49 protein-coding genes and 2 tRNA genes (2 of these 51 running past the window's edge) are annotated in these 57,671 nt (G+C 62.3%); 26 read left to right on the forward strand and 25 right to left on the reverse strand.

Annotated features, from left to right (window positions below):
* The 10 genes from HUK73_RS05660 to HUK73_RS05705 all read right to left on the reverse strand — a co-directional run.
* Positions 1 to 82: the start of a MaoC family dehydratase gene (locus HUK73_RS05660; RefSeq protein WP_176591024.1), read on the reverse strand. Its footprint begins 383 nt before the window's first position; the window shows 82 of its 465 coding nt (coding positions 1–82); its start codon is at positions 80 to 82; the stop codon falls past the left edge of the window.
* 74 nt (positions 83 to 156) lie between these two features.
* Positions 157 to 1,434, reverse strand: coding sequence for an ectonucleotide pyrophosphatase/phosphodiesterase (locus tag HUK73_RS05665; RefSeq protein WP_176591025.1), 1,278 nt, complete (start codon positions 1,432 to 1,434; stop codon positions 157 to 159).
* Positions 1,435 to 1,481: 47 nt separating this feature from the next.
* Positions 1,482 to 2,006, reverse strand: a complete 525-nt coding sequence (locus HUK73_RS05670) for a DNA-deoxyinosine glycosylase (RefSeq protein WP_176591026.1) — start codon at positions 2,004 to 2,006, stop codon at positions 1,482 to 1,484.
* Between the two features lie 7 nt (positions 2,007 to 2,013).
* Complete coding sequence (gene ychF / locus HUK73_RS05675) at positions 2,014 to 3,114, reverse strand: redox-regulated ATPase YchF (protein ID WP_176591027.1); 1,101 nt, start codon at positions 3,112 to 3,114, stop codon at positions 2,014 to 2,016.
* Positions 3,115 to 3,180: 66 nt separating this feature from the next.
* Positions 3,181 to 3,870, reverse strand: coding sequence for a DUF2490 domain-containing protein (locus tag HUK73_RS05680; RefSeq protein WP_176592832.1), 690 nt, complete (start codon positions 3,868 to 3,870; stop codon positions 3,181 to 3,183).
* A 90-nt stretch (positions 3,871 to 3,960) separates the two neighbouring features.
* Positions 3,961 to 5,589 (reverse strand): alpha-D-glucose phosphate-specific phosphoglucomutase, encoded by a 1,629-nt coding sequence (locus tag HUK73_RS05685; RefSeq protein ID WP_176591028.1) that lies wholly within the window; start codon positions 5,587 to 5,589, stop codon positions 3,961 to 3,963.
* Between the two features lie 106 nt (positions 5,590 to 5,695).
* Positions 5,696 to 6,265 carry an aminoacyl-tRNA hydrolase gene (pth, locus tag HUK73_RS05690; protein ID WP_176591029.1) on the reverse strand — a complete coding sequence of 190 codons (570 nt, stop codon included), beginning with the start codon at positions 6,263 to 6,265 and terminating at the stop codon, positions 5,696 to 5,698.
* Between the two features lie 86 nt (positions 6,266 to 6,351).
* A complete protein-coding gene (locus HUK73_RS05695; protein WP_176591030.1) occupies positions 6,352 to 6,966 on the reverse strand; it encodes a 50S ribosomal protein L25/general stress protein Ctc in 615 nt (204 codons plus the stop codon).
* A 111-nt stretch (positions 6,967 to 7,077) separates the two neighbouring features.
* Positions 7,078 to 7,971 (reverse strand): TraB/GumN family protein, encoded by an 894-nt coding sequence (locus tag HUK73_RS05700; protein ID WP_176592833.1) that lies wholly within the window; start codon positions 7,969 to 7,971, stop codon positions 7,078 to 7,080.
* Positions 7,972 to 7,975: 4 nt separating this feature from the next.
* The gene (locus HUK73_RS05705) at positions 7,976 to 8,890 is read right to left on the reverse strand and encodes a TraB/GumN family protein (protein WP_176591031.1); all 915 of its coding nucleotides are present in this window, start codon (positions 8,888 to 8,890) and stop codon (positions 7,976 to 7,978) included.
* Between the two features lie 172 nt (positions 8,891 to 9,062).
* Between HUK73_RS05705 and HUK73_RS05710 the strand changes: the two genes are divergently transcribed.
* The 3 genes from HUK73_RS05710 (at position 9,063) to ppdK (ending at position 14,893) form a co-directional block, all read left to right on the forward strand.
* Positions 9,063 to 9,935, forward strand: coding sequence for a glycine--tRNA ligase subunit alpha (locus tag HUK73_RS05710; protein WP_176591032.1), 873 nt, complete (start codon positions 9,063 to 9,065; stop codon positions 9,933 to 9,935).
* A complete protein-coding gene (gene glyS / locus HUK73_RS05715) occupies positions 9,935 to 12,046 on the forward strand; it encodes a glycine--tRNA ligase subunit beta (protein ID WP_176592834.1) in 2,112 nt (703 codons plus the stop codon). Before HUK73_RS05710 ends, glyS begins: the two co-directional genes overlap by 1 nt.
* A gap of 144 nt (positions 12,047 to 12,190) precedes the next feature.
* Entirely contained in the window at positions 12,191 to 14,893 is a 2,703-nt protein-coding gene (gene ppdK, locus HUK73_RS05720) for a pyruvate, phosphate dikinase (protein ID WP_176591033.1), read from the forward strand.
* Positions 14,894 to 15,022: 129 nt separating this feature from the next.
* Here ppdK and HUK73_RS27115 read toward each other — a convergent pair whose 3' ends face one another.
* On the reverse strand, positions 15,023 to 15,241 hold the full coding sequence (locus tag HUK73_RS27115; RefSeq protein ID WP_369805443.1) for a hypothetical protein: 219 nt from the start codon (positions 15,239 to 15,241) through the stop codon (positions 15,023 to 15,025).
* 158 nt (positions 15,242 to 15,399) lie between these two features.
* Here HUK73_RS27115 and HUK73_RS05730 point away from each other — a divergent pair.
* Together HUK73_RS05730 and HUK73_RS05735 are read left to right on the forward strand one after the other, a co-directional pair.
* Positions 15,400 to 15,476: transfer RNA gene (locus HUK73_RS05730), tRNA-Arg, on the forward strand.
* 151 nt (positions 15,477 to 15,627) lie between these two features.
* Positions 15,628 to 15,704 (forward strand) — tRNA-Arg (locus HUK73_RS05735).
* Positions 15,705 to 15,744: 40 nt separating this feature from the next.
* Here HUK73_RS05735 and HUK73_RS05740 read toward each other — a convergent pair.
* Positions 15,745 to 16,659 (reverse strand): endo alpha-1,4 polygalactosaminidase, encoded by a 915-nt coding sequence (locus tag HUK73_RS05740; protein WP_255326206.1) that lies wholly within the window; start codon positions 16,657 to 16,659, stop codon positions 15,745 to 15,747.
* A gap of 562 nt (positions 16,660 to 17,221) precedes the next feature.
* On the opposite strand from HUK73_RS05740, the gene HUK73_RS05745 reads away from it, so the two are divergent.
* From HUK73_RS05745 to pelF, 8 genes are read left to right on the forward strand one after another with little or no spacing between them, the layout of a single operon-like run.
* Positions 17,222 to 21,478 carry a cadherin domain-containing protein gene (locus HUK73_RS05745; protein ID WP_176591034.1) on the forward strand — a complete coding sequence of 1,419 codons (4,257 nt, stop codon included), beginning with the start codon at positions 17,222 to 17,224 and terminating at the stop codon, positions 21,476 to 21,478.
* A gap of 17 nt (positions 21,479 to 21,495) precedes the next feature.
* Positions 21,496 to 22,893 (forward strand): exopolysaccharide Pel transporter PelG, encoded by a 1,398-nt coding sequence (gene pelG / locus HUK73_RS05750; protein ID WP_176591035.1) that lies wholly within the window; start codon positions 21,496 to 21,498, stop codon positions 22,891 to 22,893.
* Positions 22,890 to 23,750, forward strand: coding sequence for an endo alpha-1,4 polygalactosaminidase (locus tag HUK73_RS05755; RefSeq protein ID WP_176591036.1), 861 nt, complete (start codon positions 22,890 to 22,892; stop codon positions 23,748 to 23,750). The genes pelG and HUK73_RS05755 overlap by 4 nt, the downstream gene beginning before the upstream one ends.
* Positions 23,747 to 25,486 (forward strand): lipopolysaccharide assembly protein LapB, encoded by a 1,740-nt coding sequence (locus tag HUK73_RS05760; RefSeq protein WP_176591037.1) that lies wholly within the window; start codon positions 23,747 to 23,749, stop codon positions 25,484 to 25,486. The genes HUK73_RS05755 and HUK73_RS05760 overlap by 4 nt, the downstream gene beginning before the upstream one ends.
* Positions 25,483 to 27,009 (forward strand): hypothetical protein, encoded by a 1,527-nt coding sequence (locus HUK73_RS05765; protein WP_176591038.1) that lies wholly within the window; start codon positions 25,483 to 25,485, stop codon positions 27,007 to 27,009. Before HUK73_RS05760 ends, HUK73_RS05765 begins: the two co-directional genes overlap by 4 nt.
* Positions 27,009 to 27,956 carry a hypothetical protein gene (locus tag HUK73_RS05770; RefSeq protein WP_176591039.1) on the forward strand — a complete coding sequence of 316 codons (948 nt, stop codon included), beginning with the start codon at positions 27,009 to 27,011 and terminating at the stop codon, positions 27,954 to 27,956. The genes HUK73_RS05765 and HUK73_RS05770 overlap by 1 nt, the downstream gene beginning before the upstream one ends.
* Positions 27,953 to 28,816, forward strand: coding sequence for a hypothetical protein (locus tag HUK73_RS05775; RefSeq protein ID WP_176591040.1), 864 nt, complete (start codon positions 27,953 to 27,955; stop codon positions 28,814 to 28,816). The genes HUK73_RS05770 and HUK73_RS05775 overlap by 4 nt, the downstream gene beginning before the upstream one ends.
* Positions 28,816 to 30,306 (forward strand): GT4 family glycosyltransferase PelF, encoded by a 1,491-nt coding sequence (gene pelF, locus HUK73_RS05780; protein ID WP_255326207.1) that lies wholly within the window; start codon positions 28,816 to 28,818, stop codon positions 30,304 to 30,306. Before HUK73_RS05775 ends, pelF begins: the two co-directional genes overlap by 1 nt.
* Here the strand turns inward: pelF and HUK73_RS05785 are convergent, their stop codons facing one another.
* The 9 genes from HUK73_RS05785 to HUK73_RS05825 form a co-directional block, all read right to left on the reverse strand.
* Complete coding sequence (locus tag HUK73_RS05785) at positions 30,307 to 31,689, reverse strand: HlyD family type I secretion periplasmic adaptor subunit (RefSeq protein WP_176591041.1); 1,383 nt, start codon at positions 31,687 to 31,689, stop codon at positions 30,307 to 30,309.
* A gap of 6 nt (positions 31,690 to 31,695) precedes the next feature.
* A complete protein-coding gene (locus tag HUK73_RS05790) occupies positions 31,696 to 33,408 on the reverse strand; it encodes a type I secretion system permease/ATPase (RefSeq protein ID WP_255326208.1) in 1,713 nt (570 codons plus the stop codon).
* 171 nt (positions 33,409 to 33,579) lie between these two features.
* Entirely contained in the window at positions 33,580 to 35,031 is a 1,452-nt protein-coding gene (locus HUK73_RS05795) for a cobyric acid synthase (RefSeq protein WP_176591043.1), read from the reverse strand.
* Between the two features lie 50 nt (positions 35,032 to 35,081).
* Entirely contained in the window at positions 35,082 to 35,303 is a 222-nt protein-coding gene (locus tag HUK73_RS05800; protein WP_176591044.1) for a hypothetical protein, read from the reverse strand.
* A 27-nt stretch (positions 35,304 to 35,330) separates the two neighbouring features.
* Entirely contained in the window at positions 35,331 to 36,590 is a 1,260-nt protein-coding gene (locus HUK73_RS05805) for an N-succinylarginine dihydrolase (RefSeq protein ID WP_176591045.1), read from the reverse strand.
* Positions 36,587 to 37,606: an arginine N-succinyltransferase gene (locus tag HUK73_RS05810; protein WP_176591046.1), complete on the reverse strand. Its 1,020-nt coding sequence runs from the start codon at positions 37,604 to 37,606 to the stop codon at positions 36,587 to 36,589. Before HUK73_RS05810 ends, HUK73_RS05805 begins: the two co-directional genes overlap by 4 nt.
* A 13-nt stretch (positions 37,607 to 37,619) precedes the next feature.
* A complete protein-coding gene (locus tag HUK73_RS05815; protein ID WP_176591047.1) occupies positions 37,620 to 38,828 on the reverse strand; it encodes a hydrolase in 1,209 nt (402 codons plus the stop codon).
* 42 nt (positions 38,829 to 38,870) lie between these two features.
* On the reverse strand, positions 38,871 to 39,770 hold the full coding sequence (locus HUK73_RS05820) for a YdiY family protein (RefSeq protein ID WP_176591048.1): 900 nt from the start codon (positions 39,768 to 39,770) through the stop codon (positions 38,871 to 38,873).
* A 43-nt stretch (positions 39,771 to 39,813) separates the two neighbouring features.
* On the reverse strand, positions 39,814 to 40,299 hold the full coding sequence (locus HUK73_RS05825) for an RNA pyrophosphohydrolase (RefSeq protein ID WP_176591049.1): 486 nt from the start codon (positions 40,297 to 40,299) through the stop codon (positions 39,814 to 39,816).
* A 185-nt stretch (positions 40,300 to 40,484) separates the two neighbouring features.
* Here HUK73_RS05825 and HUK73_RS05830 point away from each other — a divergent pair, with 185 nt between their 5' ends.
* Positions 40,485 to 41,861 (forward strand): deoxyribodipyrimidine photo-lyase, encoded by a 1,377-nt coding sequence (locus HUK73_RS05830; RefSeq protein ID WP_176591050.1) that lies wholly within the window; start codon positions 40,485 to 40,487, stop codon positions 41,859 to 41,861.
* Positions 41,862 to 41,896: 35 nt separating this feature from the next.
* Positions 41,897 to 43,162, forward strand: coding sequence for a cyclopropane-fatty-acyl-phospholipid synthase family protein (locus tag HUK73_RS05835; protein ID WP_176591051.1), 1,266 nt, complete (start codon positions 41,897 to 41,899; stop codon positions 43,160 to 43,162).
* Here HUK73_RS05835 and HUK73_RS05840 read toward each other — a convergent pair.
* Both HUK73_RS05840 and purF read right to left on the reverse strand, forming a co-directional pair.
* The gene (locus tag HUK73_RS05840; RefSeq protein ID WP_176591052.1) at positions 43,159 to 43,869 is read right to left on the reverse strand and encodes an SDR family NAD(P)-dependent oxidoreductase; all 711 of its coding nucleotides are present in this window, start codon (positions 43,867 to 43,869) and stop codon (positions 43,159 to 43,161) included. The genes HUK73_RS05835 and HUK73_RS05840 overlap by 4 nt on opposite strands.
* Positions 43,870 to 43,955: 86 nt before the next feature.
* Positions 43,956 to 45,416: an amidophosphoribosyltransferase gene (purF, locus tag HUK73_RS05845; RefSeq protein WP_176591053.1), complete on the reverse strand. Its 1,461-nt coding sequence runs from the start codon at positions 45,414 to 45,416 to the stop codon at positions 43,956 to 43,958.
* 197 nt (positions 45,417 to 45,613) lie between these two features.
* Between purF and ccmC the strand changes: the two genes are divergently transcribed.
* The 8 genes from ccmC (at position 45,614) to HUK73_RS05880 (ending at position 52,514) form a co-directional block, all read left to right on the forward strand.
* Positions 45,614 to 46,336 (forward strand): heme ABC transporter permease CcmC, encoded by a 723-nt coding sequence (ccmC, locus tag HUK73_RS05850; protein ID WP_176591054.1) that lies wholly within the window; start codon positions 45,614 to 45,616, stop codon positions 46,334 to 46,336.
* A 3-nt stretch (positions 46,337 to 46,339) separates the two neighbouring features.
* Entirely contained in the window at positions 46,340 to 46,471 is a 132-nt protein-coding gene (locus HUK73_RS26690) for a hypothetical protein (protein WP_255326209.1), read from the forward strand.
* A 10-nt stretch (positions 46,472 to 46,481) separates the two neighbouring features.
* Entirely contained in the window at positions 46,482 to 46,928 is a 447-nt protein-coding gene (gene ccmE / locus HUK73_RS05855; protein ID WP_176591055.1) for a cytochrome c maturation protein CcmE, read from the forward strand.
* 16 nt (positions 46,929 to 46,944) lie between these two features.
* Entirely contained in the window at positions 46,945 to 48,885 is a 1,941-nt protein-coding gene (locus HUK73_RS05860) for a heme lyase CcmF/NrfE family subunit (protein WP_176591056.1), read from the forward strand.
* On the forward strand, positions 48,882 to 49,409 hold the full coding sequence (locus HUK73_RS05865; protein ID WP_176591057.1) for a DsbE family thiol:disulfide interchange protein: 528 nt from the start codon (positions 48,882 to 48,884) through the stop codon (positions 49,407 to 49,409). The genes HUK73_RS05860 and HUK73_RS05865 overlap by 4 nt, the downstream gene beginning before the upstream one ends.
* Positions 49,406 to 49,813, forward strand: a complete 408-nt coding sequence (locus HUK73_RS05870; protein WP_176591058.1) for a cytochrome c-type biogenesis protein — start codon at positions 49,406 to 49,408, stop codon at positions 49,811 to 49,813. Before HUK73_RS05865 ends, HUK73_RS05870 begins: the two co-directional genes overlap by 4 nt.
* Positions 49,810 to 50,445 (forward strand): cytochrome C biosynthesis protein, encoded by a 636-nt coding sequence (locus HUK73_RS05875; RefSeq protein ID WP_176591059.1) that lies wholly within the window; start codon positions 49,810 to 49,812, stop codon positions 50,443 to 50,445. The genes HUK73_RS05870 and HUK73_RS05875 overlap by 4 nt, the downstream gene beginning before the upstream one ends.
* Positions 50,446 to 50,588: 143 nt before the next feature.
* Positions 50,589 to 52,514 carry a potassium transporter Kup gene (locus tag HUK73_RS05880; protein ID WP_176591060.1) on the forward strand — a complete coding sequence of 642 codons (1,926 nt, stop codon included), beginning with the start codon at positions 50,589 to 50,591 and terminating at the stop codon, positions 52,512 to 52,514.
* A 62-nt stretch (positions 52,515 to 52,576) separates the two neighbouring features.
* On the opposite strand, the gene HUK73_RS05885 is transcribed toward HUK73_RS05880, so the two are convergent.
* Entirely contained in the window at positions 52,577 to 53,044 is a 468-nt protein-coding gene (locus tag HUK73_RS05885; protein ID WP_176592837.1) for an Hsp20 family protein, read from the reverse strand.
* A gap of 561 nt (positions 53,045 to 53,605) precedes the next feature.
* On the opposite strand from HUK73_RS05885, the gene HUK73_RS05890 reads away from it, so the two are divergent.
* The gene (locus HUK73_RS05890) at positions 53,606 to 54,856 is read left to right on the forward strand and encodes a lipoprotein-releasing ABC transporter permease subunit (RefSeq protein ID WP_176591061.1); all 1,251 of its coding nucleotides are present in this window, start codon (positions 53,606 to 53,608) and stop codon (positions 54,854 to 54,856) included.
* Positions 54,849 to 55,538 (forward strand): ABC transporter ATP-binding protein, encoded by a 690-nt coding sequence (locus HUK73_RS05895; RefSeq protein WP_176591062.1) that lies wholly within the window; start codon positions 54,849 to 54,851, stop codon positions 55,536 to 55,538. Before HUK73_RS05890 ends, HUK73_RS05895 begins: the two co-directional genes overlap by 8 nt.
* Here HUK73_RS05895 and HUK73_RS05900 read toward each other — a convergent pair.
* Positions 55,524 to 57,335 carry a diguanylate cyclase gene (locus HUK73_RS05900; RefSeq protein WP_176591063.1) on the reverse strand — a complete coding sequence of 604 codons (1,812 nt, stop codon included), beginning with the start codon at positions 57,333 to 57,335 and terminating at the stop codon, positions 55,524 to 55,526. The genes HUK73_RS05895 and HUK73_RS05900 overlap by 15 nt on opposite strands.
* Positions 57,336 to 57,479: 144 nt before the next feature.
* Here HUK73_RS05900 and dnaE point away from each other — a divergent pair, with 144 nt between their 5' ends.
* A protein-coding gene (dnaE, locus tag HUK73_RS05905) for a DNA polymerase III subunit alpha (protein WP_176592838.1) crosses the window boundary here: on the forward strand, positions 57,480 to 57,671 show its start. It continues 3,342 nt past the right edge of the window; the window shows 192 of its 3,534 coding nt (coding positions 1–192); it begins with the start codon at positions 57,480 to 57,482; its stop codon lies beyond the right edge, outside the window.

The raw sequence follows: 57,671 nt of genomic DNA on the forward strand, positions 1-57,671 counted from the left end.
CTTCCTCGCGGCTGATGTTCAGGGGGCCGAACTCGCTCCGGTCGCCCAGCTGCACATCTTCGAAATAAACGATCTCGTTCACTTCCGTTTCCTTCTGCAACGGGCCAAGAGGTAGGAGTGCTTTACGTTCCCGTCAAGTTTCCGTTGACGAAAACGTCAATTCCTGACCAGGCCAGCCAGCACCGCCGGATTACCGTCGCCTGCCACTGGCTTCACGCCCAGCAGCCGCGCCAGCAATGGATAGACATCGATATTGGTGAAGTCCGCCGCCGGGTGGAAGCGCGTGTCGAAGGCCGGACCATTAGCGATGAACAGAGCCTGCATTTCCGGCGCCTGATCGTCCCAGCCATGATCGCCGCCGGCAAAAGGTCTGGCGGGCGTGGTCGGCTGGATGATCCAGCCGGTTTCCGCGAGGCAGAAATAGGGCGGGATGCGCCGATGCGTGCCATAGTGGAAACGGGCGGGTATCTCGCTTTTACGCCAGCATTGCATATGCGGTCGGGGTTTCAGGAGGCGCGCTTCCAACGCCCTCTCATGCCCCGGCTGCGCGGCTAGGCTGGCATAAGGTCCGCTCTCGACGATGCGATAGTCGGCAGGGTCCGCGACCTTGTCCATCGCCACCACGCGCTCGCTGCTCTTCTGCGCCATGCCATGATCGGAGACGATGACCAGATTGGCAGGCTGGCCCAAATCTTTCAGCCCGGCGATCAATCGGCCGATCTGCCTGTCGACCGCCGCCGCCGCTTCAGTCGCTTCGGATGAATCCGGCCCTTTCTCATGCCCCGCCGTATCGACCACGTCGAAATAGAGCGTCAGGAAACGCGGCCGGATGTCCGCCGGACGACGCAGCAGGTCCAGCACGCCATTCACGCGCTGGTCCGCGGAAATCTCCTCATTGAACTGCGCCCAGTCGCTCGGCCGCGTGCCGCCGGTGATCCGACGGGGCCAGTCCGTGGCCTTTGTTCCACCCCAGGCGACATTGGAGCCGGGCCAGAAGAGAGTGGCCGTGCGTATCCCCGCCTTTTCCGCCGTGACCCAGATCGGTTCAGCCTCGTTCCACCAATAGGGATCGTCGCTGGCCATGGTGAATTTCTCACCCGGCCGCGACGCGTCCTCCATGGTGTTGGCGACGATGCCACTGCGGTCGGGCCGGTCGCCGGTAACGATGGCCCAGTGGTTGGGAAAGGTCTTGGTCGGGAAGGAAGGGCGCATGGACGCTTCGACGCCGCCCGCCGCCAGTGCGTTGAGGTTCGGCGCCACGCCGCGTTTCAGATAATCGGGGCGAAAGCCGTCGATGGACAGAAGAATGGTGACAGGCTGCCGTTGTTCGACCGGCACGGCCATGGTCGAAACCGGGCGCTGCCCGACCGGGGCACATGCGGCCAGGGCGGCGAAGGAGATCAGGCAGGCAAGGGGGAAGGAACGCATGAACATGGCTGACCGCTTAGCAGGCGGATTGCGACGATAAAGTGACGAATGCGTCACCCTTCGCCGACAAAAGCCGTCAGCGTCATCCACGCGGTGAGTTTGGCGTCCCGCGACATGCTGGCAAAGGCGCCGGAGGAGGAGGGGAGGTCGATCAGCGTCAGCCCGATGCGCTCGCCAAGTTGCCGACGGCTATGCAGCGCCGCTGTCCTGCCGTTGAAGGCGACGGCCTCCAGCATCGGAAGCCGGGCCACGAAAGCGCTGAGATCGCGCAACTCCGCTCCCCGAATGGCGCTGTCGAGGCTACCCGGACGATCCGCGCTTTCGATCACGTCCCACAGGCCGACCCGCCGGGCCTTCAGCCGCTTCAACCGCATCGCATAGGGTTGGTTGCGCAGATCCTCCCCCAGCACGTCGCCGATCAGCGCCCAGAAGGCATTGCCGCGGTGGGCATAATATTCGCCCTGCTTGATCGATGCGTCGCCGGGCAGGCTACCGAGAATCAGCAGCCTTGTCCCTTCATCGACACTGGGCGGAAAGGCCGCCTTGCGCCGGGCGGGCATCTGTCCCAGGCGCAGCATGGATCGATCAGACGTTGAAGCGGAACAGCATGATATCGCCGTCCTGCGTCACATAGTCCTTGCCTTCGGATCGCCACTTGCCCGCTTCCTTGGCTCCGGCTTCGCCATTGAACTGGACGTAATCGGCATAGGCCATGGTTTCGGCGCGGATGAAGCCCTTCTCGAAATCGGTGTGGATCGCGCCTGCGGCCTGCGGCGCCTTCGAGCCTTTGGACACGGTCCAGGCGCGCGCTTCCTTCGGCCCAACGGTGAAGAAGGTGATGAGGCCCAGCAATTCGTAACCCGCGCGGATGATGCGGGCGAGGCCAGCTTCCGTCAGCCCCAGCGCCTCCAGATATTCTGCCCGTTCCTCGATCGGCATGGTGACGAGTTCCGCCTCGATCGCGGCCGACACGATCACGGCCTTGGCATTTTCCGCCGCAGCCTTCTCGAACACCCGCGCCGAATGGGCGTTGCCGGTGGCAGCGCTGTCTTCCTCGACATTGCAGACATAGAGGACGGGCTTGGCCGTCAGCAACTGCGCCTGTCCGAAGAGGCGCTCTTCCTCGACATCCTTGGGAACGGTGAGGCGGGCCGGCTTGCCGTCGCGCAACAGGTCGAGCGCCTGCCCCAGCACCGATGCGGCGGCCTTCGCTTCCTTGTCGCCCTGCGCCGCCTTCTTGGCAAGGTTCGGCACGCGCTTCTCCAGCGATTCCAGATCGGCGAGCATCAATTCGGTCTCGACCGTCTCGGCATCGGCAATGGGATCGACCTTGCCCTCGACATGGGTGATGTCGCCATCTTCGAAACAGCGCAACACATGGACGATGGCGTCGGTCTCGCGGATATTGGCCAGGAACTGGTTGCCCAGCCCCTCGCCCTTGGACGCGCCACGGACCAGCCCCGCAATGTCGACGAACGACAACTGGGTCTCGATAATCTTGGCACTGCCGCCGATCTTCGCGATCGTCTGCAACCGGTCGTCGGGCACGGCAACGCGGCCCTCATTCGGCTCGATGGTGCAGAAGGGATAGTTCGCCGCCTGCGCCGCCTGCGTCTCGGTCAGCGCATTGAACAGGGTGGACTTGCCCACATTGGGAAGCCCGACGATACCGCAACGAAAACCCATGGAACTGCCTTCACGTCAAGATGATTGGCCGCGCCGATAGCGCTTTCGTGGGCCTTTGGCCAGTTCTCAGTGGCGGAAGAACAATGAGATTGACGCGACATGGTTGACGCGGCTGTTCCCGGCCCGCTGGTTGATCGTCTGGTTGAGATAGCCGATCTCCGCCGTCGAAGCGTCACCAAGCCCCAGTTCTGCCCCGATGAAAGCACGCGCCTGATCGAACCCGCTTTTCGCGCCCCAATCGGTGCTGTTGAGCGCCACGAACCCCTCGCCATAGATCAGCGCGTTCACGGCATTGCTCCCCGGTTTCAGCGGCTTTTCGTAGCGGATCATCTCGCGCAGCCGCCATCCCATATCGCTGCCATCGGATCGCCAGCGCTGTTCCAGCCGGGTGCGGGAGGACAACTCGCCGCCCCAGGGCTTGCCGATGGTCCAGCTCAATTGCTGAAAACTGCGCTCCTCATTCACATCCCTGCCACCGTCGACGGGCAGCACGGCATGGGCGTAGCCCTGATAGACTGTGAGATTGGGCGACAATTTCCAACCCAAAGCGCCGCGCAGCAGCATCTGGTCGAGCCGCGACACCCCATCCCCGATACGCGGCTGAATTTCCGCGAAATAGACCAGCTTCCCTGACACCGATCCCATTGCGGTGAGGTTGACCCAAAGCTGTTCGTCCTGCGTGGTGCGCGCCATGGCGCTCCCGGCAAAGCCCATCGCGGAGGCACATATAATAAAGCTATGGAAAAGGCGGCGCATCATGGTCCTTCAAGAAAGGCGAAAATCCGCCCTCCTTTATGCGCCGCCTATTTCCCCCAGATTTCCGGTTGGTAAGCTTTGGCGACCGGATCAGGTGATGACGCTCGGCTCTTCCATCCCTGTGAAGCCGGAAATGTCGGCGACCTCCTGCGCCGCCTTTACCAGCGGTGCGAGGGCAGCACCCGTTTCCAGCCCCAACTCGCCATCCGTGCCGACATAGCGCTCTATATAGACGCGCAGGGTCGCGCCTTCGGTGCCCGTGCCTGAAAGCCGGAACACGACGCGCAAGCCATCATCGAACAAGATGCGCACGCCCTGATTGCGGCTGATCGACTGATCGGTGGGGTCTGTATAGGCGAAGTCGTCGGCGCTCTTGACCGTACCGCCGCTGTTCGTGGTTTCCGGCAGGGTTTCGAGCTTGCCGCGCAGCGCCGCCATCAGCGCATCGGCCTTGTCCTTGGCGATGCCTTCATAATCATGCCGCGCATAATAGTTGCGGCCATAGGTCGCCCAATGTCCGGCCATGATCTCGGCTACGCTCTGTCGCCGCGCCGCCAAAATGTTGAGCCACAGCAGCACGGCCCAGATGCCGTCCTTCTCCCGCACATGGTCGGACCCGGTGCCCGCGCTTTCCTCGCCGCAGATGGTCGCCATGCCGGCGTCGAGCAGATTGCCGAAGAATTTCCACCCGGTCGGCGTCTCGTAAAGCGGGATGCCTAGCTTTTCCGCGACCCGGTCCGCAGCCCCACTGGTCGGCATGGACCGCGCAATCCCCTTGAGGCCAGCGGCATAGCCCGGCGCCAGATGCGCGTTGGCCGCCAGCACCGCCAACGAATCCGAAGGCGTGACATAGCAATGCCGCCCGATGATGAGGTTCCGGTCGCCATCCCCGTCCGAAGCCGCGCCAAAATCCGGCGCATCGGGCGCCATCATGCGGTCATACAGCTCTTTGGCATGGACCAGATTGGGATCGGGATGGTGATGGCCGAAGTCGGGCAGCGGCGTTGCGTTGCGCACCGTTCCCGCAGGTGCGCCCAACCGCTTCTCGAAAATCTCGACCGCATAGGGACCCGTCACAGCGCTCATGGCATCGAAGGAGAGGGTGAAGCCTCCCGCGATCATCGCGCCTATGGCCGCGAAGTCGAACAGGCTCTCCATCAACGCGGCATAGCCCGCCACCGGATCGACCACCTCGACGGTCATGCCGCCAAGCTGGCTGGTTCCGGGCGTATCGATATCGACATCGGCCGCTGCAAGGATGCGATAGCTGTCGATCGCCAAAGTCCGCGCATGGATGGCGTCGGTCACTTTCTCAGGCGCGGGGCCGCCGTTCGAGACATTATATTTGATCCCGAAATCCTCATCCGGCCCGCCCGGATTATGGCTGGCCGACAGCACCAGCCCGCCAAAGGCGCCCGAAGAGCGGATCAGATGCGAGGCCGCCGGGGTGGAAAGGATGCCGCCCTTGCCCACCAGTACGCGCCCGAAGCCATTGGCCGCCGCCATTTTCAGCACGATCTGGATGACTTCGCGGTTCAGATAGCGCCCGTCGCCGCCGACCACCAGCGTCTGGCTGGCAAATCCTTCCAGGCTGTCGAACACCGACTGGACGAAATTTTCCGCATAATGGGGCTGCTGAAAAACGCGCACCTTCTTGCGCAGGCCGGACGTGCCCGGCTTCTGGTCATCGAAAGGCTTCGTCGCGACGGTCTGTATCACCCGCATCCCCTTGGAAAATCGAAAGTCTGCCTTACCCTATGGCCCAGCAATGCGACAATCCGCAATGAGGCCCAGCCGTTCCGTCGCGAGGGCGGGGCGGACGGCCTCAGTCCGCCAGCCGCAAAGATACCTCATTCATGAAACGGGCATCGTCACCCTTGGCCAGCCATTCTGCTTCGGCGCCGATGGCACCCAGCATATCGGACAGCGCGTCCATTTCACTCTTATGATAATTGCCGAGGACATAGCCATGCACCCGGTCCTTGTGCCCCGGATGCCCGATGCCGATCCGTACCCGCCGAAAGTCAGCGCCGATATGCGCATCGGTGGAGCGCAGCCCGTTATGGCCCGCATTGCCGCCGCCGCGTTTCACCTTGACCTTCATCGGCGCCAGATCCAGTTCGTCGTGGAAGACGGTCACATCCTCCGGCGTCAGCTTGTAGAAGCGCATCGCCTCTCCGACCGAGCGGCCGCTTTCATTCATGAAAGTGGCGGGCTTGATCAGAATGATCTTCTCCGGGCCGATCCGGCCTTCCTGCACCCAGCCCTGAAACTGTTTCTTCGGCGCCGAAAAGCGATGAATGTCCGCGATCACATCCACGGCCATGAAGCCGACATTATGCCGGTTCATCGCATATTGGGTGCCCGGATTGCCAAGGCCCACCCAGATCTGCATCGCTTGTCCACTCCAAAGAAAAATCCCGCCCGCCGGGTAGGCGGACGGGATCGAAATTTCCAGCCCGAAGGCTGACAGCTAAAGGCTCAGGCGCCTTCGGCCGGGGTTTCGTTGTCGCCTTCGGCGCTCTTCAGAGCCGAGGGAGCAACGATGGTCGCGACGGTGAAGTCGGTTTCGTCATGGGCAGCCTTGGCGCCCTTGGGCAGCTTCACGGCGCCGATGTGGATCGATTCGCCAACGTCCAGGCCGGCCAGGTCCACGACGACATCGTCGGGGATCGCGGCTGCATCGACGATCAGTTCGATCTCATGCGCGACGATGTTCAGCACGCCGCCCTTCTTCAGGCCGGGCGAAGCGTCTTCATTCTTGAAGACCACCGGCACGTTGACGTGGACGGTGGCATGTTCCGAAACGCGCAGGAAGTCGGCGTGCAGCGGACGGTCGGTCACGGGATGGAAGGCGACATCCTTGGGCAGGGTGCGCACGGCCTTGCCGTTCACCTCGACCATGACGACCGAATTGAAGAAGTGGCCGGTGCCGAGCAGCTTGTTGAGGAGCTTTTCCTCGACGTGGATCGACTGCGGTTCTTCATTGTTACCATAGATGACGGCGGGTACGCGGCCCTCACGGCGGAGAGCGCGGGAGGCTCCCTTGCCTGCCCGATCGCGTGCCTCTGCCGACAGCGTAAGCTGCTCGCTCATTGCGTGTCTCCAAAAGCAAATTGATGTAAGCGCCCGCCACGCCTCCAGGGATGACCATGTCGGGACGCGCGCCCCAATAGCAGAAAGGCGCGGGAAAGCAAGAGACAGGCGTTATTGCACCCGCGTCACTTTATAACCCCGGGCTTGCAGCAGTTCGATCAGATTGTCCTTGCCCGCCAGATGCCCTGCGCCCACAGCGATGAAGGGATGCCCCTTGAGCGCTTCCACCGACTTCACCCAATCCCGGTTGCGGTCGACCAGCACCGCCTGTTCGACCACCGGATCGGGTTCCTCGCTCAACTGGTCCTCCCGTGAGAGGGTGGCGATGTCGCCCTTGATCCAGGCTTTAAGGATGCGGTCGTAAAGCATTCGCATATCCTGCGCCTCATGCACGGTATCGACCAGCAACCGCTGTTGCGCGGCCTCGGGCAATGTGTCGAAGGCCCGGAACTGCCGCTCCACCGTCTCCAGCCCGCCGATCGGCTTGCCTGCATCCCTGAATGCCGCGATCAGCGCCGGTTCCACGCCATTATCCTGACTGACATGGAGCGCCTGCTGCGCCGCCGCAGAGAGGAGCATCGCCGCGGCCCAGCTTTCATAGCCGGAGAGGGTTTTCGCATCGGCCCCGCCTTTGCTGATGATTTGGTCGAGCGCTGCCTTGTCCTCACCGGGAACGCGCGCGTCGAGCGGCGGAAGGGCGGGACTGCGCCCCATCTTCTCGAAAATCGCCAGAGTCCTGGCTTGATCCTGAATTTCCGCCGATTCCAGTATCAGCCGATCCGCCTGCGCCACGGCGTCCCGGATCGGCGCCGTCTGCCATTGCACGTTGCTGGGCAGCACATGGATGGTGCCGAACAGCCAGCCGTCGATGCCCTTGCCTTCCACCCGCCAGAGCGCGGGTCCGCCGCCCGGAGGCGGAGCAGGGGGCTCAGCCCCACAGGCTGCAATCAGAAACAGCGCCGCCAGTCCGAGCCCAAGGGCAAGCCGGCGTGCCAGCAGACACATCATCCTATTGCTTCACTCGCACCGACGAAACGCCCAGCGCCTTCAACTGATCCTGCACGCTGTCCTTGCCCGCCAGATGTCCCGCGCCCACCGCGATGAACACCGTGCCCGGCTGGTCCAGCCGCTGCTTGATCCACTTTGCCCAATTGGCATTGCGCTGGATCAGCAGCACCCGCGCCAGTTCCGGCGTCGCTTCCAGCGACTCGTTCATCTCGGCCGCCAGCTTGTCGGGCTCTCCCCCTTGCCAATGTTTGACCAGGCTTGCGAACTCCCTGTCCATGTCAGGCAGCCCCTCGATGGTCGTCGTCAGGAACTTGACCTGCTGGGCCATCGGTAGCCCGGCGAAATAGCCGAGTTGTTGCTCCACCGTCTCCAGCGCGCCAATCTTCTTGCCCGAAGCCTTGGCCGCCGCCGACAGCACCTTTTCCGCGCCGAGGTCAGCCTTGTAGCCGAGCTTTTCCAAAGGCTGAACGGACAATGCCATGCCCGCCATCCACGGATTGAACATCTCGAAAGCCTGCCAGGGCAGGCCATTGGCAGCCATCGCTGACTGATATCTGGCCCGTTCCTCCGCATTCAGCCGGTCGGACAGCTTCACACCATCCCGTGCCAGCGCCGTTCCCGCCATGGTCGATGCCAGCGCACTGGGATCTTCCGGCTCCACAATTTCCAGCACCAGCTCGTCGGACCGATCGAAGGCCGATTTGATCCCGCCCTTGAACCAGTCGATGCCCGGTTTCAGGACATGAACCGTGCCGAACAGATAGATGGTGGTGTCGGCATCCTTCACCGTCCACAATGCAGGCGCCGCATAGGTGGACCGCGCCGTGACACTGCGCGCTGAAACGGGTTGCGCCAGCGCACATCCACCAAGCAACATCAGGGCGGGCGCGAGCCAGCGGAAATTGGGCCATTTCATGCGTTTTGCAGGTCCATCTGATCGATCTTGCCCCATCCATGCGTCCCGCGATGCAACAGGGCAAGCGGATTTACCTTGTCCCATGCCTCTTTCCCTTGACCCTGCGGCCTCGCTGCGCCAAGGCGCGCCGAAATCAAACCGTCATTTTTCCTTTTTCCTTAAGGGACCGTCCGTGGCGACAAGCAAAGCGCTCTCCTTTCAGGACTTGATCCTGACGCTCCATGCTTATTGGGGGAAGCAGGGCTGTGTGATCCTGCAACCCTATGACATGGAAGTGGGCGCGGGCACCTTCCACCCGGCAACCACCTTGCGCAGCCTTGGACCGAACGCATGGAACGCCGCCTATGTACAGCCCAGCCGCCGTCCGACCGATGGCCGCTATGGTGAAAACCCCAACCGGCTCCAGCATTATTACCAATATCAGGTGATCATGAAGCCGTCCCCGGCGAACCTTCAGGAACTCTATCTGGGGTCGTTGGTCGAGATCGGCATCGACCCGCTGATCCATGACATCCGCTTCGTCGAGGACGATTGGGAAAGCCCGACACTGGGCGCCTGGGGCCTTGGCTGGGAAGTCTGGTGCGACGGCATGGAAGTCACCCAGTTCACCTATTTCCAGCAGATGGGCGGCTTTGACTGCAAGCCGGTCGCGGGCGAGCTGACCTACGGCCTTGAACGCCTCGCCATGTATATTCAGGGCGTCGACAGCGTTTACGACCTGAAGTTCAACGACGCGGGCGTCACCTACGGCGACGTGTTCCTCGAAAATGAGCGACAGATGTCGAAATGGAATTTCGAGATCGCCGACACCGAAAAGCTGTTCCGCTGGTTCAGGGATGCCGAGGCCGAGTGCAAGGCCTCGTTGGAGGCGGGGGTTCCGCTCGCCGCCTATGATCAGGCGATCAAGGCTAGCCATGTCTTCAACCTGCTTCAGGCGCGCGGCGTCATTTCGGTGCAGGAACGCGCCAGCTATATCGGTCGCGTGCGCGACCTCGCCAAGGGCGCCTGCGAAAAGTGGATGGAAGTGAACGGGTGGGCCGCATGATGACCGATTTCCTGCTCGAACTGCGCTGCGAGGAAATCCCGGCGCGCATGCAGTTGAAGGCATCGGAGGACCTCGCCCGCCTCTTCACCGAGGAACTGGCGAAGGCGGGCCTGAAGCCGGAAAGCATCGACAGCTTCGTTACGCCGCGCCGTCTGGCGCTGATCGCGCGCAACCTGCCGCTGGAAACCGCTGCCGTCAGCGAAGAGTTCAAAGGTCCGCGCACCTCCGCGCCTGCGCAGGCGCTTGAAGGCTTCCTCCGCAAGACCGGCCTGACGCAGGATCAGCTTGAGGACCGTGACGGCATCTGGTTCGCGGTGGTCAACAAGCCCGGCCGCGCCACCGCTGGAGTGCTGGCCGAAGCCGTACCCACGGTGATCCGCGCTTTCCCCTGGCCCAAGTCCATGCGCTGGGGCGCCGCTTCGCAGACCACGGAAAGCCTGCGCTGGGTCCGCCCGCTGCAAGGTATCGTCGCGATCCTGGGCGACGATCTGGTCGACATCGAGATAGAAGGCGTCAAGTCGGGCTTTGCCACGCTCGGCCACCGCTTCCATCATCCCGGTGAGATCACCATCGGCAGCGCCCACGACTATGTTGAAAAGCTGCGGGCCTGCCATGTGATCGCGTCGCATCAGGAACGCCAGGCGATCATCGAAGCCAAGGCCGCAGAAGCTGCTGCTGCCCATGGATATACGGTGATCGAGGATAAGGGCCTCATCGCGGAAAATGCGGGCCTCACCGAATGGCCGGTGCCGCTGTTGGGCGATTTCGATCCGGCCTTTCTTGAGGTCCCGCCTGAAGTTATTCAGCTAACCCTCCGTATCAACCAGAAATATTTCGTTCTGCGTGACGCGAGCGGCAAGCTCGCCCCGGCCTTCATCTGCACCGCCAATATCGAGGCGAAGGATGGCGGCGCGGCGATCATCGCGGGCAATCGCAAGGTCCTCGCCGCACGTCTGTCGGACGCCCGTTTCTTCTGGGAACAGGACCGTAAGACGAAGCTGGAGGATCACGCGAAGAAGCTGGAGCGCATCACCTTCCACGAAAAGCTCGGCACCGTGGCCGACAAGGTGGAGCGTGTCGCGAAGCTGGCCCGCTGGCTGGTGGAAGGGGGCATCGTTCCCCCCACCTCAACCGGCACCCCCGCGAAAGCGGGGGCCCATCTCCCGGCCTTGCATCCAGACGCAGCGCTGGAGATGGATTCCCGCTTTCGCGGGAATGACAAAGAGAAAACGGCGTTGGCGGACTTGGCCGAGCAGGCGGCGCGTCTTGCCAAGGCTGACCTCGTGACCGAAATGGTTGGCGAATTCCCCGAGTTGCAAGGCGTCATGGGCGGCTATTATGCCCGTGCTGAGGGGCTACCCGATGCAGTGGCCGATGCCGTGCGCGATCATTACAAGCCGGTCGGGCAGGGGGACAATGTTCCCGCTGCGGCCACGACCGTCGCGGTGGCGCTTGCAGACAAGCTCGATACGCTCCGTTCATTCTTCGGCATTGACGAAAAGCCCACCGGCTCGCGCGATCCCTTCGCGCTTCGGAGGGCTGCGCTGGGCGTCATTCAGATCGTCACCGCGAATGATTTGCGTTTTGCCGTCGCGGAGGGCGATCTGCTCGACTTCTTCGCTGACCGCCTCAAGGTTCAGCAGAAGGAAGCTGGCGTCCGCCACGACCTGATCGATGCGGTGTTCGCGCTCGGTGGCGAGGATGATCTCGTCCGCCTGCTCGCCCGCGTGAAGGCGCTCCAGTCCTTTATCGCGACCGACGATGGCACCAACCTGCTCGCCGGTTACAAGCGCGCCGCCAATATCCTGAAGAAGGAGGGCGTCGAAACCGCCGAAAAGGTCGAATTGACCTATGCCCCCGAACAGGCCGAGGCCGACCTCATCACCGCGCTTGACGGAGCCGAGCCTCGCGCAGCCGCTGCCGTTGTGGCGGAGGATTTCGAAGGTGCGATGGCCGCACTTGCAACATTGCGCGCGCCGATCGACGCCTTTTTCGAAACTGTGACGGTCAACGACGCCGATCCGGCGAAGCGCTCCGCTCGCCTCGCGCTGCTTGCGCGGGTGCGGGAAGCGGTCCACGCGGTCGCGGATTTCTCGAAAATTTCAGGTTAATGCCAGAAGATACCCGCACAAGCGGGAAAATCAGTGAACTGAGAGAGCAATTATCGTAAAAGCAGGTGCGTTTATCGCTCCCCTGTTTTAAAATTTTGTTGCAACGCACAAATGCACGGCAATCAGTGCAGGAGAGCCGCAAGTATGTTGACAATGGAAGAGGCCAGCATGAGCACGACCGCGACCCGTTATGTGTATCGTTTCGGCGGTGGCGTCGATGACGGCGGCAAGGGGGACAAGAATCTTCTCGGCGGCAAGGGCGCCAATCTGGACGGCATGGCCGCCATTGGCCTGCCGGTGCCTCCGGGCTTCACCATCACCACCGAGATGTGCACCCGCTATTATACCGATGGCGGCGTCTATCCCGAGAGCCTGAAGGCGGAAGTCGCGAACGGCATCGCCCATATCGAGGGCGTGACGGCCAAGAAATTCGGTGACAAGGCCGACCCGCTGCTGGTTTCCGTCCGTTCCGGCGCGCGCATTTCGATGCCCGGCATGATGGACACGGTGCTGAACCTTGGCCTCAACGACGAAACCGTGCTGGGCCTCGCCGCTGCGTCGGGCGACGAGCGTTTCGCCTGGGACAGCTATCGCCGTTTCATCCAGATGTATTCGGACGTGGTGCTGGAACTCGACCATGGCGCCTTCGAGGAAGCCCTTGAAGTCGCCAAGGAAGATCAGGGCTATACGCTCGACACCGAAATGACCGCCGACGACTGGAAGGCGCTCGTTGCCGAATATAAGGCCCTTGTTTCAAAGCTCTGGAACAAGCCCTTCCCGCAGGATGTGAACGACCAGCTCTGGGGCGCGATCAGCGCCGTCTTCGGCAGCTGGCAGGCTGACCGCGCGAAGGTCTATCGCCGCCTGAACTCGATCCCGCACGATTGGGGCACCGCTGTCAACGTGCAGGCGATGGTGTTTGGCAATATGGGCGACACCTCGGCGACGGGTGTGGCGTTCACCCGCGACCCCGCCACCGGCGAGAACGCCTATTATGGCGAATATCTGATCAACGCCCAGGGCGAGGACGTGGTGGCGGGCATCCGCACGCCGCAGTACCTGACCAAGCAGGCGCGCGAGCGGGCAGGGGCCAAGCCGCTGTCGATGGAAGAAGCGATGCCCGAAACCTATGCCGAACTGGCGCGGGTGTTCGAAATCCTCGAAAAACATTATCGCGACATGCAGGACATCGAGTTCACGGTGCAGCAGGGCAAGCTCTGGATGCTCCAGACCCGCTCGGGCAAGCGCACCGCCAAGGCCGCGCTCAAGATCGCGGTCGAGATGGCGAACGAAGGCCTGATCAGCGAGGAAGAAGCCGTCGCCCGCGTCGATCCCGCCGCGCTCGACCAGCTTCTCCATCCCACGCTCGATCCCAAGGCGCCCCGCGATGTGCTGACCAAGGGGCTGCCCGCTTCGCCGGGTGCGGCTTCGGGCGCGATCGTGTTCGACGCCGACACCGCCGAGCGTCGCAATGAACTGGGCGATTCGGTCATCCTCGTCCGCGTCGAAACCTCGCCGGAGGACATTCACGGCATGCACGCGGCCAAGGGTATCCTGACCGCACGTGGCGGCATGACCAGCCACGCCGCCGTGGTGGCGCGCGGCATGGGCCGTCCCTGCGTCTCCGGCGCGGGCAGCCTGTCGATCGACAACGCCGCCAAGACGCTGAAGATCGGTGATCGCACGCTCAAGGAAGGGGACATCCTCACCATCGACGGCGCTACCGGCGAAGTGATGGCGGGCGAAGTGCCGACCGTGCAGCCGGAACTGGCGGGCGACTTTGGCGTGCTGATGGGCTGGGCCGACAAGGTCCGTCGCCTCAAGGTTCGCGCCAACGCCGAAACCCCGCTGGACTGCCAGACCGCCCGCGATTTCGGCGCGGAAGGCGTGGGTCTGTGCCGCACCGAGCATATGTTCTTCGACGCCGCCCGCATCACCGCCGTCCGCGAGATGATCCTCGCCGACAGCGAAAAGGGCCGCCGCGTGGCGCTCGACAAGCTGCTGCCGGAACAGCGCGACGACTTCGCGCAGATTTTCATGGTGATGGCGGGTCTGCCCGTGACCATCCGTCTGCTCGATCCGCCGCTGCACGAATTCCTGCCGCATGGCGAAGCGGAGTTCGAGGAAGTGGCCAAGGCTGCGGGCGTTGGCGTGGAGGCGCTCAAGCGTCGCGCCGCCGAACTGCATGAGTTCAACCCGATGCTCGGCCATCGCGGTTGCCGTCTGGGCGTCACCTATCCTGAAATCTACGAGATGCAGGCCCGCGCCATCTTCGAAGCCGCGCTGATCATCAAGCAGCGCAGCGGCGAAGCGCCGATCCCCGAAATCATGATCCCGCTCGTTGCTACGAAGAAAGAGCTGGAGCTGATGAAGGCGATCGTCGACAAGGTGGCGCAGGAGGTCTTCGCGGAGCAGGGCGCTTCGGTGGAATATCTCGTCGGCACCATGATCGAACTGCCGCGCGCCGCGCTGAAGGCGGGCGAGATCGCGGAAGTGGGCGAATTCTTCTCCTTCGGCACCAACGACCTGACGCAGACGACCATCGGCATCAGCCGTGACGACGCTGGCCGCTTCCTGACGCAATATGTCGACAAGGGCATCTTCGCGCGCGACCCGTTCGTCAGCATCGATGTGGAGGGCGTGGGCCAACTCATCGAACTCGCCGCCGAACGTGGCCGCGCGACCCGCGAGGGCATCAAGCTCGGCATTTGCGGCGAGCATGGCGGCGATCCGGCCTCCATCGCCTTCTGTGAGAAGACAGGCCTCGATTATGTGTCGGCATCGCCCTATCGGGTGCCGATTGCCCGCCTCGCCGCCGCCCAGGCCGCGCTGGCCAACAGGAAGTAAGACTGGAAAGGGGCGGGCCAAAATCCCGCCCCTTTCTTCATTCAGGCATGCGTGGCGCGATGTTCATAGAGCCGTCATCACTGCGCGCATCCAACAACCGGGCCTGTTCTCGCCATTCTTCCTGCGCGATCACACCCTGTTTTTAGACCAAGGCGCGCTTTCCAGTGCGGCTTCCTGCTCGTTGCCGATGGCGGCAATCTGCCTGTAACGATGATAGCCCGCTTCATAGAGGGCAACCTCATTTCGTGGGGTAATCCCATGGATGCGGCGGAGGTCGTCCCTCTCATCCACAGCCCCCGCAACTGCCTCCACCGTGCCAAGACCGATCGGTCCCGCCTGTCGATGCATTCACTGCTCGTCCCGCCAATGGCGCTTATATTTGCCGCGCCCACTCAGTATCCGCTCCAGAACCAGTCCTACAAGCAGTGGGATCGACCGGGCTGTCAAAAAACTGCAAAAAGGGGCTTGCCCAATCCGTCTGACGCTTCTATCTGCGCCACTCCAACGCACCCGTAGCTCAGCTGGATAGAGCATCAGACTACGAATCTGAGGGTCGGACGTTCGAATCGTTCCGGGTGCGCCATTTTCCTTTAAAATCGAAAAACTTACATGTCGTTGCTCAGCAATGACCTGATGCGCGCGCTCGCGCGTTGACCCTGTAATTTTAATTTCGAAGGGGTGTATTTTTAGGGGTTGCCAGATCGCTCGGCCCCTTATATCTGCGCCTCCACAACGCACCCGTAGCTCAGCTGGATAGAGCATCAGACTACGAATCTGAGGGTCGGACGTTCGAATCGTTCCGGGTGCGCCATTTTCCCTAAATCTTAAAAATCAGCCGGAAAGCGGCCGCGTCACGTGCATCGGTCGGACGCCGGTCGGTCGAGGGCGACGACGGTGATGATCGTCGAGATCTGGGCGCTGGCCGATGTGCTGCACACCCGCGCGCGGTCGAACGTGCCCGATGGCCATTCCTCAGGATATTCCGCATTGAAGGCTGGCTTTCCGGCCGTGATATAGGGCGCGTCGTCGGAGCAGAAATTGTCCAGAACGCAATCTTCGAACAGAATTGCGTCAAACAGCGAAATCAGCTTGGTCGCTGATCCGCCGGTGTTCTTTTGCACTGGTTTCAACCCATAGCCCCGCGCCCGGCTCGACAGGGCGGTGACATAGTCGATCATATTCTGCTCGGTCAGCGGGAAGCCGGTGGTTGACGCGCCATCCTCAAAGGAATCCATCACGTCGAACTCGACATAATCGAATCCCTTGTCACGGCACATGCGCAAACGGTCGTCCATGATCTGGATAAATTCGGGATAGCGGCGGATATCGATATAGCGCTCTCCAGGGAAACCCGGATAACTATTGCCCAACAGCCCGGAAATGGCGGCCAGGCTGGCATAGTCCGAACGGTTGCTCTCCGCCGATCCAATGTCGAGATAGCAGATTGTCTTCGTGCCCGCAGCCTTGGCGAGCGCCACATAGCTGGCTGGAGTGTCGAAGCCGTCAACGTCCAGATAGGCGACGGAGGGCGGCGTCGCCGGTAGTCCCTGGCTTTGCAATATCCAGTCCCAACTGGACAACGGCGTGGGTGTCGGGGTCGGCGTGGGCGAAGGCGTGGGTGATGGCGAAGGGGTTGGCGCCGGTGTCGGAGTCGGCGTGGGCGAACTGCTGTTCCCATTGCCGCCGCCGCATGCGGCCAGCATCAGCGTCGCCATGACAAAGGCGCTGATTTGCGAGAGTTTTTTGTGCGCCGGAAACACAATCATCGTCCCTTCTTTCGGAACATCGATCCTGAATCAGCGAAACGGCCCGTAAGCGGGACGAGCGGTCGAAGCTATCATCCTTATAACGGAAAATAATAGGCACGAAGATATAGCTATGGATATAGATCATATGTCATAAATCATAAGTCGTTATACTTTATGGATAGGAGATATTGGCCCTTTTTGAGACTTTTTTTGTGGATATCTTTTCATTAAAGTTGACATTGGAACATGCCTAACAGAACATTAACCATGGGTAAAAACTTCTAAAAACCGAGTCGCCCCATTAGATTGCGCGGTGTGACTGTCGCCATATGCGGAATACCCGACCTTCGGAACCGCAGGGGTGTTTGATCAGAATAATGTTTATACCCTGACACAGCCTCATTGACGCAGATAATGCTGGAATGGACCAGACGGTGTTTGCCTGCGCAGACGCCTGCATTGAGGGCTGACTTTTCATGTCATGATCATACGATTGACAGATTTTTACTGAAAAACCCAAAAGATATTCGGTCGCAAACTTATGAAGTGATTTTCGGATCCATAAGTTTGGGGATTTGTCATGTATTTGGGACACAACATCACGTTGGACGGCTCTCTCAGCGACTGGTTCAGCACTGACCGGGTCGATGACAACAGCATTTCCGGCTATCAGGTTTATTCCACGATCAATAATGGCGATTTCGTCTTCGCTTTGAGCGCCCCTGTGGCGATCGGCACGGGAACGACCATCTGGCTGAACACCGACGGAAAGGCGGCAACCGGCTATCAGGTCTTCGGATCCACGATCGGCGCGGAATATAGTATCGCCGTCGATGCCAACGGTCAGTTCAGCCTCTATCAATATGCGGCGGGGAGCACGACACCGACCCTGGTCCAGGCCAATCTGCAGGAGGCATGGTCGGCGGACAAGACGACAGTGGAATTTCGCCTGCCCGCCTCGCTCGTCGGCAGTCCTCAGGTGATGTACACCGCCTATAATTTCAACAATCAGGCTTATCTGCCGACCAATTATTTTTCCGGGCAGGAATTCGCCGTATATAATCAGAGTACGGCTCCGTCCGCTACAGAACAACGTATCGGCATCGTCTACTCCGCGACAACGGCTGCCAACTTCTTCAGCCAGTCCGCCTATTCCCAACTCTTCATGTCGGTGCAGGCGCAGGCCCAGCAGGCCGGAATCGCCTATGACATATTGACCGAATCCGATCTGACGAACCTCAGCAAACTGGCACAATATAAGGCGTTGGTCTTTCCTGACTTTCGCAATGTGCAGGCCGATCAGGTGGAGGCGATCAGTCACACCTTGCAAGAGGCCAGCAAGCTGTTCGGCGTCAGCCTGATCGCCTCGGGCGAGTTCATGACGGACGACGCCAATAATAATCCGTTGGCGGGCGATCCCTATGCCCAGATGAAAACATTGTTCGATGCGACGCGCGTGACCGGCGGCACGGGCAATGTCACGATCACGGCGACGGACCCCACTCAGACTGTCCTCACCGGCTACACCAACGGCCAGGTGGTCAATAATTACACCAATGTCGGCTGGAATGCCTTTGCCAGCGTCAGCGGCACCGGGCAGCAGATCGCCACCGAAACCATCAATGGCACGACCAGCTATGCTGCTGCACTGGCGACGCAGACCGGCGCGCGCAACGTCCTCTTTTCCAGCGATGGCGTCATGGCGGATGCCAATATGCTGCAAAAGGCGATCGATTATGCCGTCAACGGCACCAGCATGTCTGTCGGCCTGCACCTGTCGCGCGACGCGGGCATTGTCGCGGCGCGTATCGACATGGACCAGAGCCAGGAAACCTTCGATGTTAACGGCGGCATATACAACAAGCTGCTGCCGATCCTGACCCAGTGGAAAAGCCAATATGATTTCGTCGGTAGCTTCTTCGTCAATATCGGCAATAACCCGCCCGACCAGACGACGAACTGGAATGTCTCTCTACCCTATTATCAGGCTATAGCTGCGCTTGGCAGTGAGATTGGCAACCATAGCTATACTCATCCGGAAGATACGAATACACTAACGGCTGCCCAGCTTCAGTTCGAATTCGGTCAAAGCACGACGGTCCTGAACCAGCAACTCGCCACCGTGGGCGTGGGACCCATTCAGGGCATCGCGGTTCCGGGTATGCCGGAGACATTGGCCACGTCCGAAGCCATCATGCAATATGCCTCCACCTATCTGACGGGCGGCTATGCAGGGCAGGGGGCGGGTTATCCCAATGCCTTTGGTTATCTGACCCCCAACGACCAGAGCAAAATCTATTTCGCGCCCAATACCGTTTTCGACTTCACCCTGATCGAATTCCAGAAACTGGGCTTGACGGCGGCGGAGGCTGAATGGGCAGCGGAATATAACAAGATCATCGCCAATGCGGACACGCCAGTGATCGTATGGCCGTTCCACGACTATGGCGCGGCGGCATGGGACACGAGCGGGACGGGCGCGGCCAGCCCATATTCCACCGATATGTTCACGCAATGGATTGCACGGGCCGCGGCGGATAACATGGAATTCGTCACGATGGACGACCTTGCCCAGCGCATGATGGCGCTGAACGCGGCGAAGGTGACCACCAGCGTGAACGGCAACACCATCACCGCCACCGTCACCGGCTCCAATCTCGGCAATCTCTCGCTCGACGTCGACCGGCAGGGTTCGCTAGTCATCCAGAATGTGAATGGCTGGTACGCCTATAACAGCAGCAAGGTGTTCCTGCCCCAGAGCGGCGGCACCTTCACCATCACCATGGGCGCGGCCGCCGACGATGTGACCCACATCACCGACCTGCCGATGCGGTCCGTGTTGATGAGCCTCACGGGCGACGGCCATAATCTCGCTTTCTCTCTTCAGGGCGAAGGGCAGGTCGTCATCGATATCGCCAATCCCGGCACCAAGGGCGTCATAGTCAGCGGCGCTACGCTGGTCAGCCAGGTTGGCGATATCGTGACGCTGGATGTCGGCAGTAACGGTTTGCACAATGTCACGCTGGAAACCGGATATCCGCCTGTGATCACGTCCAATGGCGGCGGCGCAAGCGCGTCGCTCTCCATTCCGGAAAACAGCACGACGGTTACGACCGTGACCGCGACCGATGCGGATCTTGGAACCGTGATCGCCTATTCCATCTCCGGCGGTGCGGACGCCAGCAAGTTCGCGATCAACAGCACGACAGGCGCCCTTTCCTTCGTCAGCGCACCCAATTTCGAGGCGCCGACCGATGTGGGCCAGAATAACGTCTATGACGTGACTGTCCGCGCTTCCGACGGCTATCTGTTTGACGAACAGACCATTGCCGTCACCGTCACCAATGTGAATGAGGCGCCGGTCATCACCTCCAATGGGGGCGGGGCATCGGCGGCAATTTCCGTGCCCGAAAACACGACCGCCGTGACGACCGTGCAGGCGACCGATCCCGATGCGGGAACGACGCTGGTCTATTCCATCGTTGGCGGGCCGGATCGGGCAGCATTCGCGATCGACCCGTCGACAGGAGCGCTCAACTTCCTGGCTCCGCCCAATTTCGAAGCGCCGGCAGACGCGAACGGAAACAATGTCTACAGCCTCACTGTCCGGGCTTCCGATGGCGTCCTGTTCGACGATCAGGCCATCAACGTGACCGTCACCAACGTGAACGAATTCGCGCCGGTCATCACCTCGGGCGGCGGCGGCGACACGGCGGCCATTTCCGTTTCCAGCGGCACGAAACAGGTGATGAAGGTGACCGCGATCGATCAGGATGCGAATACGACGCTGGTCTATTCCATCTCCGGTGGAGCGGACGCCAGCAAATTCACGATCAACGCGTCGACCGGGCAGCTCAACTTCGTGAATACGCCCAATTATCTGCTGCCGACCGACGTCGGGAAGGACAATGTCTACAATGTGACGGTACGGGCGTCTGACGGGACCTTCTACGACGATCAGGCCGTCGCCGTGACCGTGACAATTCTCAATGCACCGCCGATCATCATCACCAATGGTGGGGGTGCGACGGCCACAATCAGAATACCGGAAAACGGGACGTTGGTGACGACCGTCCACGCAACCGATATCAATATCGGTCAGACCGTCACCTATTCCTTGGGATCGGCCGTCGACGGGACGCTCTTCAACATCGATCCGCAGTCGGGCGTCCTGACCTTCAAGACGGCTCCTGATTTCGAGAATCCCACCGACTCCAACCTTGATGGCCGCTATCAGGTGCAGGTGCTGGCAACAGACAGCCTGGGCGCGCAGGATTACCAGAACCTGACCGTCGTCATCACCAACGTCACCGGCGTTTCGTTGACCGCGGCAAGTGGCGGGTCGACGCTGACCGGCACTGGCGAGGAAGACACGTTGAGGGGAGCGGCCGGGAACGACACGCTGATCGGCAATGGCGGCAACGACACGCTGGTCGGCAATGGCGGCAACGACATCATTGACGGTGGCGCGGGCAATGACCGCATCACCGGCGGCGCGGGCGCTGACATATTGACCGGCGGTTCGGGTGCCGATGTGTTCATCTACAATGCGACGGGCAACAGCACGCCGCTTGCCATGGACCAGATCACGGATTTCCAGGAGGGGACCGACAAGATCGACCTGTCCAGCATCGACGGCAATACGGTGCTGATCGGCAGCCAGCACTTCGCCTTCATCGGCGGTGCGGCCTTTACCGCACCGGGACAGGTCCATGTCTATTCGAACGGCACGGATACTTTTGTCGAAGCGAATACGGATAATAATCCGGCGACGATTGAAATGGCGATCAAGCTGATCGGGGTTCACACTCTGACCGCGAGCGATTTCATTCTTTAGCACCGAGAGGGCGGGGAATGGCCGGCATCGGTTTCAGACTGGATCGGATAGCCCGGGAGGATGGCCTGGGCGGCATCGCCAGTGCCGCCATCCACGGGGCGGTCATCAGTTCCGGACCGTGGCTGATGACCGCCTGCGCCATCTTCCTGCTCCAGCAATGGACCCGGACCGTCATGCTGCCGGCCGACCATGTGATCGTCCAGACCAGCCTGGTCTATGCCTTCGGTATTTCCACCGTCATCACCGCGCCGCTGGCGATGATCGTGACGCGTCTGGCGTCGGATCGCCTCTATCTTGGGGAACGCGACGCGATTCCGTCGATATTGATGGTGGCGCTTGTCTTCGCCACCCTTGCCGCACTGATCGCGGGCAATATGCTCTTCGGCTTTGCCGGCGCGATGCGCCCGGACCAGTTCCTGCTGGCGACCGCGATCCTCACGCTGTTCGCGCAAATCTGGATCGCCAGTCCCTTCCTTCATGCGACATGGCGTCATCGGCCGATCTTCCTTGCCTATATCTCCGGCATTGCAATGACGACCATCGCGCTTTTCCTGATCCGGCCGACTGCTCCTGAAGCGGTACTCGCCGCCATTGCCGCCGGACTGATCGTGACGCTGGCGCTGATGATAGCCGCCATCAGGGAGGATTTTCCGGGCCATCCGCTCTGGCAGTTCAGCGGGTTCACCCGGACACCCGGCATGATCGCGTTGGGCGCCGCGGGCCTGACCAATGCATTGGCCATCTGGATCGACAAATGGCTGCTCTGGTGGGCGCCGGGCAGCGTGCAGGCCGTGGGCGCCCTGCGGGTCAATCCGATCAACGACCAGGCGAGCTTCCTTGGCCTGCTGACCATGATCCCCGGTCTGACGCTGATCCTTGTCACGACCGAGACCCGTTTCGATCGCGCCTTCGCCGATCTGATGACGCAGTGCATGGGCACCGCCAACCGGCACCGGATCGAAAAGGCACGGCGGAAGATCGGCAGGACGATCCGGCTCGACCTGCGCCTGTTGATGGTCGAACAGGCGATATTGGCAAGTTTCTGCTGGGTGCTGGCGCCGGAGATCGTCCGCCTGCTGGACCTCAATGCACGCGGCATATTCGGCTTCCGCCTGACGGCGCTGGGCGTGGTGTTCCACCTCGTCGCGATCCAGATGAGCATCATCCTGTCCTATTACGACCTGTCGGGGCGGATCGTCGCCATATGGGGCAGTTTCCTGATCGCCAGTGCCATCACAACATTGCTGTTTCGCAATATCGGCTTTGCAGGTTTCGGTTTCGGCTATCTGGTCGGCGCCGTCACGGCGGCGTCGCTCGCAGTGGCGCTGGTGGCGCAGGCGACCGGCAATCTCACCTATCTGCTGTTCGTGGGCAACAACCCGGCAGTCGTCGGCAATGCGAGGTTCTGGCCATGAACCCTGCTTTCCGCCGCCGCGATCTGTTCGCCCTGTCGCTGATGGTCTTCGGACTGTCTGCGCGCGCCCTTCCCGAAACCGATAGTGCGGAGGCCTGGGGCGTCGATTATGGCGGAACCACGGACCCTGCCACAGCCCGGCGATATGAGTTGCTGGTGCTGGAACCCGATTTCCCGCGCCCCATCGCTCCGCTCAGGGGGAAGGGCAGCCGCCTGCTCGGCTATATCAGCCTGGGCGAAGTCCATGCCGACCGGCCTTTCATCGCGGAACTGGAAAAAGCGGGCGCCCTGCGCCAGCCCAATCCCAACTGGCCCGATGCCCGCCTGGTCGACCTGCGCGATCCGGCGTGGACGAAGATGGTGCTCGACCGCCTCATCCCCGACATCTTGCAGAAGGGCTATGATGGCATTTTCATGGACACGCTCGACAATGCAGAGGCCATGGAGCGGCAAGACGCCAAACGGAACAAGGGCATGATTGCCGGGGCCGCCGGGCTGGTCGAAGCCATCCGCAAGCGCTTTCCCGCCATCACGATCATGATGAACCGGGGTTATGCGCTGCTGCCGGCGGTGGCCACCCAGATCGATCTGGTGCTGGCCGAAGCCATGGCGTCCCGCTGGAATTTCGCGAACGGGCATTATGAAATGACCTCTGCCGACGATTGGGCATGGCAGGCCGGGCACCTACTGGCCGCGCGGCAGGTCAATCCGCGCCTGACGCTCGCCACGCTCGATTATTGGGACCCGCAGGACAAGGCGACCGTCGCCAGCCTTTATGCGCGCGAACGCGCCGCCGGATTCCAGCCTTATGTGTCCACCCTGGCCCTCGACCGGCTCATTCCGGAGCCTCTGTCATGAACATCCAAGCGCTGCGCAATCCGAACATGGCCTTTTTCGGTCCGATAGTAGGAGGGGGCCTGCTGCTTGCCACCACCGCCCTGCTGATACCCAATCATTGGCAGATCGCCGACGCCATTCGCCGGGGCACTTTTTCTCCGCCCCCCGTCGCCATCCCCACGCCACCGCCCAGCAATGCACAGTTGATGCAGCGCTTTACACAGGGAAAGCGGCTCGCCGTACCCGATCTTCAGCGCCTGATGGCGGCATCGACCGCCACGGCGAGCGCCTCGACGCTTTCCGCCATGGCCGACGCGCTTGCGAAGGGCGGCGCGCCGGTCGCCACCGACCGGATCAGCTATGACATCATGGCGAGTGGCCGACCCGATGTCGCCCTGGCCTTTCTGGAAAGCCGGCCGGATCGCGCCGCGCCCGCTGTTTGGCGACTGCGTTTCGACCTGCATCGCAAGACCGGCGATGCGCAGGGCGCGGCCGATCTGCTGCGCACCGCAGCCATGACCCCCAGAAGCGCACCACCGCAGGATGTGGTGGAGGCGGCCTACGCCCTTGCCACGCCGGACATGCTGATCACCGCCGCCGAACATGGGGCGATCCCGCGGCTCAGCCAGTCTCAGGCACTGGATCTGGCGTCCTGGGCGAATACGGCGCAGCGCTACGATCTCATTTCCCGTATCGACCGGGCGGGGACGCCCGGCTGGCGGGCCGGCAACCCCTGGCTCGCCATGACGCTGGCACAGAAGTCGGGGGATACCGGATCGGCGCTCCGCTACGCTGCGCTTCTGCCCTCAGGCCGTGATGCCGCGCGGGAAAGCATCATCATGGCGTCGGGCAAGCCGCAGGCGATGCGCCAATATTTGCTGGAACAGGCATCGGCCAGCGGCGCCGACCGTCCAGCCATTGCCCAGAGATTGCTGGAAAAGGGTTTTCGTCCCGACGCCATCGCATTGCTGCGGCAACAGTCGGCCAACGGTGCAGGGAATGACAAATCTTCCGCCCGGATGCTCTATCTGATGGGACCACGCCCGGCTGGGGAGGATCTGGACTGGCTGCGTTCGCGCGCAGCGGCGGACCCGCACTGGCTGCCCGCCTATGTCGAGCGGGAACAGCCCGCCAAGGCGCTTGCTTTTCTGGAATCCCGTCCGTCAGCGGACAGCAGTGACATGCTGGTCCAGCGCATCGCGCTCGCCAATGCCGCGCGGGATCGTGCAGCGGCGGCGCGGGCGCTGGACGGGCTGCTGGACGGACGCCAGCTTTCCGCCGCGCAACTGAAGGCCGCCGCCACCGCTGTCGTTCCAACCGACCGGGCAGGGCGCTATGCGCTCTCCCTTGCCCGCGCCCGCATCGCTGCAGGACAAGCGGAACCTTCCGATCGCCTGAACCTTGCCTGGAACGGCTGGGACAGGGGCGATGCGGCGGAGACTGTAACACAACTCCAGGGCTATTTGCGGGACCGGCCTGACGACCGGGCGGCATTGCGCCTGATGGCTGATGCGCAAAGCAAGTTGAAAGGCGATGCTGCGGCCCGACCTTGGCTGGAGCGGCTGTTGACCGTCACGCCGCCGTCCATCGAGCAGGCCCAGCTGCTGAACAGGCTGGGTCGCACGTCCGACGCCATGGCGATGGTCGAAATGCTGCGCAGGGCATCGCCCAATGACCGGAGGCTCAACATCATGCTCTCCCAATTGCTTATCGCGTCCGGCAATCCGGGACGGGCGAGGAAGGTATTGCAACCATGACGCCACTGGTCGCGGCCCTTCTGTTTTCAGCGCCGCCGCTGCCGTTTTTAACTGCAGCGCTACCGACCGATACCGGCGTGTCGGTGTCAGCCGACGAGAAGACCGTCGACTTGCATTGGCGCGACGATGTTCATCTGCAACTGGAAAATAGCGGCTATGAACTGGTGGTCCGCTTCGACCGGCCGATAGCCGATGAGACGCTGAAGGATTTTGCCAGGACCGCGGGTGACGACCTTGCCGATCTGCGCTGGAACGACAACAGCCTGCTGCTTCGCGCCGCCAGTGGACGTCGATTGGAGGCAAGAGCGGACGGGCGCGATCTCCACGTCCGCTTCGTTCCCGAGCCAGAAGCCACGCCGGCGCCCACGATCGCCAGCCAGCCGCCAATGCCCGACATAGACATGGAACTCACCATCGCCCGTGCGCAGGCCGATGCCGCGGCGGGCTATCCCGATCTGGCCCGGCGGCGGCTCGCGCCGCTGGCGGTCGCGCATCCCGATGATAAGCGCCTTCAACGCCTGCTGGCGGACATGGAAATTGCGGAAGGTGCGCTTGCACTGGGGGCAGGCCGTTACCGCAATCTGGCGGCGGATGATCCCTTCGCGCGTCAGACCCTGGCGGAATCCGGCGGCAATGTCGCGGCGGCGGCAACGGCGCGCGGAGGCAAGGTTTTCTGGCAGGCGGAAGGCGACCTCAATGCGATGATCCCGCTCAACCCACAAATTTCGGCGGGGGCGGGCTTGCGCTGGTTCCGGTCGGAAGCCGATACGGTCTATGGCCCGACGGGCATATTGAGCAACCGCACCTCGTACTCGACCATTGGCGACCTTTTTGCGACGCTCAATCTGGGGGCCGTCTCCCGGCTGGAATTGCAGGGCAGCGCCCAGCTTGACGAAAAGGTCGCGGGCGCGGGGTTGCGTCTGTTCGCGGGGCCGCCGGAAAGGCAAGGGCGGCTGGTGCTGGCCTATCATCTGCCGGATCTCGCAACCCCCGAACAATCAACCTTTGGAGGCCATATCAGCCGGGCCGGACTGGGCGGCACGATCAGGCTGACGCCGGAACTGGTGGTGCAGGCCGATGGCGCCTGGAACGGCTATGGCCTGAAAGGCACGGGCGCCCGCACCACCAGTTTCACGGTGGCGGGGGGCTTTGACTATCTGCTCCGCCGGGGCAAGCCGTCGCTGGCCTTCAGCTACCGGCTGGATGCCGAATATGTCGACCGCACGGATATAAGGCCCAATAATCTTGCCTATATCCCGCTGAGCGACCGGGAAAACCACAGTTTTCAGTTGATATCAGGCATGTCCTGGACCCGCTGGCAATTGACCGGGGCGGCTGGCTGGACCTTCGATCGGAAGGGCAAGACCAATGGTCCAACCGCCAACATCAGCGCCACGGGACGGCTGAGCGACGGCTGGCGCCTTCAGGCAAGCGGCGGTGTGAGTTCGATCAGCCGCCCCGGCATTTCGGGGCGGCAGCTTTATTTCCGCATAGCGCTGACGCGCTATCTTGGGAGGCATTGATGCGGAAAGAGCAGCCCGTCCTTCTCCAATGCGTCGAAATGCTGGTCCTGTTCGGAATCTTGGCAGCGATCGACAAGGGGCTTTTGTCCGGCGACGCCTTTTCCAATCTCAACCCCAATCCCTATTGGCTGCCGGTGCTGGTCATGGCGACCGCCTATGGCACGGGCATGGGATTGCTGGCGGGCGTTATCGCTTCGGCGATCTGGCTGAGCTGGTCGACCGTCTGGTCGGGACCGGCGGATCATCTGGAACAGCAATTGCGTATGTCGATCCAGCCCATGCTGTGGATGGTGACGGCGCTGATCGTCGGTGAGGTGACGGCCAATCGGCGCAATCGCATTGCGGACCAGCAACGGCAGCAGCAGGCGATGGATCGCAACTGGAAGAAGATGGCGGATGTGGTCGCCCGCCTCACCGATATCAATCGCCGGCTTCAGGTGCGGATCGCGACGGAACAGCGGACGGTCGTGCATGCGATAGCCGCCGGCCTTGGCCTTTCCGAACCCGACCCGGAACGGCAGATCGATGCGATTGCGCGCATGATCGCGCTCGCCGCTCAGACGGAGGACTTCACCTATTATGATGTGCGCGGGAACCAGGTCGTGGCGCGCTTCGGCGGCAGGAAGACATCGGGCCAGCCGTCCGATCTGACCAAGTCGGTTCTGGTTCAGGCCATGCTCGCCGGGCCCAGGGTGGTGCAGGGCAACGACCCTGCCGATCAGGCCATGATGGCGCAGATCGGGTCCATCGCCTTGCCGGTGATCGGCCCTGGTGAGCAACTGGCGGGGATCATCATCATCCATGGCCTCACCGGGATCAGGATCACCCAAGCCTATATGGCGCAACTGCTGCACGTCGCCGACCTTCTCGGCAAGAGCGGCGCCCTGTTCGGTCGCGACCCCGCCTTTGCCGCCAAATGGCAAGTGCCGGAGGGGAAGGTCGCTTGATCCCGCCGCTTGCCCTTGGCTCGATCATCGAACTCCTCCTGCTTGTCCGGGCGCTGCTGGCAGGCCCGACCGCCATTTACTGGTTTGCGCCCGCTCATCTGGGCCTCACCATCGCGACCCTGTTGTTCATAATGCCCCGGCTGCGCCGCGCAACCACGCTGCAATCCTTGGCTTTGCCGATCGGCGCGGCGATGGGGCCGCCGGGCATGCTGTTTTGCCTGTTGGTGGCGCCGTTAGCGGCCAGTGGCCGCGGCAAAAGGCAGATCGTGTACGATAATGTGCGTATCCGCCGAACCGGCAACAGCATCTCTCCGGTCGAGCGGCTGGGCCGGATTCTGGATGAACGGGTGCGCTATCCCGATTGCGACGAAGTGGGATCGCTGGCGACGGTCCTGTGTCATGGCGATCTTCCGGCCCGGTACAAGGCGCTGGAAACGGTGGTGACATCCTTCGAGCCGCGCCTTTCTCCCCTGATCGTCATGGCCCTGTCGGACGAGGATCAGACCATCCGTGCGCTGGCCGCCGCCGCCGCCGCACAAGTCAGCTATAATCTGGCTCAACAAAGCGGAGAATTGCAGGCGCGCATCGCACCCAGCCAAAATCTGGACGACCGCTATGCGCTGGCCATGTTGCTGGCGGACCATGGCTGCTTCAACCAGCTTCTCCCTCAGTCCCAGCGCCTGCGCCTCTGTCAGGATGCCGGGCGTAAGCTGGACGAGATTGCGGATCAACTGATCAAGCCGGACATTCGCCGTCGCGCGCTGCGTGCGGCGCGCGCGCAGGTCAGGCGGGCGATGGAGCAGCAGCACGCGGCGCAGCCTAGGCCCAATCATATTTCAAGCGTGGAGTTGTCACGCTGATGCCAGACCATGGAGACAGCGACGTATGCCTGATCGTCGAAGGGGCCTATCCCTTCGTCGTTGGCGGCGTATCAAGCTGGCTGCAGGACCTGATCCTTTCCATGCCGGATGTGCGTTTCTCCCTGGTGGCCATCAAGGCTGGATCGAACCGACAGCCCTGGCGCGTGGAGCCGCCGCCCAATGTGGTGGAGGTGGTCGAGGTTCCGTTGCTGATCGAACCCTGCCTGCCGCGCCGTTACCCGGCGCCGCAGATGAAGCGGATCGGCCGTTTGCTGCTGGGCTTCCTGTCGAAGGGGGGGAAGGATGAACTGATCGCGCTGCGGCACGAGATCGAAGGATTGCAACCGACTCCGGCGGCGGGCGATCTGCTGTCCAATCCCGAAATATTCGACCTTTTCATCCAATATTACGATACGGCCTTCCGTTCCGCATCCTTCCATCATTTCTTCTGGGCGATGCGGGTTCTTCTGGGCGGTTTGCTCAAGATGCTGCTGGCGCCTTTGCCGAAGGCCAAGGTGTATCACACCATTTCCACGGGCTTTGCAGGGCTTCTGGCGGCGCGGGCGGCCTATGAAACCGGCCAGCCCGCCTTCATCACCGAACATGGCATCTACATGCTGGAACGGCAGATAGAGATCATGATGGCCGACTGGATCGGCGATCAGATCGAGACGGGCCTGACACTCGACAGGGAGGGGCATGATCTGCGCGATCTGTGGCTGGCCGTGTTCCAGACCTATACGCGTGCCTGCTACGATGCCTGCGACCCGATTATCGCGCTTTACGGGGCCAATAACCGGACGCAGAGGCGGCTCGGCGCCCGGCAGGACCGGCTTCGGGTCATTCCCAACGGCATCGATGCGGGGCGTTTCGCGCATGTTGAGCGCCGGAGTGACCCTGCGCGCCCGCTGGTGGCGCTGATCGGGCGGGTGGTGCCGATCAAGGATGTGAAGACCTTCATAAGAGCCGCCGGATTCGTCCTGTCGGAAATGCCGGAGGTGCGCTTCGCCATATTGGGGCCCTTGGACGAGGACCCCGATTATGCCGCCGATTGCGAGGCACTGGTCAAGGAACTGGGCATCGGCAATGCCGTGCAATTCGCCGGTCGCGTCAACGTCGCCGAATGGCTGGCGCGTATCGACCTGCTCGTCCTCACCAGCCTGTCGGAGGCGCAGCCTCTGGTGATATTGGAAGGGGGAGCCTGCGGAGTGCCTGTGGTCGCGCCTGACGTGGGCAGTTGCCGGGAAATGATCGAGGGACGTTCGCCGACCGTCGACCGGCCCGGCGGGATCGTTACCGAACTGGTCAATCCGGAAGGAACGGCGGCCGCCATCGTCCGCCTGCTGCGCGCGCCATCGCTACGCCGCGCCATGGGCGAAGCGCTGCGCGACCGGGTCGTGAAGGATTATGACCGCAGCGCCATCATCGCGGAATATCGGCACATCTACTCCGCGCTCGGTGCGCAGGCGCGATTTTCCGAACTGCAATGATCAATGTTCCCGGAAGGAAAGCCATAGCGACTGGGTGAGCGGCTCCAGCGCATATTGCAGCGCTGTTCGGGAATGCAGCGGCACCAGCACCTGGACGGGCATTCCGGCTTTCAGGTTGAAATCCTGCCCGCGCCTGCTCCGGATCTCGTCCAGTTCCTTCGACGGTACGGTAACCTCCGCCGTATAATAGGACTTGCCCGTCTTTTCGTCCTGAAAACTGTCCGCGGAAAGCCGGGTGATCCGTCCGTCCATGATCGGCAAGTCGCGTTCATGCAGACTGTTGAAGCGGATCTGGGCATTCTGGCCCACTTTCAGATCATCGATATCGTCGGGTGCGATTTGGGATTCGATGACGAGGCCGGCATGATCCGGCACGATGTCCATCAGCTTCTGACCCGCCGCGATCACGCCGCCAACGGTGAAGACGTTCAGTCCAACGATGGTGCCGGTTGCGGGCGCGCGGATCTCCAGCCGTGCAAGCTGGTCCTTGGCTGCGCGATATTTCGGCGCAACCTCGTTCAACGAAAATTCCACGTCGCGCAATTCGGACGCGGCGCGTTCCTTATAGGCCTTTTCCGCTTCCAGCGCTTTCAGGCGATTTTCCCCGGCTTCGGCGCCGGAACGGGCGATGCTTGCCGAAAATTGCCCTTGCTGCCCCTGTAGGTCGGCGCGCGCACGCTCCAGCGAACGGATGCGCGACTTGGACACGAAGCCTTTCTCCGCCACATCGTGCAGGCTGTCCAGTTCCTCGCCGATCAGCCGCTCCTGTTCCGCTGAGGCCGCCAGTTGCGACCTGTAGCCGCGCGCCGTTTCCTGCACCTGGCTGGCCTGCTGGTGCAAGACCCCGGTTTGGGCGGTCAGGACGGAGGAACGTGCGTTGAACTGGGTGGTCTGAAGCTTGATCGCCTCCTCCGCGTCCTTCTTTTCCTCTCCCTGAAGCGTGGTGAAATCGGCGGGCCATTCGACATGGCTTGCCCCCAGTTGTTCGGCGATCAACCGGGCGCGCTGGGCTTTCAGTTCAATCAACTGCGCGCCGTACATGCGCGCCTGCGCCCGCACATCGGCCCCTGCCAACTCTATCAGCGTCTGGCCCTGCCGGACATGCTGCCCTTCCTTGACGAAGATCGCACCGACCACGCCGCCGTCACGATGCTGGACCGCCTGCCGCTGCCCCAGCACGGTGAGCCGGCCGCCCGCATAGGCCGCCGCGTCCAGATGGGCGAAGGCCGCCCAGCCCAGGAAGACGACGAAGAACAGGACCGCGATGATGATGCCCACCCGCATGTCACGATCGGGCCGGTCGTCGATCTGCGGACTCTCATAGCCTCCCGGACGCGTGATCTGGATGGCGCCGCTGGCATCGCTGAGCTGAACGTCTCCCATGGCGCCTTAGCCCTCCGCCGTCTGTGCCGTGGGTTGCTCCTCCGACTGAATTGCCTTCAGCCGCCCCAGAACATCATCGCGTGATCCAAAGGTTTCCAGCCGTCCGTCGCGCATCACCATGATCTTGTCGACGACGCCCAATATGCCCATGCGATGCGCGACGATGATGACGGAGGCTTTTCTCTTCTTGAGATCGTCCAGCGTCGCCACCAGCCGCACTTCGCCCTCGGCGTCCAGATGCGCATTGGGCTCGTCCAGAAAGACCATGGGCGGCGCGCCATAGAGCGCGCGCGCCAATCCCACGCGCTGGGCCTGCCCGGCGGAAAGCCCACGCCCGCCCCAGCCAAGCATCCGATTATAGCCGCCCGGCAGATGCAGGATCATATCATGCGCGCCGCTGAGCCGCCCTGCCTCAATGACGGCTTTGTCGATGGCATCGTCTTCACTGGACAGGAAGTTTTGGAACCGCGCGATGTTTTCCTTGACCGTTCCGGCGAACAGCGAAGTATCCTGGGGCAGATAGCCGACAAATGGCGCCAGCCGTTCGGTATCCCAGTCCTGAATGTTCGCGCCGTCATAGCGGATCGATCCGCGCAAGGGCCGTGCCGCGCCCGACAACATCCGCAGCAGGGTCGACTTGCCGGCGCCGCTGGGGCCGACGATGGCGACGACTTCGCCCGGTTCCACGGTGAAGCTGACATCCCCCAATACGGCATGCTCCTGACCGGGGATGAAATGGGTCAGATGCTCGACGGCGATATGCCCCTTGGGCGGTGGGAGGCGGGTGAGGGCAATATCCGCCTCTCGCGCTTCCAGCAGGTCATTCAGCGTTCCATAGCTCGCCCGGGCATGGACGACGCTGCGCCATGCGCTCAGCAACTGGTCGATGGGCGACAGCGCGCGCCCGACAAGGAAGGACGAGGCAAAGATCGCGCCGGCCGAAATCTGGTTGTTGATCGCCAGCCAGGCGCCAAGCCCCAGAGCCAGCGATTGCAGGATCAGGCGGATGAACTTGCTGATCGCGACATAATGGCCGCCCGCGAAACTGGCGTTCGCCTGCAGGGTCAGCATCGTCTGGCGTTCGAGCAGATGGCGGCGCACCAGAGCGTGCCGCATACCGAGCGCCCGGATCACCTCAGCACCGGCCAGCGTCTGTTCCTGACTGACATAGGCCTTGTTCGCGGCTTCGTTCGCCTGCTTCAATGGCCCGTTGGTGTGTTTTTCATTGAGACGCGCGATGTAGAGCAGGGCAGCGCCGCCAACCAGCGCCAAAGCGGCAATGGCGGGATGGATCAGGAAGCAGACGATGACGTAGACAGGGGTCCAAGGAAAATCGAAGATCGACAAGATTGTTGGCCCGGTCAGCGCCTGTCGCAGCGTGTCGAACTCCCGCAGGACCTGCTTGTTCATCGCCTCCCCGGTCGATCCGCGTCCGTTCAGCGTCGTGTCGAGCAGAAGCCCGGCCAACTGGCGGTCCAGCCGGACGCTCGCCCGCACCAGAAGACGGGACCGGACCTGTTCCAGCAGAGACAGGGTGCCGATGACCACCGCAATGATGATCGTCAGAAAGAGCAGGGTCAGCCGTCCCTGTCCGGCAACGACGCGGTCGTAGACCTGCAACATGTACAGTACCGGCCCAATGTAGAGCAGGTTCATCAGCGCGCTGAATATCAGGGAAGACAGGAAATGCCGCCTGCATGATGCCAGGGCCGCTTTCATCGGGGCTGCCGGTACTTGCAGGTCAAGCAACATAAGCGCCCCCCATGCCCCGAAATATCAGGCTATACTCTTCGTCCTATACCCTGTGGCTCAAGTATAATATTTTGGCGATTTCCGGTAAATATACCAATCAGCATAGGCGGCTGTCCTGTGCCGCGTTGGAACAAGCGGTCAGGCCACGGCCAGGTCGATCAGGGCCGCCATGTCGACATGGTCTTCCAGTTGCATGGCGATGGCGTCGAGCGCATCGTTCACAGACGCCTGATAATCGCCCAGCATGGACGTCCCACCCAATCGCTCCAAAAAGGCGGCGCGAAAAGCGGTGCTGGCAAACAGCCCATGAACATAGGTTCCAAGCACGGTGCCATTCATATCCGACGCGCCATCCGACCGCCCGTCATCCATCATGGAAAAGGGCCGCGCGCAATCGCCGCCGCTGGTGACGCCCACATGCATTTCGTAGCCGGAAAAGCCATGTCCCAGCGCAATCCCACTGGTCCTTTCCAGCGTCTTGACCGGCGTAAGCCGCGTTTCGACATCCAGCAGGCCGAGTCCCTCGACACTGCCGGAAGGCCCCTCGATACCGTCCGGGTCCGCGATCAGGCGGCCGAGCATCTGATAGCCGCCGCAAATGCCCAATATCGGCCGCCCGCGTCGATGATGCGCGCGAATGTCGATGTCCCACCCCTGATCGCGCACGGCCTGCAGGTCGGCAATGGTGGCCTTCGATCCCGGCAGGACGATCAGGGCCGCCTCAGCCGGAATCGGCTGACCCGGCGGCACCATCACGACTTCCACGCATGGTTCCAGTTTCAACGGATCGAGATCGTCGAAATTGGCGATGCGCGGCAGGATCGGACAGGCGATCATCAGCCGGTCGCCGGATCGGGCCTGTCCGCGCTCCAGTATGACGGCGTCCTCGCTGGGCAGGCGGGCGGCGGCGGTCAACCAGGGAATGACGCCGAACCCTCTCCAGCCGGTCAGGCGCTCGATATGGCGATAACCATCTTCGAACAATGCGGGATCGCCGCGGAACTTGTTGATCAGGAAACCGCGGATCATCGCCGCATCGGCAGGATCGATCACCGCCTTTGTGCCCGCAATCGCCGCGATCACGCCGCCCCGGTCAATGTCGCCAACCAATATGACCGGCAGCTTGGCAGCACGGGCAAAGCCCATATTGGCGATGTCACCCGGCCGCAGATTGACCTCGGCAGGCGAGCCGGCGCCTTCCACCACCACGATGTCGCATTGCGTCTTGAGCCGGTCATAGCTGGTGAGCACGGCGTCGAGCAATTCACCGCGCGCCGACCGGAAATTCCCCGTACCCAACGCGCCACGCAACTGGCCGTGAACGATAAGCTGGGAGGTGCGATCGGCCTGAGGCTTCAGCAGCACCGGGTTCATGTCTGTATGCGGCTCGACTCGGGCGGCGATGGCCTGAAGCGCCTGCGCGCGCCCGATTTCACCACCGTCCACGGTAACGGCCGCGTTGTTCGACATATTCTGCGGCTTGAACGGGCGCACGCTATAGCCCCGGTGCAGCAGCGCGCGGCAAAGCCCCGCTACCAGCAAGGATTTGCCGACGTCCGAACCCGTGCCCTGAAACATGATTGCAGCCATGGCCCGCTCCTGCATGGCGCAGGCGGCGGTTTCAAGGGACTAGTTTGCGGTCAGCCGAATGCGCTGCGTCGCATATCCACGGCGTCCAGCAACATCCCGCCCGCCATGAACACGCTGCCGGTACAGGCCAGCGCCAGCAAATGCCCGCCCATCCCCGGATATTGCTGCATGTAGACTAGGCCCCGCTCCGTCGCGCCAAGCGCCAGAGCGTAGATGACCAGAAACGCCTCGAACTTGGTCTTGATGGTGAAGAGGCGTTTGATCCGTTCCATCTGTCCCACTCGGTGGCTGGACTCGTGCTATGGCATTAGATCGCCTGAAAGTCGCAAATGGTCAACAAGCGTTAACCATGATTGCTCGATCCGGGCGATCAACCGGGTATCGGCCAAATCGTCGGGTGCGATGGCTTCGGGCCAATAGGCATCGACGATCCGGGCTATTTCGTCCAGCCTGGCCTCATCGGCCAGAAAGCGCGGGTCGATATTGGCCGGGTCGGCCACCACGCGCAGCCGCAGGCAGGCCGGGCCGCCGCCATTGGCCATGGACTGGCGCACATTGACGGGAATGAGGCGTCGGATGGGGCCATTGCCCGCGACCATGGCTTCCAGCCATGCCCACACATTGGGCATGTCACGCGCCTCTGTCGGCAGGACCAGCGCCATGCCACCGTCCGGCAATGTCACCAGTTGCGCGTTGAAAATATAGCTGCGGATCGCATCCGACAGGCTGACGGCGCTGGCCGGAACCTCAATGATCTCCACCGATGGCAGCGAAGCGCGCAGATCGGCGTAGAAGACGTCCTTGTCCGCAAAAGCCTGTTCATGGGTGAAAAGGACATGTTCATTGGCGACGGCCACCACGTCATTGTGGAAGGCGCCCGCCGCGATCGCCTCCTCTGACTGCATGACGAACAATGTGCGCCCCGGATCGAGCTGATGCAGACGCGCGACGGCCTTGCTTGCCTCAATATGTTGGCGGGCGGGGAAGGGGCCACCGGACTGGCCATAGACGAAAATCTCCACGCCCGCTTCGCCATGGCTGTCGCACAGGCGCATATGATTGGCCGCGCCTTCGTCGCCAAAGGGCGCGGGGACGGGGCCATGCACCGCAAAGGCGTCCCGGTCCGAAAAGGCGAGCCGCAATTGCGCCAGCGTCTGCGGCCATTCATGGCTGCGATGCGGCATGGTGACGAGGTTGGCGACGGTCAGATGCGTTCGCCCGTCAGCCGTATCGGCAGCGGGCGAAACCGTTGCGGCATTGGCGGCCCACATGGACGAAGCCGACATTGCCGCTGCCCGGATATGCGCCTCCGCATTGCCGATATCGGTGCCCAATGCCGAGAGCCATGCTCCATCGGGCCGCCATTGCGGCAGAAACAGTCCTTGCGTCAGCCCCAGCCGGATATTGGAGCGCATCTTTTCAATGCCCTGAAGCGCCGCCGCCCTGGGATGGGACACGGCGCCGGCATTACGTGAAGAGGCGAGATTGCCAAGGCTGAGGCCCGCATAATTATGACTGGGACCGATGAGGCCGTCGAAATTGATTTCCCTGACCGTCATGCCCGCTCCGCCATGGTGAAATTCTGCCCCGGTTCCAGACCCAGCAACTCTGCCGAGGCCCGGTCAAGCGAGATCGTGCCGTCATCCCGCTCAGTCACGAAACCGTAGGTACATCGATAATCCGCCAGCAGCCCGATGGCGACCAGCACCTTGTTTCCACCCTTTTCGTGCACGGCGCCCAGCGTAACGTCCGTGGCATGGGCGATGGTCTTCAGGGAGTTGATCTGCCCCACCATGGTCGGGCCGCCATCGAAAATATCGACATAGCCGGGATTGGTGAAACCCTCCGTCTCCAGCATGCGCATCGCGGCGCGGCCATTGGGGTGCGGCATGCCGATCACGCCGCGGGCGCTGTCGGTCAACATGGCCGTATAGATCGGCGTTTTGGGCATCAGGTCGGCGATGAACTGGTTGCCGTTGACGGCGTTGAACTCATCTGCTTCCTGAAAGCTCATGCCGAAAAAGCGTCCGGCCAGCCCGTCCCAGAAGGGCGATCCGCCCGCCTCGTCGATCACGCCGCGCAGTTCCGCGATGATCCGCTCGCCAAAGCGGGCGCGATGGTTGCGGATATAGAGATAGCGGCTGCGCGCGAGCAACAGGCCCAGCCCCTCCGCCCGCTCCCGAGGGTGCAGGAACAGGCCGCCCACTTCGGTCGATCCTTCCAGATCGGTGACGAGTGAGAGCATCTCTGCCCGGAACGTGCGCGACAGTTCCCGGCTATGCTGGGTCAGGACGCCAAGGCGATAGGAGTAGAAGGGCCAGTTCTGCCCGACCTTGCTGAAAATCTGGCAAGTGCCGCGAACCTGCCCGGTCTGACCGTTTTCCAGCACCATGACGATCAGTTCGTCCTCGACACTGTCGGCCTGGCGCGAGAGGGCTTGTTCGGTCCGCTCCAGCTTGGCGGCAAGCGACTTCCGGTCGGGCGGCAGGTTGGTAAATCCGCCCCCGGTCAGCTTCGCCATTTCATAAAGGGCTTGCAGATCGTCGGCCCGCGCCGTGCGCATGAAGAAACTCAAGCGTTCATCCCCTTCATGAAAAACGTCCCTGCGCAATGCGGAGCAGGGCCAGGGCCGAAAGCTGCGCGCGTTCGCCCAGACTGTCGACGATCAGATATTCCGAATCGCTGTGAATATTCCCGCCGCGCACGCCCATGGTATCGACCACGGGCACGCCGCAGGCTGCAATATTATTACCGTCGCAGACGCCGCCGGTGTCCCGCCAGCCAATTGCCAGCCCCATATCCTCGCCGCACTGCCGAACCAGTGAGAACAGCGATTCCGCCTTTGCATCCATCGGCTTGGGCGGGCGGCCGAAATTGCCATGAAGATGAATCTTCACTTCATGGTCGCGGGCAACCCGGCCGATCTCATCGTCCAGCAACTGCCGGGCGGCAATTTCATTCGCGGGCGTTTGCGGCCGGAAATTGACGTGGAGAATGGCATGGTCTGGAACGACATTATTTGGGCTGCCGCCCTCGATCCGCGCCGGATTGCAGGACAGGCCAATACCACTGCCCGCCTTCAGCCTCAGCGCGAGATCGGCAGCAGCCAGCAGGGCATTACGGCCGTCTTGCGGATTGCGGCCAGCATGGGCGCTTTTGCCCGTCACGACGATGGCGAAATTGCCGCTGCCCGCTCGCGCGCCTGCCAGCGTTCCGTCGGGAAGCGCAGGTTCATAGGTGAAGGCGGCCCGTTTTCCTGCCGCCGCCCGCCGCAGCAATGGGGCGGAGGAAGGGCTGCCCACTTCCTCGTCACTGTTGACGATCACCTCATAGCCCAGATTCCGGGCTTCGGGCGCTATCTCCAGCGCGTTCAACGCGGCCAGCATGACGGCAAGGCCGCCCTTCATATCGGCCACCCCCGGCCCGTTCAGCGTCAGTGGGTCGATCCAGCGCAGCGTCTGGAACGCATGATCGGCGGGGAACACCGTATCCATATGGCCGGTCAGCAATATCTGTATTGGTGCATCCGGGCGGACGGCGATGTGAAGATGTTGTCCGTGCGAAAGCTCTGTCAGCCGTCCATCGGAGGCCACTGCCTCGACCCTTCCCGGATCGACCAGGCGAAGCGTGCCCGGCAATATCGCAAAGGCATCGGCCAGCAACCCGGCGATGGTGGCAAGGCCCGCGAGATTGCGTGATCCGCTGTTCACGCCGGCCCATGTTTCAGTCTGTGCGAGCATGGGCGCTTCTGCCGCGCGCGCCATGGCGCCTTGCTCCAACGATGAAATTCCTCTCATCCTCGCGACCCTATCAGAGCGGAGGGAGAGCCTCCACCCCCGTTAGAAAGCGTAAGTCAGGGTCAGGCGGCTGAGCGTGTCGAAATCCCGTGCCGTCAGCAGTGTTTCCGACTCATATTGCACATTATAGGACATTGCCGCCGACCATCGCGTGCTCACCTTGGTTTCCAGCGAAGTCAGGGAATTGATTGAGTAGACGTCGCTTTCCGCATAGCCGGACGCCACTTGCTTGAACACCAGTGTCGGCGCCAACCGCCATGCAAGGTCCATGGACGCACGCGCGCCCAATTTGGTTTCGCGCGCTCCGATCGCATATTTGGCGTGGCGGATGGACGGACCGGCGTCGAGCGAAAGGTCGAGCGGCGTGCTGACCACAAGCTTGTAACCGATGCCGACGGAAGCGGTGTAACGCTCGTCATAGCCGATGGAGGTGTCCCGCTCGAATTGCGTCAGCCCATATGCGAAACCGCGCGGATCGAACTCATAGCGAGGTTCGTAGCTGGCGGTATAGCGTTCGCGTGAGGTCACACCATTGGCGCGCCGATAATCGACACTGGCGGACAATTTATGGGACCATTGGAGGCCGCTGCGTTTCAAGGCGGCGCTGGCGCTGATGCCGATTTCGCTGGTGGAGCCGGTGGAACGGAAGCCGCCGGCCTCGACCTTGCCGGTCCAGAGTTCGGTGAAACGCGCTTCCCGGATCACGGTATCGCGGGTCGCCTTGGTCCGTTCCTTCCAGCTATTGACCATGCGCTGTATTTCATCGGCCGAACCGGGATTGGTCTGCTTGGCGATCTTCGCGACGGTGGCGATTTCGGTTTCATTGCCGTTGGCAATCGCCGCCTCCAGCATTTCGCGCACGGCAGGCGGCAACAACACCGGATAGTCGGCCCATGCCGGCGCCGGAACGAGCAGGGGAAGAAGGGCCAGGCAATAACGCATGGGCCTGCTCATGCCGACATGGCGGCCGATTTTAACCCGCTTTTCAGATCAATGCCCTGAATTCCTGAAGAACGTCGCGATACAGCTTGCGCTTGAACGGCACGATCAGGTCCGGCAGCGATTCGGGATCGGTCCATTTCCAGTCGCGAAATTCCGGATGCTCGGTCTGGATGTTGATGTCGGCATCCGTTCCCAGGAAACGGGCGAGGAACCAATATTGCCGCTGGCCCCGATATTTGCCGCCCCACAGCTTGCCGATCAGTTCGGCGGGCAGGTCATAGAAATGCTCCTCCCGCGCCTTGGCGATGATTTCGACATGGCTATGGTCGATGCCCGTCTCTTCGTTCAGTTCGCGAAGAGCGGCGGCCTTCATGTCTTCGCCATCGTCGATGCCACCCTGCGGCATCTGCCAGGCTTCAACCTTGTTATCGATCCGCTGGCCGACGAAAACCTTGCCATCCATGTTGACGAGCATGATACCGACGCACGGCCGGTAGGCGAGTTCTGAATCATTCGGCATCGAGGCCATCTTAGTCCCTGATCGTTGTCCCGGGCATGCCGGTCGCACACGCCCTTATTGCAGTGCAAGAATAATCAGCGGGAAGCCGCGCGTCCATGGATGAAAATGGCAAGGACGGCGATTTGTGTCCCAAAGGGAATGAACTGCCGCAACGGGCGCTTGGAACCGGCTTGGCCCAATGGCATTGGGGTCGCATGGCCGCTCCCGTCATTCTCTGGTTCCGTCAGGATCTGCGTCTGTCCGATCAGGCCGCTCTGGCCGCCGCAGCCCATGAAGGGCCGGTGATCCCGGTCTATGTGCTGGACGATGGCGCGCCCCGGCAATGGAAGATGGGTGGGGCATCGCGCTGGTGGCTGCATCACAGCCTGAAGAGCCTGAATGAAGATTTGCGCGGCAAGGGGGCCCGCCTGATCCTCCGGCGCGGAGAATCGGCCGCTGAATTAGCCAGACTCGCGAAGGAAACGGGCGCGCGGCGAGTCCACGCCTTGCACCATTATGAACCATGGTGGCGCAATGTGGAAAAGGCGGTCGGGCGGGAACTGGACCTGTGCCTGCATGATGGCGGTCTGTTGTTGCCACCGGGCGCGGTTCGGACAGGTGGGGGCGGAACCTATCGCATCTACACGCCTTTTGCCCGAGCGCTGATGGAGCAGATGCCGCCAGCGATCCCGGTGCCGGCGCCCTCCCATATCGGCGGCCCTTCAACATGGCCCAAAAGCGATTCGCTGAACGACTGGCATTTGCTGTCCGGCAAGCCCGATTGGGCAGCCGCCTTTTCCCGCGACTGGACACCGGGCGAGAACGGCGGGCGCGCCAATGTCGCTGCTTTTCTGGATGAAGCGGCTGACTATGCGGTTGCCCGGAACCTGCCATCGCTGGAGGGAACGTCGCGCCTGTCCCCGCATCTCCATTTCGGGGAGGTTTCGCCCGCTTATGTCTGGCATGAAGTCAGCAAAGCGCCCGGCGACGCGACCATGTTCCTCAAGGAACTGATTTGGCGAGACTATGCGCATAGCCAGATCTGGGCGATGCCAACCTATGGCTCGGAAAATGCCAAAGCGGCGTTCGACGCCATGCCGTGGCGCGACCTGCGGACGGCAGGCGCGGATTTCAAGGCCTGGAAAGCGGGCCGAACCGGCTATCCGATCGTGGACGCGGGCATGCGCCAGCTCTGGACGACCGGCTGGATGCACAATCGCGTCCGCATGATCGCGGCGAGTTTCCTCATCAAGCATCTGCTGATCGACTGGCGCCATGGCGCCCGCTGGTTCTGGGACACGCTGGTCGATGCGAGCTACGCCAATAACAGCGTCAATTGGCAATGGGTTGCGGGCAGCGGCGTGGATGCCAATATCTTCTCCCGCATCATGGCGCCGCTCACCCAATCCGAGAAGTTCGATGCCGCCGACTATATCAGGGAATGGGTACCCGAACTCGCCCATCTGGAGGATCGTCAGATCCACGATCCTGATGCCCATGGCGTGCGGCCGCCCGATTATCCGTCCAAATGCATCGGGCATAAGGAAGGACGCGCACGGGCGCTTGCTGCTTACAGCCAGAGCAAGCCGTGATTGCGGCGCGATAAACCATCAGGCAAAGTGGTGCCATGAACGCAATTGATCCCCGGCGCGGCCGCGCGGCGATTCCGGTTCGACGTCCGCTGGATCGCTACACTCACGGCTGGCTGGGCCGTTGGGTTGGACAGCAATTCCACCGTCTGCTCGACCGGATCGACGAGGGGCTGGAAAAGGGATCGCTCCACGCAATCCTGCCGGACGGGAGCCAGCGGCTGCTGGGTCATCGCGCGCCAGGGCCGGCCTGCGAGGTGCATCTGCTGCGCTGGCGGGCCTTGCTTCGTCTCATCACTGGGGGATCGGCGGGCTGGTACAGGGCATGGGCGCGTGGGGAGTGGACCAGCCCTGACCCCGTTCCGCTGTTCGAACTGTTCATGGCCAATGCCCTGCCTTTGGGCAGTGTCGCCCGGCCCAGCGGTCCAGCGCGCTGGATGGGGCAGGCGGTGCATTGGGCGCGCCGCAACAGCCGCAAGGGATCGCGCCGGAACATCGCCTATCATTATGATCTGGGCAATGATTTCTACGGCCTCTGGCTGGACCGGAACATGCATTATTCCAGCGCCTTGTTCCGCGATCCTCAGGACCGAATTGAAAGCCTGGAACGCGCGCAGCAGCGCAAGGCCGACGCCATCATCGATCGGCTGGGCCTTGAGGAGGGCGCTTCGCTGCTGGAGATCGGTTGCGGCTGGGGCGGGCTGGCCGAGCGGGCGATGGAACGTTGCGCTATCCACTATGACGGCCTCACCCTGTCGGTCGAACAGGCCGAATATGCCCGCGACCGGCTGGGATCGGGGGCGAATATCATCCTGCGGGACTATCGCGATGCCGAGGGGCAATATGACGCCATCGCCAGCGTCGAGATGGTGGAGGCGGTGGGCGAGCGCTACTGGCCCGACTATGTCCAGGCCATTGCTCGTCTGCTCAAGCCGGGCGGCCGGGCCGCGATCCAGTATATCCTGATCGACGATGCGATTTTCGAAGGCTATGCGCGCGGCGCCGATTTCATCCAGACCTATATCTTCCCCGGCGGGATGCTGATGTCAGAAAGCCGGTTCCGGCAACTGGCGGAAGAGCAGGGGCTGCAATGGCGGAATGTCCATCGTTTCGGCGTCCACTATGCGGAAACCCTTCGGCGCTGGCGGGAACGGTTCGATCGCGTCATCGACAAGGGGCAGTTACCCGCCAGCTTCGATCAGCATTTTGTCGATCTGTGGCGCTATTATCTGATGTATTGTGAAGGCGGTTTCCGGGGCGGCACCATTGATGTCGCGCAGGTGACGCTGGAAAAATCCGCCTAACCGACCCGCGTACGATAACCGTCAGGCGTGTCGCTGACGACCAGATCCAAAATAGCCTGCCCCACGACAGTCGGTTCCTTCAGCGTTACCGGATCTTCGCCGGGGAAGGCGCGCGCCCGCATGGCTGTCCGCGTTGCGCCCGGATCAATGATATGTGTACGGATGGCGGAGATATTCTTCACCTCCTCGCCATAGGCGCGAACCAGCGTTTCCAGTGCGGCCTTGGACGCGCCATAGGCCCCCCAATAGGCCCGGGGCTGTGCGCCGACAGAGGATGTCAGGGCCACCACGCGCGCATCGCCGCTTGCCCGGAGCATGCCGTCAAAGGCAGCGATCAAAGCCTGCGGGGCGGCGACATTCAGCGTAAGCAGCCGCGCAAATTCCTTGGCGTCGATGGCCGGAACAGAGGCCAGGCTGCCCAAGGTCGCCGCATTGAGCACCAATATGTCCAGCGCCTGCCAACGCCCCGAAATCGCCTGAGCCAACCGTCCGATGCTTTCACCGTCGATCAGGTCGAGTGGCGCGATGGTCGCATGGCCGCCTGCCTGATGGATGCGGTCTTCCACCTCTTCCAATCCGCCACTGGTCCGCGCCGTCAGAATGACATGGGCACCGGCTGCAGCCAGCGCTTCGGCGGTAGCGGCGCCGATCCCCCGGCTGGCGCCGGTCACAAGGGCGAGCTTACCGGATAGAGTCTGAGTCGGCATGGGAGTTCCCTTAATGAGGGGCGGGAAGAAACCAGTCCGAAGCCGCAAAGCCCCGGACTTGTCCATTCAACGGAGAGAAAAGGCGGTCAGACCACGCGTTCGGCGAGCAGTTCGAGCTGGTTCTGCACCACGGCTTCGTCCTGGTCGGTCAACACGGTCGGATAATCGCCGGTGAAGCAGGCGTCGCAATATTGCGGCCGGATGTCAGCCCGCTTCGCCTCGCCCAGCGCCTTGTAGAGCCCGTCAATCGAAATGAAGGAGAGGCTGTCCGCATGGATGAACTCCTGCATCCCGCCAATGTCCAGGCGATGGGCGAGCAGCTTGGTCCGTTCCGGCGTATCGACGCCGTAGAAACAGCTATGCTTGGTCGGCGGGCTGGCGATGCGCATATGCACTTCCTTGGCGCCCGCTTCGCGCATCATCTGCACGATCTTCAGACTGGTGGTGCCGCGCACGATCGAATCGTCGATAAGGACGATTCGCTTGCCTTCGATCAGCGCGCGATTGGCATTATGCTTCAGCTTGACGCCAAGGTGGCGGACCTTGTCGCCCGGCTGGATGAACGTCCGGCCGATATAGTGCGAGCGGATGATGCCCAGTTCGAAGGGAATGCCCGATTGCTGGGCATAACCGATGGCGGCCGGGACGCCGCTGTCGGGCACGGGGATCACATAATCCGCCTCGACCGGATTTTCGATGGCGAGCTGCGCGCCGATCGCCTTGCGGACCGAATAGACGCTGGAACCGTCGACGATCGAATCCGGGCGGCTGAAATAGACATGCTCGAAAATGCAGGGACGCGGATGGTTTTCGCCGAAGGGGCGATGGCTGCGCACTTCGCCGTCATGGGTGATGATGACGAGTTCGCCCGGATCGATGGACCGGACATGTTCCGCGCCGACCACGTCGAAGGCGACGGTCTCGGACGCGAAGATCGTCGAATCGCCCAGCTTGCCCATGACCAGCGGCCGGATGCCCAGCGGATCGCGGCAGGCGATCATCCCTTCGGACGTCATGACGATCAGCGAATAGGCTCCTTCGACCTGCTTCAGCGCGTCGATGAACTTATCGAGCAACGTCCGATAGGTAGAGGTCGCGACCAGATGGATGATGACTTCGGTGTCCGAGGTCGACTGGAAAATGGACCCGCGCCGGATAAGCTCGCGGCGCAGCTTCATGGCATTGGAGATATTGCCGTTATGCGCGACGGCGAAACCGCCGGAACTCAGCTCCGCATAAAGCGGCTGAACATTGCGGAGCGACGTTTCGCCAGTCGTTGAATAGCGCACATGACCGCAGGCAGCGCTGCCGGGCAGGCCCCGAATCACTTCATCGCGGTCGAAATTGCCGGCCACATGGCCCATCGCCCGATGGGTATGGAAATCATGGCCGTCCCAGCTGGTGATGCCGGCGGCTTCCTGACCGCGATGCTGAAGCGCATGAAGGCCAAGCGCAACCATGGCGGAGGCGGTTTCAGCATTGAAAACGCCAAAAATACCGCATTCCTCACGCAGTTTGTCGTCGTCGAACGGGTTCGTCGTAAACATGGGTTTTTGATGGTCCACTGCCAATCCTGTCCGCCCCAATGGGGTGGCTTTCGCGCGCATATAGTGTGTCGAGGACGATTTGTCGCCTGTCTGTCACAAAAAAGGGGCGGCGAAATGGGAAATCGCGGTTTACCGCCGATGATATTGGGAAAAGGTGCACTGGCCTTGCGGCATTTGGAAAGCTAATAGCCTTTCCCATGCATCGCTTCGCCAATCCTGCACGCTTCCTCAAAATTGCCCGACCGATGACGGTCTGGCTGTTCTGGCCCGGACTTGCCCTGCTGCTGATCGGGGCCGGTTGCGGCCTGTTCGTGACCCCGGCTGATTATCTTCAGGGCGATACGGTGCGCATTCTCTATATTCATGTGCCTGCGGCCTGGCTGGGCATGGGCGGCTGGACCGGGATTGCCGTGGCCGCGCTGATGCAGCTTGTCTGGCGCCATCCTCTTGCCGCCGTGGCCGGTCGCGCGATTGCCATGCCCGGCGCTTTCTTCACGGCCATCTGCCTTATCACCGGGTCGATCTGGGGACGGCCCACCTGGGGAACCTGGTGGGAGTGGGATGGGCGCATGACATCCATGCTGATACTCTTCTTCCTGTACCTTGGCTACATCGCGCTCGCCAATGCCAGCGCGCGGCAGGGCAATGGCGGGGTCAGCCCCGTGACCGCCATTTTCGGACTGGTCGGCGCGATCAACCTGCCCATCATCAATCGGTCGGTCGTCTGGTGGAACAGCCTGCACCAGGGACCCAGCATCACGCTCCGCGGATCGAGCATCGATAGCGCACTGCTCTGGCCGCTTGGTTTCACGCTGATCGGATTCACCTTGCTTTTCGCCGCGATCGTGTTGATGCGCATGCGCGCCATTCTGGCGCAGAACAAGATCGAAGCGCGGATGCAGCGTCTGGCGCGGGGGTGAGGGATGAATCAGTGGGCTTTCGTGATCGGCGCCTATGCGCTGACCTTTTTGGGAACCGGCCTCATCAGCCTGCTGAGCTGGCGGGCGATGCGCGACGCTGAAGCCGGGGCGCAGCAACTGACGGACAGGTCGTGAAGGTCCAATCATGAAGGCAAAGCATCAGCGATTGATCCTTGCGGTCGTGGCGCTCGTCGCGCTGGTCGCGGCGGGGCTGCTGGCGGCGTCCGCGCTTAAGGACGAGGCCGCCTATTTCTATACGCCCAATGACGTCAAGACAAAGGGCGTCGAGCCGGGCAAGGCAATCCGGCTGGGCGGCATGGTGGTCAAGGGCAGCCTTAAAAAGGCGCAGGACGGCGTCACCATCCATTTCGACGTCACGGACGGCAAGGCCACGGTTCCGGCCAGTTTCAAGGGCATCACGCCCGATCTCTTCCGTGAAGGATCAGGCGTCGTGGCTGAAGGCGCGTTCGAACGGAACGGCACGTTCCAGGCCACCAATCTGCTGGCCAAGCATGACGAGCGCTACATGCCGCGCGAATTGCAGGGCATGCAATATGACGAAAAGACCCACAAGATGAAGGCGGAACAGTGAGCGGGGAACTGCGCGGATGATTGCTGAGGCTGGTCTGGCCGCGCTGTGGCTTGCTGCATCTTTGGCGCTGCTTCAGCTTGCGCTGGCGGCGATCGGCCTGGCAGGCGGTAAAAGCGAACTGCTGGGTGCCGTCCGACCTGTCGCGGTAGCGCAGGGCGTGCTGACGGCGATTGCCTTTGCGTTGCTGATCACGCTGTTCCTGCGATCCGACATGTCGGTTCTGCTGGTCGCTACCAACAGCCATTCGATGAAACCCTGGCTTTACAAATTCGCCGGCACCTGGGGCAATCATGAAGGCTCGATGCTACTCTGGGTAACGGTGATGGGTGTCGCGGGAGCAGCCGTCGCCCTGTTCGAGCGGGCGCTGCGGCGAGAGACGCATATGGCGACGCTGGGCGGGCAGGCGGCGATCAGCCTGGGCTTCTACGCCTTCCTGCTTTTCGCCTCCAATCCCTTTGCGCGGATCGATCCGCCCCCGGCCGACGGACAGGGGCTGAACCCACTGTTGCAGGACCCCGGCCTCGCCTTTCATCCGCCGACGCTTTACCTTGGCTATGTCGGGCTTTCCGTCGCTTTTTCCTTCGCCGTGGGCGCGTTGCTGACCCGGCAGGTCGACGCCGCCTTCGCTCGCGCCATGCGCCCCTGGGTGTTGGGGGCGTGGATATTGCTGACGCTGGGCATCACGGCAGGCAGCTATTGGGCCTATTATGAATTGGGCTGGGGCGGCTGGTGGTTCTGGGACCCGGTGGAGAATGCCTCGCTCATGCCCTGGCTGGCCGCGACGGCCCTGCTGCATAGCGTGACCGTGCTGGCGACACGGGATGCATTGCGCGCCTGGACGGTGATGTTGGCCGTGATTGCCTTTTCGATGTCGATGGTGGGGACGTTCCTTGTCCGCTCCGGCATCCTGACCAGCGTGCACGCCTTCGCCGTCGATCCACAGCGCGGCACGTTCATTCTCGCGCTGCTCGGCATCTATATCGGCGGAGCGCTGGCCCTGTTCGGCTGGCGGGTGGGCGCGGTACGCGAAGGCGCGCCCTTCGAACTGGTCAGCCGGGAAACCATGCTGGTCGTCAACAATCTGCTGCTCTCGGTGATATTGGGGCTGGTGCTGATCGGAACGCTTTATCCGCTGATGACCGAGGCTTTCGGACATAAGGTATCGGTGGGCGCGCCTTATTTCGACCGGATTGCCGGGCCTATCGCGCTGACACTGATGATCGTGATGATCCTTGGACCGCTCACTCGCTGGCGGCGGGACCGGATGCGGGAAGTGACCCGGCGGATCGCGGTTCCGCTGGCCGTCGGAACGATCGTGCTCGTTTCTCTCGCCATACTCGCCTGGGGGACGATCGGTATCCTGCCCTTCCTTGGGCTGGTGATAGCGCTGGCGGTCGCGGTTGGGAGCGTGGCGCCGCTTTGGAAGCGTAATCTGCGCCGGACACCGCTCTTCACCTGGGGCATGGTGATCGCGCATCTGGGCTGCGCGGTCAGCCTGGCGGGGATGGCCTGCGACTCGGCCTTCACGGTGGAGAAGCTGGTGGCCGCACGGCCCGGCGACGTGGTGGAGACGGCGGGCTGGACGCTTCGCTTCAAACAGATACTGCCGGTTGCCGGTGATAACTGGACCGCGCTTCAGGCCGATATGGAAGCGAGCCGGGGCGGCGGCGAGCCAGTCCTGATGCATCCGCAGTCGCGCTTCTTCGCCTCGCCGCCGACCACGACGACGGAGGCCGCGTTGCTGACGCGCTGGAATGGCCAGCTTTATGTGGTGCTGGGTCAGGAGGCGGATGCAGGCCGCTGGCAGCTCCGCATCTGGTGGAAGCCCTTTGTAACGCTGATCTGGTTCGGGGGGTTCCTGATCGCGCTGGGTGGAGCCATGGCGCTGATCGGGCGCGAGCGGCGCGGGTGGCTGCTCAAATGGCGCGCAAGAAAGGCCGAGGAGGCTTTCGCATGAGGAAGCTGCTGATCTGGCTGCCGCTGCTCCTGTTTCTGGGCTTTTTCGGACTGTTCGCGAGCGGGCTGCTGCATCCTGATGATCGGATCATAACCTCGAAGCTGGTGGGCAAGTCGCTCCCGGCCTTCGCCCTGCCACCCGCCGCCAGCGACCGGCCACCGCTGGCCAATACGCAGCTCGCCACCGGCAAGCCGCGCCTGCTCAACATCTTCGCCAGCTGGTGTGTACCCTGTGCCGCCGAAGCGCCGCAACTCATGGCGCTCAAGCAGGCCGGGGTGGAGATCGATGCCATCGCCATTCGCGATGCCCGGCCTGATGTCGACGCCTTCCTCAAGCGTTATGGCAATCCCTATGCCCGCATCGGCCTCGATGCGCGGAGCGAAGTGCAGATCGCGCTGGGGTCCTCCGGGGTGCCGGAGAGCTTCGTCATCGATGGGCAGGGCCGGATCGCTTACCAGCATGTGGGCGATATCCGCGCGGACGATGTGCCGATGATCCTCGACCGGTTGAGGAGCGCGCAATGAGGGTGCTGCTGGCCTTGCTGGCACTGATGCTGAGTGCCCCCGCCTTTGCGCAGTCCGCCCTGCCGCCCGCGCCCTATGCCGATCGCCAGATCGCCGACGCCGCGCTGGAAAAGAAGGCCCGGACGCTGATGGAGACGATCCGCTGCCTCACGTGCCAGAGCCAGTCGATTGCCGACAGCAATGCCAGCATGGCGGGTGATCTCCGCTCGCAAATTCGCGAACGCATCATGGCGGGCGAGCAGCCCGAGCATATCCGTGCCTGGCTGATCGAGCGCTATGGCGACTGGGTGAGCTACGAACCGACGGCGGAGCCGATCCTCTGGCCGCTCTGGGCCGCGCCGTTGCTGTTTCTGGGGCTGGGGCTGCTGATCCTGCGCGGCCGAATTAAACGGAGGCGGCCATGACGGGATGGATTATCGCGGCCACTCTGGCGATGGGGACTCTGGCTGCGATCATGGCGGTGGGTCGGATTCCGCGTTCGGCCTGGGAAATCACGGCGGCGGCTCTGCTGCTCGGCCTTGCGGGCTATGCGTGGCAGGGGCGACCCGGCCTAACCGGCGCGCCTCGGCAGGCGGAGGAAAAGGGCGGCGCAGCCTTTGACGAGAAACTGGCCGAGCAACGGCGCGGGATGGCGGAGCGCTATGGCAAGGCAGGCCAGTGGCTGCTGCTCTCTGACGGCCTGGGACGGCAGGGCAAGACGAAGGAAGCGGCCAATGTGCTGCTTTCGGGGCTGCGGGAAACGCCGGACGACCCCAATTTGTGGCTCGGCTTCGGCAATGCGCTGGTCGCACATGCGAACGGCGTGCTGTCGCCCGCGGCGGACTTTGCCTATCGGCGGGCCTTGGCGATCGATCCGCAAGGCCCGGCGCCCCGTTATTTCTATGGCCTGGCGTTGGCGCGTGCAGGACAGTTGAAGGAAGCTCGCACATTGTGGGCGCCGCTTGCCGCCAGCGCGCCCGAAGGCAGCGAAATCCGGAAGGAACTGGAAGGCAATATCGCGCGTATCGACGCGATGCTGGGATCTCAAAGCCCGTAGGGATGATCAAAGCCGCGGCGGCACATTGCCTAGACCCTGGAGCCATGATAGGGCGCGGCGGTTTGCGGGGGCTTATGGAATGACAAGACGGGCCGCTTCCCCGTTCGGGTGTCCAAAGATCATGACAATTCGGCATTTTCTCCATGGCTGACGCGACCACCACCGGCGCCGTGGATACAGACGACAGCGCCCATGATCATGGCCATTCCGGGCAGAAGGCGACCCTGAAGCTGGTGGTCGGCGCCATCGGGATCGTATTCGGCGACATCGGCACCAGCCCGCTTTATGCCTTTCGCGAAACCTTTGCCGGTCATCATCATCTCGACCTCGACCCCGATCATATATTGGGCGTCATCAGCCTGATGTTCTGGTCAATGATGCTGGTGGTGACGCTGAAATATGTCACCATCATCATGCGCGCCGACAATAAGGGGGAGGGCGGCAGCCTGGCCCTGCTGGCGCTCATCAACGGCCAGACCAAGACCCAGCGATGGTCGCGTGGCATCATCCTGCTGGGTGTGTTCGCGACTTCGCTTTTCTACGGCGACTCGATGATCACCCCGGCCGTGTCCGTGCTTTCGGCGGTGGAGGGCCTTGCCGTCTATCATTCTTCGCTGGCGCCGTTGATCCTGCCGGCGGCGGTGATGATCCTGCTGGGGCTGTTCTGGATCCAGGGGCTGGGGACGAATCGCGTCGCCTCGCTCTTCGGCCCGATCATGCTCTTCTATTTCCTGACCATCGCCGTGCTGGGCATCATCAGCATCGTCAAGACGCCGGGCATCCTCCACGCGTTCAATCCCTATTGGGCGTTCATGTTCTTCGTCACCGATCCGCTGCCCGCCTTTCTGGCGCTGGGCGCGGTCGTGCTGGCGGTGACAGGGGCGGAAGCGCTCTATGCCGATATGGGGCATTTCGGCCGCAATCCGATCCGGGTGTCCTGGCTTGCCTTCGTCCTGCCCGCATTGATGATGAATTATATGGGGCAGGGCGCGCTGCTGTTCCGCGAAGGTTCGGCGGCGCTGCACAGCCCCTTCTACTATCTGGCGCCGCAATGGGCACAGCTGCCGCTGGTCGGCCTTGCCACGCTGGCGGCGATCATCGCCAGCCAGGCCGTGATTTCGGGTGCTTTCTCCGTCACCCAACAGGCAATCCAGCTCGGCTTCATGCCGCGCCTGCGCATTGCCCATACCAGCGCGTCGACAGCGGGACAGATTTACATCCCCCTCATCAACTGGGGGTTGATGGTCATGGTCATCCTGCTGGTGCTGGTGTTCCAGACTTCCTCGAACCTGACGGCGGCTTATGGCATCGCGGTCACGGGCGCGATGTTCATCGACAATGTGCTGCTGACAGTCGTGCTTTATCGCTTGTGGAAATGGCGCTGGTATTATTCGGCTCCGCTGCTGGCGGTACTCTTCTTGGTCGATGGCGCCTATCTGGCGGCAAATCTGACCAAGGTGCCTGCGGGTGGATGGTTCCCGCTGCTGATCGGCTTCGTCATTTTCACGCTGTTGACGACATGGTCACGCGGGCGTCGGCTGGTACAGGACCGCCTGCGCGAAGCGGCTATGCCGATCCCGGTCTTCGTGGCGTCCGCGGCCAACAGCGCCGTCCGCGTGCCGGGGACAGCCGTGTTCATGACGTCGACGCCCGATGGCGTGCCGCATGCGCTGCTGCATAATCTCAAGCACAACAAGGTGCTGCATGAGCGGGTCATCCTGCTGACCGTGAAGATCAAGGATGTTCCCGTCGTAGAGGATGACGGCCGGTGCAGGCTGGAGGATCTGGGACGGGGGTTCTTCCGCCTGGTCCTGCAATATGGCTTCATGCAGGAACCCGATGTGCCTGCCGCGCTCAAGAACATCACCGGCTGTGGACAGGCGTTCAAGATGATGGACACCAGTTTCTTTCTGGCGCGGCAGACGTTGCTGCCCTCGGCCAAGCCGGGCATGCCGCTCTGGCGCGAGAAGATCTTCGCCTGGATGCTGCGCAATGCGGAAAGCGCGATGGAATTTTTCCGCCTGCCGACGAACCGCGTGGTCGAACTGGGCAGTCAGGTCGAAATCTGAACGCAATGAAAAAGGGCGCGGCGTGATTGCCGCGCCCTCTTGTTCGGGACAGACGGGGTGGATCAGGCCGCGTCGCGGTCCTTGCCGCTGATATCGACCAGTTGACCGCCATTGATGGCAATCTTCTTGGGCTTCATCACTTCGGGGATTTCGCGCACCAGTTCGATGATCAACAGGCCGTCCGCCAGATCGGCCTTCTCGACCCGAACGAAATCGGCCAGTTCGAAGCGGCGCTCGAAGCTGCGGTTGGCGATGCCGACATGCAGGAAGCGCGAGCGGTCGCCGCCTGACGATTCTTCCTTCCGGCCCGTCACCTGGAGCAGGTTCTGCTGGGCGGTGATCTCGATCTCATCGGTGCGGAAACCCGCTACGGCGAGCGTGACGCGATAGCGATCTTCGGAAAGCCGTTCGATATTGAAAGGGGGATAATTATCGCCCTGCTGCAACCGCGCATTATTTTCGATGAGGTCGAACAGACGGTCGAAGCCCACGGTCGAGCGGCGATAGGGTGTCAGGTCAAAACCACGCATTGTCATAATCTCTCCAAAGAGCAAAATGATCTTGCCGGACCCAAATACTGGCATCCGGCGGAACGCTGCCCGGCCCCGAAAGGCGGCCGGACAATGGGGATATGGTTTGACGCCAGGCGGTTTCAAGACGGGGAAAGCGATTTGCGGCGCACGATACGGAAGCCGTCCGCGCGTGGCGTCATGGACGAAACGCCTTGATTGACTATCTCTGGAGGGCATCGACCGATCTGATGCAATGCAAAAGAAAAGTACCCGGGCCGTGTTTTTCACGACCCGGGTACTAATGGACGATTACTCGTCTCCCCCTTGGCCTGCCTCAACCGCTTCTTAGCCCCCTAAGCTCGAAGCGGGATGCAGTATCCCTGAACCACGGCCATTTACCTGTGCTTCGAAGCCTGTGCTATGGGCTGCGCAGGCGGCTGTCACGGGCTATTTCGGCGCGCCGTGATTTTCCCCAACAGGCTGTGGCGTCCGTGCAACAATCCGGCAGCGCTTGCCGTAGGTCCAGAGCATGCTAGACGGACAAGCCATGTCCCCATCAAGAGGCCGTTCCGCGCCGTCATGATTCTATCCCGATACGAACGCATGATCGCCAAGCGATATTTGCTGCCCGGCAAAGGGGAGGGATTCATCTTCCTCGTCGCCGGGATCAGCCTGGTCGCGGTGATGCTGGGCGTCGCTGCGCTCATCATCGTCATGAGCGTGATGAACGGCTTTCGCGCCGAGCTTTTCGACAAGATCGTCGGCCTCAACGGTCATGCCGTGGTTCAGGGCTATGGTGGGCGTCTGCCGGACTGGAAGGCGGTGCTGAAGGAAGCGAAGGCGACACCGGGCGTCACCAGCGCCACGCCGCTGATCGAGCAGCCCTTGCTTGGCAGCTTTCAGGGCCGGGTCGAGGCGGTGCTGGTCCGCGGCATGACCGTGAACGACATCCGGAACAATGCAACGCTCAAGGCCAAGGTTGTTGCGGGGAGCCTCAACGCACTGACACCCAATAGCGGCAAGGTCGCGATCGGGTCGCGGCTGGCGGAAAATCTGGGCATCCAGATGGGTGACAGCATCACCATCATCAATCCTGCGGGTCGATCCACGCCCTTCGGCACGGTGCCCCGTCAGGTATCCTATCAGGTCGCCGCGATCTTCGAAGTCGGCATCTACGACTATGACAAGGCTTTCGTCGTCATGCCGATGGAGGATGCCCAGACCCTGCTGCTGCTGGGCGATGTGGTCGGCATGATCGAGGTCCAGACGGTCAATGCCGATCAGGTCGGCGCAATATTGGAACCGCTGGCGGGGAAGGTGGCTGGTCGCGCGGTCGTCACGGATTGGCGCCAGATGAACGCGTCCCTGTTCGAGGCGCTGGCGGTAGAACGGGTCGCGATGTTCGTGGTCCTGTCGATCATCGTGCTGGTCGCAGTGTTCAACATCCTCTCATCGCTCATCATGCTGGTGCGCGCCAAGACGCGGGACATCGCCATATTGCGCACCATGGGTGCGAGCCGGATCGGGCTGGTCAAGATTTTCATGACCGTGGGCGTCACCATCGGCACGCTGGGCATGGCGGCGGGCATGGTTCTGGGCTTCACCTTCCTCTTCTTCCGGCAGAGCGTGGTGAATGCGATCCAGTTCCTCACCGGGCAGAATCTCTGGGATCCTTCGATCCGCTTCCTGACCGAATTGCCGGCCAAGCCCGATCCGGTGGAGATCGCCATCATCTGCCTGATGGCGCTGATTTTCAGCTTCCTCGCCACACTCTACCCGGCGTTCAAGGCCGCCAATACCGATCCTGTTCAGGTGCTGCGCTATGAATGACATATTGAAGGTCAGCGGCCTCAAGCGCAGCTTCACCCAGGGCGGCGTCACCATCGAGGTGCTGCGCGGCGTTGACCTTTCGGTCGGAACGGGGGAAATCGTGGCGCTGCTGGGGCCATCGGGATCGGGCAAGTCGACCCTGCTTCAGGCGGTGGGTCTGCTCGAAGGCGGCTTCGACGGGTCGATCCGCATCGGTGGAGAAGAAGCGGCGAAGCTAGACAATGACGGGCGGACCCGGCTGCGTCGCGATGCGCTGGGCTTCGTCTATCAATTCCATCATTTGCTGCCGGACTTCAACGCCATGGAAAATGTCGTGCTGCCGCAGGTCATTCGCGACGTGGATATGGGGACAGCCCGCGTCCGCGCGGAATCCCTGTTGGGATCGCTGGGCCTTGGCCATCGCCTGGAACATCGACCGAGCCAGCTATCGGGCGGCGAGCAACAGCGCGTGGCCGTGGCCCGCGCGCTCGCCAACCGGCCTGCTCTGGTGCTGGCGGACGAGCCGACCGGCAATCTGGACGAGCGGACTGCCGATATCGTGCTGGCCGAATTCCTCCGGCTGGTGCGGGAGGAGGGGTCGGCCGCACTGGTCGCGACCCATAATGAACGGCTGGCCGAGAAGATGGACCGTGTGGTCCGTCTTCACGAAGGCCTGCTGGAAGATGGTTCAGGCCACATGTGAGGCCGCATCCCGGACCGTCGCGGTGACGATCCGGTCGCGGCCCTGACTTTTGGCGCGAAGCAACGCCGCGTCGGCGGTTCGCAGCAGCGTCTCGGCGCGGCCGTGATCGGGGAAGGCGGCGAGCCCGAAGGAAGCGGTGATCAGCCCCAATTCCTCACCCCGATGTTCGACGCGCAAATCCTGCACCTTCTGCTGCACTGTCCGCGCGCGATCCAGCGCCTGGTCCAGCGTGAATCCGGGCATGAGAAGGACGAATTCCTCGCCGCCCAGGCGGAAGGCGCAATCCTTTTCGCGCAGCGCTTCATTCAGCACGGCGCCCACAGCCTTCAGCACCGCATCACCCGCATCATGACCATGATCGTCGTTGAAGCGCTTGAAATGGTCGATGTCGACCATCAGGCAAGCCATCGGTTCATTCCGGCCTTCCGCTGAAGCAATCTGTTCCTTGAACACGGCATCGAAAAGGCGGCGGTTGGCGAGGCCCGTCAGCGGATCGGCCATCGCCATCTGCCGCAGCACGTCCCGCAAGCGCAGATTGGAGAGCGCAAGGCCGATATTTTCCGCCAGCATCTCCAGATATTTTTCCGTGCGGCTGATCTGATCGGCGGTCACACCCTCGGGCTGCTCGAAATAGAGCAAGCCGATACTCTCGCCCTGCGCCGTCAGTGGGATGCAGATGGTGGCGATGGCCACTTCGCCGCCGAGATGTTCACAGGGGATGTCGATCAGTTCACCCGTGGGCTTATGGGTCTGCCCCCGACGCAGCGCCCAGCAGGCGGAAGGCGCAAATTCATGACCCTGCGACTGGTGCGGTTCAAGCCAGGCGCAGGCCTGAACCATGGCATTGCGACGCATGTCCTGAATGTAGAGGCGCCCCGCAAAACCCGGCGCGATTTCCGGCGCAAAGCGGCCGACCACTTCGACCAGATCACCGATGCTGTCGCAACCCTGCAAACGCTGCGTCATGCGCGAAAGCTGGTCGCGGGTTATGCGGTCTGCGTCGCGCTCCTGCTCCAACCGCTGCCGCTCCAGCCCATTTTCACGGAAAATGCGCACAGCCTGCGCCATGTCGCCAATCTCGTCGACCTGTGGGAGTTCAGGCGGGATCGCCGCGAAGTCCTGCGCCGCCAGCCGCGTCACCACATCGCTCAACCGCACCACCGGCCGCAATATCCGCTGCTTCAGGATGAAATACAGCACGCACAGGAACAGCAGCGCCGTCGCGCCCAGCATGAGTTCGGACATGAAGCGCCATTGCCGGGCGGTATCGGTCGCCTGCCGGACGGCGGTTTCCGTTCGCTGGTCCAGCATATATTGGAACTTGCCGATTTGCGAGCCGATGCGATCCAGTTCACGGCCATATTCATCGCCGAACAATATCCGGCGCGCGGTTTCCCCATCGCCCTTTTCCGCGGCCTTGATGGCGGCTTCCTGCTCGTCGGCCAGCGCGTCGGCCCAGTGCAACGCCTGCTTCAGCGCCGCCAGTTCGCTGAGATTGGCGCCGGCATCCCGGACATGGGCCACGCGCTGTTCGACCGAACGCTCTTCGGCTCGTTCCCGGCGATAGGCGATGACGTGCGTGGGATCTCCGGTGATCGCAAAGCTGCGCGCCTGTTCGCTCTGGCGGAAGGTGTCTTCCTCCAGCGTGGCGGTCATCTGGTCGAAGGCGGCCCGCTGCTCGACGGCGGCGCGCTCCCGCTGTTCGGCGCCGGACGCCATCAGCATGACTGTGCCTGACGCCAGCGTCAGGATTACGGTGGCGCCATAGGCCCAGTTGGTGATCGTGGATAAACGCATGACCCGCTTTTAGCCCCCAAATCTTGGCTATGAGTTAACCATCGGTTGGTTCGGGAGTTTCTTCCACGCCGCCGTTAATTTACCCACGACTTTCTTGAGGAGAGGGCTGGCGCCGAATCGGGGCGAGCGCCTAGATTGCCACTCATGCCTCATGCCGGTTTCGTTCCCCTCCGCGTCTTTTCATCCTTTACCATGCTGGAAGGAGCGATAGACCCCAAGAAGATCGCCAAACAGGCCAAGGCCCTGGGCTTTCCGGCAGCGGCGATCACAGACCGCAACGGCCTCTATGGCTCCATGGCTTTTTCCGACGCCTGCAAGGGGGAGGGGGTGCAGCCG

Origin of the sequence: Sphingobium sp. EM0848, from assembly GCF_013375555.1 — a bacterium.
Lineage (GTDB): Bacteria > Pseudomonadota > Alphaproteobacteria > Sphingomonadales > Sphingomonadaceae > Sphingobium.

Bases quoted from the DNA above. Each gene is read 5' to 3' on its own strand.
- HUK73_RS05665 (WP_176591025.1), bottom strand. From the start codon at position 1,434: ATGTTCATGCGTTCCTTCCCCCTTGCCTGCCTGATCTCCTTCGCCGCC.
- HUK73_RS05670 (WP_176591026.1), bottom strand. From the start codon at position 2,006: ATGCTGCGCCTGGGACAGATGCCCGCCCGGCGCAAGGCGGCCTTTCCG.
- ychF (WP_176591027.1), bottom strand. From the start codon at position 3,114: ATGGGTTTTCGTTGCGGTATCGTCGGGCTTCCCAATGTGGGCAAGTCC.
- HUK73_RS05680 (WP_176592832.1), bottom strand. From the start codon at position 3,870: ATGCGCCGCCTTTTCCATAGCTTTATTATATGTGCCTCCGCGATGGGC.
- pth (WP_176591029.1), bottom strand. From the start codon at position 6,265: ATGCAGATCTGGGTGGGCCTTGGCAATCCGGGCACCCAATATGCGATG.
- HUK73_RS05695 (WP_176591030.1), bottom strand. From the start codon at position 6,966: ATGAGCGAGCAGCTTACGCTGTCGGCAGAGGCACGCGATCGGGCAGGC.
- HUK73_RS05700 (WP_176592833.1), bottom strand. From the start codon at position 7,971: ATGTGTCTGCTGGCACGCCGGCTTGCCCTTGGGCTCGGACTGGCGGCG.
- HUK73_RS05705 (WP_176591031.1), bottom strand. From the start codon at position 8,890: ATGAAATGGCCCAATTTCCGCTGGCTCGCGCCCGCCCTGATGTTGCTT.
- glyS (WP_176592834.1), top strand. From the start codon at position 9,935: ATGACCGATTTCCTGCTCGAACTGCGCTGCGAGGAAATCCCGGCGCGC.
- ppdK (WP_176591033.1), top strand. From the start codon at position 12,191: ATGTTGACAATGGAAGAGGCCAGCATGAGCACGACCGCGACCCGTTAT.
- HUK73_RS27115 (WP_369805443.1), bottom strand. From the start codon at position 15,241: ATGCATCGACAGGCGGGACCGATCGGTCTTGGCACGGTGGAGGCAGTT.
- HUK73_RS05740 (WP_255326206.1), bottom strand. From the start codon at position 16,659: ATGATTGTGTTTCCGGCGCACAAAAAACTCTCGCAAATCAGCGCCTTT.
- HUK73_RS05745 (WP_176591034.1), top strand. From the start codon at position 17,222: ATGTATTTGGGACACAACATCACGTTGGACGGCTCTCTCAGCGACTGG.
- pelG (WP_176591035.1), top strand. From the start codon at position 21,496: ATGGCCGGCATCGGTTTCAGACTGGATCGGATAGCCCGGGAGGATGGC.
- HUK73_RS05755 (WP_176591036.1), top strand. From the start codon at position 22,890: ATGAACCCTGCTTTCCGCCGCCGCGATCTGTTCGCCCTGTCGCTGATG.
- HUK73_RS05760 (WP_176591037.1), top strand. From the start codon at position 23,747: ATGAACATCCAAGCGCTGCGCAATCCGAACATGGCCTTTTTCGGTCCG.
- HUK73_RS05765 (WP_176591038.1), top strand. From the start codon at position 25,483: ATGACGCCACTGGTCGCGGCCCTTCTGTTTTCAGCGCCGCCGCTGCCG.
- HUK73_RS05770 (WP_176591039.1), top strand. From the start codon at position 27,009: ATGCGGAAAGAGCAGCCCGTCCTTCTCCAATGCGTCGAAATGCTGGTC.
- pelF (WP_255326207.1), top strand. From the start codon at position 28,816: ATGCCAGACCATGGAGACAGCGACGTATGCCTGATCGTCGAAGGGGCC.
- HUK73_RS05785 (WP_176591041.1), bottom strand. From the start codon at position 31,689: ATGGGAGACGTTCAGCTCAGCGATGCCAGCGGCGCCATCCAGATCACG.
- HUK73_RS05790 (WP_255326208.1), bottom strand. From the start codon at position 33,408: ATGAAAGCGGCCCTGGCATCATGCAGGCGGCATTTCCTGTCTTCCCTG.
- HUK73_RS05795 (WP_176591043.1), bottom strand. From the start codon at position 35,031: ATGGCTGCAATCATGTTTCAGGGCACGGGTTCGGACGTCGGCAAATCC.
- HUK73_RS05800 (WP_176591044.1), bottom strand. From the start codon at position 35,303: ATGGAACGGATCAAACGCCTCTTCACCATCAAGACCAAGTTCGAGGCG.
- HUK73_RS05805 (WP_176591045.1), bottom strand. From the start codon at position 36,590: ATGACGGTCAGGGAAATCAATTTCGACGGCCTCATCGGTCCCAGTCAT.
- HUK73_RS05815 (WP_176591047.1), bottom strand. From the start codon at position 38,828: ATGAGAGGAATTTCATCGTTGGAGCAAGGCGCCATGGCGCGCGCGGCA.
- HUK73_RS05820 (WP_176591048.1), bottom strand. From the start codon at position 39,770: ATGCGTTATTGCCTGGCCCTTCTTCCCCTGCTCGTTCCGGCGCCGGCA.
- HUK73_RS05825 (WP_176591049.1), bottom strand. From the start codon at position 40,299: ATGGCCTCGATGCCGAATGATTCAGAACTCGCCTACCGGCCGTGCGTC.
- HUK73_RS05830 (WP_176591050.1), top strand. From the start codon at position 40,485: ATGGCCGCTCCCGTCATTCTCTGGTTCCGTCAGGATCTGCGTCTGTCC.
- HUK73_RS05835 (WP_176591051.1), top strand. From the start codon at position 41,897: ATGAACGCAATTGATCCCCGGCGCGGCCGCGCGGCGATTCCGGTTCGA.
- HUK73_RS05840 (WP_176591052.1), bottom strand. From the start codon at position 43,869: ATGCCGACTCAGACTCTATCCGGTAAGCTCGCCCTTGTGACCGGCGCC.
- purF (WP_176591053.1), bottom strand. From the start codon at position 45,416: ATGTTTACGACGAACCCGTTCGACGACGACAAACTGCGTGAGGAATGC.
- ccmC (WP_176591054.1), top strand. From the start codon at position 45,614: ATGCATCGCTTCGCCAATCCTGCACGCTTCCTCAAAATTGCCCGACCG.
- HUK73_RS26690 (WP_255326209.1), top strand. From the start codon at position 46,340: ATGAATCAGTGGGCTTTCGTGATCGGCGCCTATGCGCTGACCTTTTTG.
- ccmE (WP_176591055.1), top strand. From the start codon at position 46,482: ATGAAGGCAAAGCATCAGCGATTGATCCTTGCGGTCGTGGCGCTCGTC.
- HUK73_RS05860 (WP_176591056.1), top strand. From the start codon at position 46,945: ATGATTGCTGAGGCTGGTCTGGCCGCGCTGTGGCTTGCTGCATCTTTG.
- HUK73_RS05865 (WP_176591057.1), top strand. From the start codon at position 48,882: ATGAGGAAGCTGCTGATCTGGCTGCCGCTGCTCCTGTTTCTGGGCTTT.
- HUK73_RS05870 (WP_176591058.1), top strand. From the start codon at position 49,406: ATGAGGGTGCTGCTGGCCTTGCTGGCACTGATGCTGAGTGCCCCCGCC.
- HUK73_RS05875 (WP_176591059.1), top strand. From the start codon at position 49,810: ATGACGGGATGGATTATCGCGGCCACTCTGGCGATGGGGACTCTGGCT.
- HUK73_RS05880 (WP_176591060.1), top strand. From the start codon at position 50,589: ATGGCTGACGCGACCACCACCGGCGCCGTGGATACAGACGACAGCGCC.
- HUK73_RS05885 (WP_176592837.1), bottom strand. From the start codon at position 53,044: ATGCGTGGTTTTGACCTGACACCCTATCGCCGCTCGACCGTGGGCTTC.
- HUK73_RS05890 (WP_176591061.1), top strand. From the start codon at position 53,606: ATGATTCTATCCCGATACGAACGCATGATCGCCAAGCGATATTTGCTG.
- HUK73_RS05895 (WP_176591062.1), top strand. From the start codon at position 54,849: ATGAATGACATATTGAAGGTCAGCGGCCTCAAGCGCAGCTTCACCCAG.
- HUK73_RS05900 (WP_176591063.1), bottom strand. From the start codon at position 57,335: ATGCGTTTATCCACGATCACCAACTGGGCCTATGGCGCCACCGTAATC.